48 protein-coding genes and 4 pseudogenes are annotated in these 57671 nt (G+C 36.6%); 25 read left to right on the forward strand and 27 right to left on the reverse strand.

Going from position 1 to position 57671, the window contains the following annotated elements:
• Window positions 1-392 precede the first annotated feature (392 nt).
• The 5 genes from hypE to hypD all read right to left on the reverse strand — a co-directional run bounded on the left by hypE (window position 393) and on the right by hypD (window position 5501).
• On the reverse strand, window positions 393-1499 hold the full coding sequence (gene hypE / locus F6K27_RS11585; RefSeq protein ID WP_287273428.1) for a hydrogenase expression/formation protein HypE: 1107 nt from the start codon (window positions 1497-1499) through the stop codon (window positions 393-395).
• A gap of 71 nt (window positions 1500-1570) precedes the next feature.
• Window positions 1571-3010, reverse strand: a complete 1440-nt coding sequence (locus F6K27_RS11590; RefSeq protein WP_287273426.1) for a hypothetical protein — start codon at window positions 3008-3010, stop codon at window positions 1571-1573.
• Window positions 3011-3123: 113 nt separating this feature from the next.
• Complete coding sequence (locus F6K27_RS11595) at window positions 3124-3588, reverse strand: GNAT family N-acetyltransferase (protein WP_287273425.1); 465 nt, start codon at window positions 3586-3588, stop codon at window positions 3124-3126.
• A gap of 131 nt (window positions 3589-3719) precedes the next feature.
• Window positions 3720-3944 carry a 4-oxalocrotonate tautomerase family protein gene (locus F6K27_RS11600; protein ID WP_287273423.1) on the reverse strand — a complete coding sequence of 75 codons (225 nt, stop codon included), beginning with the start codon at window positions 3942-3944 and terminating at the stop codon, window positions 3720-3722.
• A 384-nt stretch (window positions 3945-4328) separates the two neighbouring features.
• Window positions 4329-5501: a hydrogenase formation protein HypD gene (hypD, locus tag F6K27_RS11605; protein ID WP_287273421.1), complete on the reverse strand. Its 1173-nt coding sequence runs from the start codon at window positions 5499-5501 to the stop codon at window positions 4329-4331.
• A 356-nt stretch (window positions 5502-5857) separates the two neighbouring features.
• Between hypD and F6K27_RS11610 the strand changes: the two genes are divergently transcribed.
• On the forward strand, window positions 5858-6034 hold the full coding sequence (locus tag F6K27_RS11610; protein WP_287273419.1) for a hypothetical protein: 177 nt from the start codon (window positions 5858-5860) through the stop codon (window positions 6032-6034).
• A 94-nt stretch (window positions 6035-6128) separates the two neighbouring features.
• On the opposite strand, the gene F6K27_RS11615 is transcribed toward F6K27_RS11610, so the two are convergent.
• The 3 genes from F6K27_RS11615 to hypF all read right to left on the reverse strand — a co-directional run bounded on the left by F6K27_RS11615 (window position 6129) and on the right by hypF (window position 9040).
• Window positions 6129-6395, reverse strand: a complete 267-nt coding sequence (locus F6K27_RS11615) for a HypC/HybG/HupF family hydrogenase formation chaperone (protein WP_287300870.1) — start codon at window positions 6393-6395, stop codon at window positions 6129-6131.
• A gap of 126 nt (window positions 6396-6521) precedes the next feature.
• The gene (locus tag F6K27_RS34330; RefSeq protein ID WP_375339708.1) at window positions 6522-6635 is read right to left on the reverse strand and encodes a hypothetical protein; all 114 of its coding nucleotides are present in this window, start codon (window positions 6633-6635) and stop codon (window positions 6522-6524) included.
• Between the two features lie 14 nt (window positions 6636-6649).
• Entirely contained in the window at window positions 6650-9040 is a 2391-nt protein-coding gene (gene hypF / locus F6K27_RS11620) for a carbamoyltransferase HypF (protein WP_287273417.1), read from the reverse strand.
• A gap of 445 nt (window positions 9041-9485) precedes the next feature.
• Here hypF and F6K27_RS11625 point away from each other — a divergent pair, with 445 nt between their 5' ends.
• From F6K27_RS11625 to F6K27_RS11645, 5 genes are all read left to right on the forward strand, one after another.
• Window positions 9486-10439, forward strand: a complete 954-nt coding sequence (locus tag F6K27_RS11625) for a hypothetical protein (protein ID WP_287273415.1) — start codon at window positions 9486-9488, stop codon at window positions 10437-10439.
• Between the two features lie 36 nt (window positions 10440-10475).
• Entirely contained in the window at window positions 10476-10895 is a 420-nt protein-coding gene (locus F6K27_RS11630) for a phosphotransferase (protein WP_353735975.1), read from the forward strand.
• Window positions 10896-11464: 569 nt separating this feature from the next.
• Window positions 11465-12148, forward strand: coding sequence for a bifunctional 2-polyprenyl-6-hydroxyphenol methylase/3-demethylubiquinol 3-O-methyltransferase UbiG (locus tag F6K27_RS11635; RefSeq protein ID WP_287273413.1), 684 nt, complete (start codon window positions 11465-11467; stop codon window positions 12146-12148).
• 86 nt (window positions 12149-12234) lie between these two features.
• Window positions 12235-12567, forward strand: coding sequence for a XisI protein (locus tag F6K27_RS11640; protein WP_287273411.1), 333 nt, complete (start codon window positions 12235-12237; stop codon window positions 12565-12567).
• 182 nt (window positions 12568-12749) lie between these two features.
• Entirely contained in the window at window positions 12750-15389 is a 2640-nt protein-coding gene (locus F6K27_RS11645) for a hypothetical protein (RefSeq protein WP_287300871.1), read from the forward strand.
• A gap of 674 nt (window positions 15390-16063) precedes the next feature.
• Here F6K27_RS11645 and F6K27_RS11650 read toward each other — a convergent pair.
• The 3 genes from F6K27_RS11650 to F6K27_RS11660 all read right to left on the reverse strand — a co-directional run bounded on the left by F6K27_RS11650 (window position 16064) and on the right by F6K27_RS11660 (window position 17684).
• Window positions 16064-16894 carry an SDR family oxidoreductase gene (locus F6K27_RS11650; protein WP_287273405.1) on the reverse strand — a complete coding sequence of 277 codons (831 nt, stop codon included), beginning with the start codon at window positions 16892-16894 and terminating at the stop codon, window positions 16064-16066.
• Between the two features lie 327 nt (window positions 16895-17221).
• Window positions 17222-17449 carry a transposase gene (locus F6K27_RS11655; RefSeq protein ID WP_124144208.1) on the reverse strand — a complete coding sequence of 76 codons (228 nt, stop codon included), beginning with the start codon at window positions 17447-17449 and terminating at the stop codon, window positions 17222-17224.
• The gene (locus F6K27_RS11660; RefSeq protein ID WP_124144207.1) at window positions 17418-17684 is read right to left on the reverse strand and encodes a transposase; all 267 of its coding nucleotides are present in this window, start codon (window positions 17682-17684) and stop codon (window positions 17418-17420) included. Before F6K27_RS11660 ends, F6K27_RS11655 begins: the two co-directional genes overlap by 32 nt.
• A 125-nt stretch (window positions 17685-17809) precedes the next feature.
• Here F6K27_RS11660 and F6K27_RS11665 point away from each other — a divergent pair, with 125 nt between their 5' ends.
• The 4 genes from F6K27_RS11665 (at window position 17810) to F6K27_RS11680 (ending at window position 21677) form a co-directional block, all read left to right on the forward strand.
• Window positions 17810-18076: a hypothetical protein gene (locus tag F6K27_RS11665; RefSeq protein ID WP_124144206.1), complete on the forward strand. Its 267-nt coding sequence runs from the start codon at window positions 17810-17812 to the stop codon at window positions 18074-18076.
• A 919-nt stretch (window positions 18077-18995) separates the two neighbouring features.
• Window positions 18996-20519, forward strand: coding sequence for a sodium:alanine symporter family protein (locus F6K27_RS11670; protein ID WP_287273403.1), 1524 nt, complete (start codon window positions 18996-18998; stop codon window positions 20517-20519).
• Between the two features lie 176 nt (window positions 20520-20695).
• Window positions 20696-21124 carry a universal stress protein gene (locus F6K27_RS11675; protein ID WP_287273400.1) on the forward strand — a complete coding sequence of 143 codons (429 nt, stop codon included), beginning with the start codon at window positions 20696-20698 and terminating at the stop codon, window positions 21122-21124.
• 391 nt (window positions 21125-21515) lie between these two features.
• Window positions 21516-21677: a hypothetical protein gene (locus F6K27_RS11680; RefSeq protein WP_287273399.1), complete on the forward strand. Its 162-nt coding sequence runs from the start codon at window positions 21516-21518 to the stop codon at window positions 21675-21677.
• 598 nt (window positions 21678-22275) lie between these two features.
• Here F6K27_RS11680 and F6K27_RS11685 read toward each other — a convergent pair.
• Together F6K27_RS11685 and F6K27_RS11690 are read right to left on the reverse strand one after the other, a co-directional pair.
• Window positions 22276-22767, reverse strand: a complete 492-nt coding sequence (locus tag F6K27_RS11685) for a peptidoglycan-binding protein (RefSeq protein ID WP_287273397.1) — start codon at window positions 22765-22767, stop codon at window positions 22276-22278.
• Between the two features lie 280 nt (window positions 22768-23047).
• Entirely contained in the window at window positions 23048-23455 is a 408-nt protein-coding gene (locus F6K27_RS11690) for a hypothetical protein (RefSeq protein WP_287273395.1), read from the reverse strand.
• 403 nt (window positions 23456-23858) lie between these two features.
• Between F6K27_RS11690 and F6K27_RS11695 the strand changes: the two genes are divergently transcribed.
• Window positions 23859-25583, forward strand: coding sequence for an ABC transporter ATP-binding protein (locus F6K27_RS11695; protein ID WP_287273647.1), 1725 nt, complete (start codon window positions 23859-23861; stop codon window positions 25581-25583).
• Between the two features lie 1485 nt (window positions 25584-27068).
• Entirely contained in the window at window positions 27069-27461 is a 393-nt protein-coding gene (locus F6K27_RS11700; RefSeq protein ID WP_287273393.1) for an STAS/SEC14 domain-containing protein, read from the forward strand.
• Between the two features lie 1508 nt (window positions 27462-28969).
• Here the strand turns inward: F6K27_RS11700 and F6K27_RS11705 are convergent.
• Window positions 28970-29878 carry an AEC family transporter gene (locus F6K27_RS11705; RefSeq protein ID WP_287273392.1) on the reverse strand — a complete coding sequence of 303 codons (909 nt, stop codon included), beginning with the start codon at window positions 29876-29878 and terminating at the stop codon, window positions 28970-28972.
• A gap of 225 nt (window positions 29879-30103) precedes the next feature.
• Complete coding sequence (locus F6K27_RS11710; protein WP_287273390.1) at window positions 30104-31399, reverse strand: dipeptidase; 1296 nt, start codon at window positions 31397-31399, stop codon at window positions 30104-30106.
• Between the two features lie 818 nt (window positions 31400-32217).
• On the opposite strand from F6K27_RS11710, the gene F6K27_RS11715 reads away from it, so the two are divergent.
• Window positions 32218-33273, forward strand: coding sequence for an AI-2E family transporter (locus F6K27_RS11715; RefSeq protein WP_287273389.1), 1056 nt, complete (start codon window positions 32218-32220; stop codon window positions 33271-33273).
• 245 nt (window positions 33274-33518) lie between these two features.
• Here F6K27_RS11715 and F6K27_RS11720 read toward each other — a convergent pair whose 3' ends face one another.
• From F6K27_RS11720 to F6K27_RS11730, 3 genes are all read right to left on the reverse strand, one after another.
• Window positions 33519-33773 carry a hypothetical protein gene (locus F6K27_RS11720; protein ID WP_240038867.1) on the reverse strand — a complete coding sequence of 85 codons (255 nt, stop codon included), beginning with the start codon at window positions 33771-33773 and terminating at the stop codon, window positions 33519-33521.
• 115 nt (window positions 33774-33888) lie between these two features.
• Window positions 33889-34503, reverse strand: a complete 615-nt coding sequence (locus tag F6K27_RS11725) for a GUN4 domain-containing protein (protein ID WP_287273387.1) — start codon at window positions 34501-34503, stop codon at window positions 33889-33891.
• Window positions 34504-34632: 129 nt separating this feature from the next.
• The gene (locus F6K27_RS11730; protein ID WP_287273385.1) at window positions 34633-35565 is read right to left on the reverse strand and encodes an SGNH/GDSL hydrolase family protein; all 933 of its coding nucleotides are present in this window, start codon (window positions 35563-35565) and stop codon (window positions 34633-34635) included.
• Between the two features lie 1162 nt (window positions 35566-36727).
• Between F6K27_RS11730 and btpA the strand changes: the two genes are divergently transcribed.
• The 3 genes and pseudogenes from btpA (at window position 36728) to F6K27_RS11745 (ending at window position 39284) form a co-directional block, all read left to right on the forward strand.
• Window positions 36728-37597 (forward strand): photosystem I biogenesis protein BtpA, encoded by an 870-nt coding sequence (gene btpA, locus F6K27_RS11735; protein ID WP_124144229.1) that lies wholly within the window; start codon window positions 36728-36730, stop codon window positions 37595-37597.
• 464 nt (window positions 37598-38061) lie between these two features.
• Window positions 38062-38226 (forward strand): annotated as a pseudogene (locus F6K27_RS11740) (PAS domain-containing protein); the annotation flags it as partial.
• Between the two features lie 458 nt (window positions 38227-38684).
• Window positions 38685-39284, forward strand: coding sequence for a GGDEF domain-containing protein (locus F6K27_RS11745; protein ID WP_353735972.1), 600 nt, complete (start codon window positions 38685-38687; stop codon window positions 39282-39284).
• A gap of 933 nt (window positions 39285-40217) precedes the next feature.
• On the opposite strand, the gene psbU is transcribed toward F6K27_RS11745, so the two are convergent.
• The 4 genes from psbU to F6K27_RS11765 all read right to left on the reverse strand — a co-directional run bounded on the left by psbU (window position 40218) and on the right by F6K27_RS11765 (window position 43580).
• Window positions 40218-40646 carry a photosystem II complex extrinsic protein PsbU gene (psbU, locus tag F6K27_RS11750; protein WP_287273383.1) on the reverse strand — a complete coding sequence of 143 codons (429 nt, stop codon included), beginning with the start codon at window positions 40644-40646 and terminating at the stop codon, window positions 40218-40220.
• Between the two features lie 522 nt (window positions 40647-41168).
• A complete protein-coding gene (locus F6K27_RS11755) occupies window positions 41169-41303 on the reverse strand; it encodes a hypothetical protein (protein ID WP_287273382.1) in 135 nt (44 codons plus the stop codon).
• Between the two features lie 382 nt (window positions 41304-41685).
• Entirely contained in the window at window positions 41686-42699 is a 1014-nt protein-coding gene (locus F6K27_RS11760; RefSeq protein ID WP_287273380.1) for an adenylate/guanylate cyclase domain-containing protein, read from the reverse strand.
• Window positions 42700-42851: 152 nt separating this feature from the next.
• Window positions 42852-43580: a DUF3120 domain-containing protein gene (locus F6K27_RS11765; protein WP_353735973.1), complete on the reverse strand. Its 729-nt coding sequence runs from the start codon at window positions 43578-43580 to the stop codon at window positions 42852-42854.
• A gap of 353 nt (window positions 43581-43933) precedes the next feature.
• Between F6K27_RS11765 and F6K27_RS11770 the strand changes: the two genes are divergently transcribed.
• Window positions 43934-44770: an undecaprenyl-diphosphate phosphatase gene (locus tag F6K27_RS11770; protein WP_287284061.1), complete on the forward strand. Its 837-nt coding sequence runs from the start codon at window positions 43934-43936 to the stop codon at window positions 44768-44770.
• 120 nt (window positions 44771-44890) lie between these two features.
• Here the strand turns inward: F6K27_RS11770 and F6K27_RS11775 are convergent, their stop codons facing one another.
• On the reverse strand, window positions 44891-45376 hold the full coding sequence (locus tag F6K27_RS11775) for an allophycocyanin subunit alpha-B (protein WP_124144190.1): 486 nt from the start codon (window positions 45374-45376) through the stop codon (window positions 44891-44893).
• 281 nt (window positions 45377-45657) lie between these two features.
• Window positions 45658-45816 (reverse strand): annotated as a pseudogene (locus F6K27_RS11780) (IS5/IS1182 family transposase); the annotation flags it as partial.
• Window positions 45817-45956: 140 nt separating this feature from the next.
• Here F6K27_RS11780 and F6K27_RS11785 point away from each other — a divergent pair.
• From F6K27_RS11785 to rlmD, 7 genes and pseudogenes are all read left to right on the forward strand, one after another.
• Window positions 45957-46053: pseudogene (locus tag F6K27_RS11785) on the forward strand (helix-turn-helix domain-containing protein); the annotation flags it as partial.
• Between the two features lie 281 nt (window positions 46054-46334).
• A complete protein-coding gene (locus F6K27_RS33620) occupies window positions 46335-46607 on the forward strand; it encodes a hypothetical protein (RefSeq protein WP_353735974.1) in 273 nt (90 codons plus the stop codon).
• A gap of 188 nt (window positions 46608-46795) precedes the next feature.
• Window positions 46796-47173: a hypothetical protein gene (locus F6K27_RS11795; RefSeq protein ID WP_287273376.1), complete on the forward strand. Its 378-nt coding sequence runs from the start codon at window positions 46796-46798 to the stop codon at window positions 47171-47173.
• Between the two features lie 551 nt (window positions 47174-47724).
• The gene (locus F6K27_RS34335) at window positions 47725-47940 is read left to right on the forward strand and encodes a transposase (RefSeq protein ID WP_353734880.1); all 216 of its coding nucleotides are present in this window, start codon (window positions 47725-47727) and stop codon (window positions 47938-47940) included.
• Between the two features lie 93 nt (window positions 47941-48033).
• The gene (locus tag F6K27_RS34340; protein ID WP_375339650.1) at window positions 48034-48360 is read left to right on the forward strand and encodes a transposase; all 327 of its coding nucleotides are present in this window, start codon (window positions 48034-48036) and stop codon (window positions 48358-48360) included.
• Between the two features lie 316 nt (window positions 48361-48676).
• Window positions 48677-49795, forward strand: coding sequence for a transposase (locus tag F6K27_RS11805; RefSeq protein WP_287273374.1), 1119 nt, complete (start codon window positions 48677-48679; stop codon window positions 49793-49795).
• A 163-nt stretch (window positions 49796-49958) separates the two neighbouring features.
• Window positions 49959-51443, forward strand: a complete 1485-nt coding sequence (rlmD, locus tag F6K27_RS11810) for a 23S rRNA (uracil(1939)-C(5))-methyltransferase RlmD (RefSeq protein WP_287273372.1) — start codon at window positions 49959-49961, stop codon at window positions 51441-51443.
• A gap of 317 nt (window positions 51444-51760) precedes the next feature.
• Here rlmD and F6K27_RS11815 read toward each other — a convergent pair.
• Window positions 51761-52470 (reverse strand): annotated as a pseudogene (locus F6K27_RS11815) (RNA-guided endonuclease InsQ/TnpB family protein); the annotation flags it as partial.
• A gap of 324 nt (window positions 52471-52794) precedes the next feature.
• On the opposite strand from F6K27_RS11815, the gene F6K27_RS11820 reads away from it, so the two are divergent.
• The gene (locus F6K27_RS11820; protein ID WP_287273370.1) at window positions 52795-53439 is read left to right on the forward strand and encodes a hypothetical protein; all 645 of its coding nucleotides are present in this window, start codon (window positions 52795-52797) and stop codon (window positions 53437-53439) included.
• A gap of 909 nt (window positions 53440-54348) precedes the next feature.
• On the opposite strand, the gene F6K27_RS11825 is transcribed toward F6K27_RS11820, so the two are convergent.
• Window positions 54349-56688 carry an Ig-like domain-containing protein gene (locus F6K27_RS11825; RefSeq protein ID WP_287273368.1) on the reverse strand — a complete coding sequence of 780 codons (2340 nt, stop codon included), beginning with the start codon at window positions 56686-56688 and terminating at the stop codon, window positions 54349-54351.
• A 753-nt stretch (window positions 56689-57441) separates the two neighbouring features.
• Entirely contained in the window at window positions 57442-57567 is a 126-nt protein-coding gene (locus F6K27_RS11830) for a hypothetical protein (protein WP_275670318.1), read from the reverse strand.
• Between the last annotated feature and the right edge of the window lie 104 nt (window positions 57568-57671).

Consider the following 57671-nt stretch of genomic DNA (forward strand, 5'->3'; position numbering starts at 1 on the left):
ATTATCTCTCCCCAAATCTTCCCTCTTAACCTTTTCTCTCTTACCTTCTGTCTCCTGTCTCCAGTATAGCTGTCTCCTAGTCAAAAAAACTTGATATTTATATGAAGATACGGTTAGGGGTTCTATAAAATCTGACTTTTAACTTTTATAAGTAGGAGGGTTGGGAGACATTACCCCGACAAAATTTCCATCATCGGTGCATCCGTGCCCAAATCCTTGTCTTGCTCATCGGTGAAAAAATCTTTGGGAAAATATTTTTTGAGGGAGTGTCAAAGTTTTGAGCCTATAAAATCTGACTTTTAACTTCTATAAGTGGGAGGGTTTGGAGACCAAACCCCTACAAAATTTCGATCATCCCTACATCCGTGAAAAAATCCTTGTCTTGCTCCTTCTTAACAAATTCTTGGCAGTTGGTCTCCCACCAACATATCCACAATACGCTCGGTTCCAAAGGTGGTTTGCAACAACAAAATTCCCGGAGGAGAAACAATAACTTCCCCAACAATAGCAGCATCAATACCTGTAGGATGAGATTTCATTGCTGCCAAAACAGTTTCCGCTTTTTCTCCTGGCACCACCGTCACTAACTTACCTTCATTGGCAAAATATAAAGGGTCGAGACCGAGAATTTCACAGACTCCCTGCACTTCCTCCCGCACTGGTAGGGAAGACTCAAAAAGTCTTATTCCCACTTCCGAACTCATGGCAAATTCATTTAATACTGTTGCTACACCCCCACGGGTAGCATCTCGCATCGCCCTAACTTCCGGACAAACATCGAGAATAGTATCCACCAAACCATTCAAAGCTTGAGTATCGCTTTCCACTTCCGTTGCTAAAGCTAGGTCTCCACGGGCGATCGTAATAGCTGCTCCGTGGTCTCCAAGATAACCATTCACAATAACGGCATCCCCTGGTTGGAGATTTTGAGCAGAAATAGAAACACCAGAACGAATTACACCTACTCCCGCAGTATTGATAAATAATTTGTCGGCAGCACCTCGGTGAACAACTTTTGTGTCTCCAGTGACAATTTTAACTCCCGCAACATCTGCTGCTGCTTTCATACTTTTTGCTATTTCTCGGAGGGAGTCAACGGGGAAACCTTCTTCAATAATCATTCCGCAGGAGAGATACAGAGGTTTTGCTCCACTCATCGCTAGATCGTTAACGGTGCCGTTGACTGCCAGTTCGCCAATATTGCCTCCGGGAAAAAAGATGGGGTCAATGACATAAGAGTCGGTGGTAAAAGCAAGTCTGTCTCCTTGAGCAGTGAGAGTTGCCAGGTCAAATGTTGCTTGGTCTTCGAGTTGGGAGAGGGTGGGGTTATCAAAGTTGCTGACAAAAATATCTTCTATAAGGTCGCGCATTGCTTTACCACCACTACCGTGAGCGAGATTAATGTTGGTGTCGCGCACTTTTGTCGGGCGACGTCGCGCTTGTTCGATTTTTTTAAATAAAGGATGTTGTGTGGATTCGTTGTCAGGAGAGTTTGTCATTTCAGTTATCAGTTATGATATTAAATATCAATTTAATTAATATTGCTAGTTTTTTAGATTTAGTAATCTATTTACGATAGTATTTTTTTCAAATTTTCAACCTCACGTTTAATGTCTGAATCATTTTTCATTGTATTTAAAGGAGCGTTGTATTTTTTTAACTGCTCAATAAATTCTCTTATTTCCTGATTGGAAACTTTGTTTGTCATTACTTCCAATAATTCCCTAAACTTTTTTTGACACAATTTATGTTGTAAACTAGCAGAAATGTTTGAGTCATTGAAAGAAAGTATTGCTATAAGTGCTTGTTCAGAATCGAATTTTTCTAGCATAACTATGTATATCTCTTCAGCACCCCAAGCAATACCATTTCCATTGGTTAAAAATACTTCTACTAAACAATAGACATATTCACGGTTTACTTGAGGTGGAATCTTACCCATATCGCCAACAAGTCTTTGGAGTTGTCGAGCAAATGGAGGTTCGTTGTAGAAGTTATTTATTTCTCTATGAGCTGTCAGTAAGTTTTCAATAGATGTCTGTATTTCAGCCAAACGAATATTATCTGGTATATAAGATTGTCCTGACACTGTTTCCAGAAATTCACGAGCTAAATTTGCTTGAAGTTGGTCATTATTTGCTACAAACCTTGCATACTTTGTGCCAAATTGATAGCGTGTCTCCTCATCTAATCTATCCCATAAAAAAGGAATTAGAAGCCTGACATTTTGCCGAGTTTGAGTTGTACTATTAAGTTGAGTATAAATACCAAATAAACCAGCAGTTAAAGTGTTTATTTTCTCCACTGTTAAATCTATACAAAAAGAGGCTATTTGTTTAGCATCTTTCTCAGATATTTGGTTAGTCTTAATATTTTTAAGAAGCTTTTTAATCTCAACTACTACATTTGACAAAGGGAGAGTAATTACTTCAATAATACAAGTTTCTAGCATACTTATAAGCTGTAAACCTGTAATTTGATTATGATTAGGATGGGCTGCACTTGCCCAGTTGCGCATATATCTTACATAATCAAGGTGTTGAAAACCTAAGTCTGATATTAATCCAATTTCATTAGCAGCTTTGATTAATTCACTATCATTTATCTTAACTAAATCATCTTTATCTTTTAACTTCTTACGTCGCTCAGAACTAGCACCAACAGCAGTATCAAAAAAGTAATCTAAGTCATATTGTGAAACTCTTATTCGTAGTTCATAAATTGTTTCATCCCAGAGGTAATTTAAAGCAGCATCAAACAATCCTGCTGCTGAAGCGACAATAAATTTTGAGATATAAAAAGAACGTTTTTTTTGATTATCTTCTATTTTTTCAACAACATCTTCTATGTTCTTAAAAACTTTCAGTCTTTCATTTACCGTTACTAATACAGAATCTGTAGGTAAACCATATTGTTTCATAAATTCGAGCAACTCATCCTCAAATTGCTTGATTTGAGCTGAATAATTTGAGCTTGGGGTAATTTTAGAAACGTCTTCTTGGTTTGTCATAGACCTGTTTTAAGCTACATTAAAAACATCTCTGATTATGTTGGGTTTCACTTCGTTCTACCCAACCTACTTTATTTTACTAACTACAAAATTTCATCAGGGTTAATACCTCATTAGTGAATTTCCAGGCGACATAATCTCACCTTTTCTATAATATTGGCTCCCATTTTTTCGTAAAACTGAATACCATTATCGTTGTTAATATTCACAGTCCAATCAATTCTACCGCAACCTGTTTCTTCAGCTATTTGATACAGACGAGTCATTAAAGCTGTACCAATTTTTTTACCTCGGTATTCTGCTTTTAAATACAAATCATCTAGCCAAATACCAGGTTTAGCTAAAAATGTAGAATAAATTCGATGATAACTAGCGAAACCTACAGCTTTACCCCCTACTTCTGCTAATAAGATAGAAGTAAGGGGAGTTGTGCCGAATAAATCGTTATTTAGTTGTTCAGTTGTTGCTTTAAGAGATTCGGGGCAGCCGTCAAATCTTGCTTTTAGATACAGCAATTCCATAATTATTTTTATGTCACTGGGAACTGCTTCTCTAATTACTATTTCTTGATTCAGCATAATTTTTAAACGGTAATTTAAAAAGAATTAATGTAAGCATTTCCTAAAGCAATAGCTGATAGCTGACGGCTGAATGCTTACGAATTAATTGCTTACTTTTTCAAATTAACCGTCAATTTTTTCCAGATAAATTAACTATCATTTTCTACTTTTTCTGCATGACGACCGGGATGTTTATCAATATGAAGTTGACCGCCGATCGCCCAATTTTCTCGACTAAATTCGTCGATATGAATTGTCACCCACTCTCGTTTTGTTCCTAAAGTAGAAACAACAGTATCAGTGACAGCTTTTGCAAGTTTGCGTTTTAATTCAACGGAATGACCGTCAGCAATTTGAATTGTTATAAATGGCATAATTTTTTCCTTCTATTTTACTAAACTAATATATATAGAATTATGGGATCTATTAGGCATCTCTAGAAAAGAGGGAGTAGGCAGTAGGGAGTAGGCAGTAGGGGGAAATAATTGATAATTTCTGTGTGATAATTGATTTGATTTTTTATGATCACCAGATGTCTATTTATGTACTTCAATATAAAGAGATGGGAAGATGGTGAATATGGGAACAAATTTACACCTTTTTCCCCTATTCTATATTACTTTTGTGCATCTCATATTTGCAAAAATACTTTTTTCTTATCTATTCCCTATTCCCTATTCCCTGTTGCCTGTTGCCTGTTGCCTAAAAGTGATAATTTTTTGGCTTTATTCAAAATTGAGATGCACCCTTACTTTTCCTTATTTCATATTCAAACTAAATACCTTATCTTCTTCCTTCTTCCTTCTTCCCTCTTCCTTCTTAAACAACCTTCCATATTTATAATAGGCAGCACAAGCACCTTCTGAGGAAACCATACAAGTGCCAATAGGATTTTCTGGAGTACAAGCAGTACCAAATACTTTACATTGCCAAGGTTTCAAAACACCTTTGAGAATTTCCCCACATTGGCAAGCTTTAGCATCAGCAACTTTTTTGTTAGGCACACAAAATTTAATTTCGGCATCAAAACAGCCATAAGCATCAGTAATTTTTAACCCAGACTCAGGAATATCTCCCAAACCTCGCCACTCAAACTTATCCCGCACTTCAAATACTTTGCCCATTGCTTCCAGTGCGACCTTATTACCTCCTTCTTTAACCACGCGACTATATTGGTTTTCTACCTCACAACGACCTTCCACCATTTGTTGCAGCAACATCCAAATAGATTGCAAAATATCCAGAGGTTCAAATCCTGATACTACCAAAGGTTTCTGATATTTTTCGGAAATCACGCGATAGGGTTCGGTGCCAATAACCATACTCACATGACCGGGCCCGACAAAACCTTGTAATTCCAAATCTGGGTTACTCAGTAATGCTTCTAGAGCAGGTACAACCAAAACATGGTTGCTGAAAATACTAAAGTTTTCAATACCTTCCGTTTCTGCTTGCAAAATAGTTAAAGCTGCACTGGGAGCAGTAGTTTCAAAACCTAAACCAAAGAAAATTATCTCTTTTTCTGGGTTTTCCTTTGCTATCTTCAAACTATCCAGGGGCGAATAAACCATCCGAATATCTGCACCTTGAGCTTTTGCCTGCAACAAACTTTTTTGAGAACCCGGCACCCGCATCGCATCGCCGAAAGTTGTAAAAATAACGTTGGGTTTTTCCGCCAGAGCGATCGCGTCATCTAATCTACCTCTTGGCATCACGCAAACTGGACATCCAGGGCCATGTATTAGTTCGACATTATTAGGTAAAACTTCCTCAATGCCATATTTGAAAATAGAGTGAGTGTGACCACCACAAACTTCCATGATTTTTAGTGGGCGATCGGTTGTGTATCCTAATTTTTGGCTGAGTTTATCAATTTCTCTTACTAAACCTTGCGCTTTGTGGGGGTCGCGAAATTCTTTAACGTATTTCATATATTTTTTCTGTTTCTGTTATAAGTTGTCGTATTGTAGGTTGGGTTAAGCGCTAGCGCAACCCAACAAATAAGTTATTAGAGTTGTTGGGAATTAAGCTAAAAAAATGGCTAAAACCCTTATTGGTCAAAGTTTATAGCGTTTTTCAGCCCTCGAATCATGAAAACCTTATAGAATAAGCTTTTGAGCATTGTTCAATTGTTATTTCCCAACAACTCTATTATAAATAGACATCTCCAGAAAAGAGATAACAGGGAACAGGGAACAGGGAACCCACCCCTCGCCCCTCCCCCTCCCAGGAGGGGAGTAATTGATAATTTATGTGCGATAATTGATTTTATTTTTGATTATTGGAGATGTCTAATAGATATCTCCGAAAAAGATATAGACTTTTTGGAAGAGTAGGCAACAGGCAACAAGCACCAGGGAAGAGATTTTTAGGAAAAAGGTACGAAAAACGATTTAGAGAAGTGACTTTTACAACTCTAGCTGATGTTAAACAAAAGGCAAGTTTATTTTTTGGAGATATCTAAATAAATATCATAATAATATGTTAGGTTTCCTCCCTCAACCCAACCTACATCTATTAGAGTTGTTGGGTTTCATCTGTTCAACCCAACCTACGTTTTAATTCATTACCGCAGCAACTTCCTGCAATAATTTCAAAGTTTCTACTGCCTCTTCTTCATCCAAACGGTTCATGGCAAAACCAACATGAACTAACACCCAGTCACCAACACAAGACTCAACCGGATGTTCTTCATCAACTATGCAGGCAATATTCACCTCTCGTTTCACCCCACTAATATTAACTGTTGCCAATTTATTGACAATATCCGTTATTTCAATAATTTGACCAGGAATTCCTAAACACATTTTTCTTAAATTAATCAACGTTTAATTAAAATCAAAACAAATTTTTTTATCCATTTTTGAGTTGCTAGAGAGTGCATAAATATAGTGTAGGTAATATTTTAATTTTACCTCCCTACTCCCCTACTCCCCTACTCCCCTACTCCCCTACTCCCTAGCCGCAGCAATAACAATTTGACCCAGAGATAAACCACCATCATTAGGTGGAACTTGACTGTGAGTCAACACTTCCAACCCCATTTTAATTAGACGATCGCTCACTAATCAAAATTTTTTCAAATCCGCGCATCCGTGGCAAAATCCTTGTCTTGCCCTCCCATTCTAGCCGCAGCAATAACAACTTGACCCAGAGATAAACCGCCATCATTAGGTGGAACCTGACTATGAGTCAACACTTCCAAGCCCATTTTAATTAGATGATCGCTCACTCCAGAAAGCAACAACTTATTTTGAAATACCCCACCGCTCAAAGCCACTTGATTAAACTCACAACTCTGATGTAACTCAGCCACCATCTCAGAAATAGCGATCGCTAATCCTTGATGAAACTTAGCTGCCATCAGAGCCGGAGAAGCACTTTGTTTTGTTTCTATCAGTAAGGATTGCCACATCGGCTGTGGCACCAGATAAGTAAGAGGGAATTTACTATCTTTACTTAAGGTAAGCATATTAAATTGATAACCTTCTATTTCTTTAGCATCATTTAATAAATACTCTGTTGCTAAAGCCTCTAAATTTATCGCTGCTTGGCCTTCATAACTACAAAATTCTCGACAAATACCAATCGCTGCAGCCACCGCATCAAATAACCGTCCGCAAGAAGAAGCTAGGGGAGAATTAATCCCTTTTTCCATCATTTGATTTAAGGTGGCCAGAGGTTTTGTTTGGAAAAAATTAAATAATTCTAAATCTTCGTAATCCTTAAGAAAATCTAAACCAAAAGCAGTTACTAAATGAGCATAAGTATTGCGCCAAGGTTGGGAAATAGCTTTTTCTCCTCCAATCATTGGCACAGGTTTAAAAGTTCCTAAACGTTCAAAACTGTGATAATCTGCTAATAAAAATTCTCCCCCCCAAATAGTTCCATCTTCTCCATAACCCAACCCATCCAAAGCAATTCCTAAAACTGGATTTGAGTCAATATTTAAACCATTTTCTGCCATACAAGCTGCAATATGACTATGATGATGCTGCACTTCAATCAAGTTTAAATCATTAGCTACAGCCAGATTTTTTCCCAGTTTTGTTGATAAATATTCCGGGTGTTTATCCACAACAATTGTATTTGGTTCAGCCTCCAATAAACCTAAGAAAAGATTCAAAGTTTTTTCATAAGCTGTAGCAGCCAAATTATTTTCTAAATCTCCAATATGTTGAGATAAAATAGCTTGCCCATCACGCAACAAACAAAAGGTATTTTTCAACTGACTTCCCATGGCTAAAATCGGAGAAATATTTGCAAATCCTGGGGGTAAATTAATCGGTGCTGGTGCATAACCACGGGCACGACGAAGAACTTGAGGAACTTCCTTAATAACTCGTACTACCGAATCATCAACCCGATTAAAAATAGGGCGATTATGTATTAAAAAATAATCAGCAATTTCTGATAGTTTTTCCCGCATTTCTTCATTATCAATACACTGAGGTTCGTCAGAAAAATTGCCACTTGTTAATACTATGGGAACATTTAAACGACGCAACGCTAAATGATGCAGTGGCGTATACGGAAGCATAAAACCTAGAGTATTTTGTCCTGGTGCAACACTAGGTGCTAACTGTTGTACAATAGTTTTCTGCAACAACACAATAGGAGCAGCAACACTTTCCAATAATTTCTGTTCCGCATCAGTAATATGACAATATTCAGAAATTACCTCTATATCCCGCGCCATCAAAGCCAGAGGTTTATCCGGACGGCGTTTGCGATGACGTAACTTTTGCACCGCCTCCTCATTAGTGGCATCGCAAGCAAGATGAAAACCGCCTAAACCTTTGATAGCAACTATCATTCCTCTTTGGATGAGAGTACAGACCGCATCCACATCATCCAACATTGAAAACATATCGGCAGTTACAGGTTTACCATCCGCTCTTTCTAACCAAGCTTTCGGTCCGCAAACATGACAAGCGGTAGGTTGAGCGTGGAAGCGACGGTTAAGTGGTTCGGAATAGTTTTCCTGACATTCCGGGCAAAGGTGAAAATTTGCCATAGTAGTATTTTTGCGGTCGTAAGGTAATTTTTTGATAATACTCAGACGAGGTCCGCAGTGGGTACAGTTAGTGAATGGGTAGCGATACCAGCGACTCATGGGGTCGAATATTTCGCTTTTGCACATGGAGCAGGTGGCAGCATCGGGAGCTATTTGGGTACGAACTGTATTGGTGGTGCTGGGGGCAATGATAAAATCCGCAAAATTTTGGTTGGGGAGTTGGTGTCTAGTGATGGTTTCGATGTTTGCCAGGAGAGGGCGTTCAGAATGTAATTTTTCGATAAATTCATCAATAGTAGAGCGATCGCCCACAACTTTGATTAGTACACCTTGTCCGTCGTTACTAACTTCACCGCGCAACCCCAATGTTTTAGCAATGCGGTAGACAGTAGGGCGAAAACCGACACCTTGTACAGTGCCATAAACTCGAATTTCTTCTGTTATTTCAGACATTATGGATAATAATTATGATAATTTTTAATGTAAGCATTTCCTACGGAATGCTGCGCAAACAGCCGTCAGCGATCAGCACTTCCCTGCGGGATGCTACGCAAACAGCTATTGCTTTTATTTTTAGATAAAAGCTTTAATAATTGAGTCAAAATTTATACTTAATTTATACTTGCTACAAAAATTGGCTTTAAAGTCTATATTCATTTACAGCAGTTTTGGAGTTGATGAGGTACAAAATTTTAGGACTTTAGGGAGTAGGAACCCACCCCTAACCCCTCCCAGGAGGGGAATTTGGGAGTAGGGAAAAAAAAGATTAATTTTCAAACTGTACCTCACTATCCTAAAAAGTGCTGTAAACCTTATCATGAGAGCTGAGAGCTGACAGCTAATAGCTGAATCCTTATAATAACTGATAAAGTTTGTATGATGTGATGAAGTCTAGAAAATGATAATATTATTGTCAAGCATCAATCAGATATTCAACAGATTTTTCCAGCGTTGGAAATTTCATTTATATGCAATTTTACCCCATCCCACTGAAGCTAAAATTTTGATGCTATCCGATGATGAAAATACTTGGTTTTTACCCAATATTTGTATAAATGAAGATATACACCCTAGTGATTTTGCAACTATTCAAAAAGTAATAGAACAAGAACTTGGTATTTCGGCAAACATTTTATATTACGCTCATAATTATGACGATAAATCTAAATGTGAAATTCACACAATATATGTACTGGAACATAATTATTCGATAAAAGAGCTTTTAGAAAAATTCCAAGATGCTTCTTGGGTTGACCTTGAAACTTTGAAAAATATATCTCTAAAATTACCAGAACATAAATCAGTTATCCAAGAATATTTAAGAGAAATTGAAAGTAGTGAAATTCCAGAACTACGTCCACCTTGGGCTAGAAAAGGTTGGTTATACTCTGCAAAAAAATGGATTGAAGAGCAATTATTAGAATTAAATTATCAACAACTTTCTCCCATAGAATGTATCAAAAGTTGGGGTATATCTTGTGTGTTGCGGGTTAAGACCACAGCCGGAAATATTTATTTCAAGCAAGCTTCTACACTACCTCTTTTTTGCAACGAACCATTAGTCACAACCGAATTGGCAAATTTATTTCCCCAACATATTCCTACTGTGCTTAGTATAAATTCTGAGCATCACTGGATGTTATTAGCTGATTTTGGGGAACCTATTGGTAGAAATTCACGCATCAAACTACAAAAAGATATTTATCGTTTACTCGCTCAAATACAAATCAAATCAATTCAGCATATTGATAATTTATTGAGTATCGGATGTTTAGACCGACGTTTGGAAAAATTATCAACTCAAATAGATGTTTTATTTAACGATAAAAATGTTCTATCTCAATTCAAATAAACTGAAATTCAGAAACTACAAACACTTGCTCCACATCTGAAAAACTTATGTTCTCAACTGGCAGAATATAAAATTCCCCAAACATTAGTTCATGGAGACTTGCATTTAGGAAATGTTGCTTTGCATAACAATAAATATCTCATTTTTGATTGGACGGATAGCTGTATTTCTCATCCTTTTTTTGATATGTTTCCATTATTTTTTATCCAGAATAAAAATCCTTTTTTCTCGCCCTTAAAAAGTTTGCGAGATGAATACTTAAGCCAATGGGAAATTTATGAATCAAAGCCTCGTTTACTAGAAGCTTGGAAATTAGCAAAACCTTTATGTGCTTTACATCATGCCGTTACCTATCAGCATATTACTGCCTGTTTAGAACCGAGAGCAAAACAGGAGTGTAATGCTCTGCCCTATTTTCTGCGACAACTTTTGAAATGTAAAATTTGGCGTTGGTAAAGCGCGTGTATGATATTAATCTTAATTCTTTAGGAGTCAGGAGTCAGGAGTCAGGAGTCAGGAGGGAAGAAAGAAGAAGAAACTCCGAGTAGAAGGAGAAAGTTTTTCGGGGATCGTAAAGGTCACGGAGTTCTATTGCGCTCTTATCCGGACATGGTATCATACCTCAAATTACCAACGCCTAAAATTTAAGAAAATAGAGCGAAAACCAATACCTTGTACAGTGCCATAGACGCGAATTTGTTCTGCTATTTCATATCATGTCCGTTAGTATAGTCCCGTGTAAAACTTGGAGAAATATCTACCGCCATATAAGTAAAATTTTTCCTTCTCTTAAAGCTTCTTCTTTCTTCCTTCTTACTTGTTCCTTACCTTCTCTATACAAGACCGATGCTACCGGACATGATATCAGACATTATACGATCGAGTATCATATAGGTTGGGTTTTGCTCCGCAAGATAAAAATCGCATCTCACAACTCAACAAAAATACAGATAGTGTGCGGGCCAAGGTTGCCTCAACTGATATAATTTATATATAACTGAAATCAATCCTAGAAAATCAAATCCATGTTTGAACAACTACCAGAAGCTATTCAGCAAAAAGTCAAAACCTTAGCTACTGAAGCACAAAAATTAAACCCCACTGGATGGTTTGAAGTTTTATATTCAGAAGCACACAGAGATGCTACACAAATACCTTGGGCACGTTTAACTACCCACCCCTACCTACAAGACTGGTTAAATTTTTCTCAACCTCAAGGAGAAGGAAGGAATGCTTTAGTGATTGGATGTGGGTTGGGTGATGATGCAGAAGCTTTATCCAAGTTAGGTTTTCAGGTGACTGCGTTTGATATTTCTCCAACAGCAATTTCTTGGTGTCATCAAAGGTTTCCTGATTCTTCAGTCAACTATCTGGTTGCCGATCTATTGGCATTAGATACAAACTGGCATAACTACTTTGATTTAGCGATCGAGTCACGCACTATTCAAGCTTTGCCCGTGGAGATGCGAGAGAGAGTTATTAACTGCATTGCTCCAGTGGTAGTAGAAGGGGGAACACTTTTGGTGATTACTCGTATACGGGATACGGATGTTATACCTGATGGTCCTCCTTGGCCTTTATCAGAAAAGGAGCTGGCTCAGTTTATTGACTTAGGATTTCAGGAAGTGCATCGCAATTTTTTCTGGTCTGAAGCGGGTCAAAATACTATCAAACAGGCTTGGATAGAGTATTGTTTGCATCAACAGTGACATTTTGAAATTTTTCAAAAGTAGAGCGATCGCTTTCTTTCCTTAAAGCTGTTGATTTTTCATATTCAAAAGGAGGAGATAACTTTATGGAAAAACTAGATTATCGCGAATTAGTTCAGAAAATTATCAATCAACACGCTCACGAACATTCTGAGGAAGATATGGAAACCACTGAAATAGTTTTCGACCTAGAACGCGACCGCTATTTATTGTTGTATGCGGGATGGCGTGATGAAGAGCGAATGTATGGATGCCCAATTCATATTGATATTAAGGATAGAAAAATTTGGATTCAGCGTGATTTTACCGAAATAGGACTAGCTCATCAGTTGATAGAATTGGGAGTACCCTCATCAGATATTGTTTTGGGATATCGAGCGCCTTATGTTCGACAATTTACAGGTTTTGCCGTGGTGTGAATTAAAGAGTGTGGGGAGATGGGGAGATGGGGAGGTGGGGTGATGGGGCGATTTTAAGCCATTGGATCGAAAATCTATATTCCTATTCCCTATTCCCTACTCTTGCAAGAAGTCTGTATCTTTTTCGGAGATGATATAGATACAGATATAATATTAACGACATTCCTAAAATCTGAAAAACTATGACCGACAAATTTAACAGTTTTGTTGCATTAGCAAAGCAGAGGTACAGAATAACACTTACTTCTGTTGAGGAAAAGTTATTAAAGGCTATTGTTGCAGGAGAAGTAGCTGATTATCAAGTTAAATCTCCAGAACTTGATAATCCAGCTCAAGTAGAATTATGGGGAGAAGAGCGAATATTATCGGCTGAGTTTATTTACTGGCTATGTACAGATGTGGAAGCTTTTAAATATTTTACTAATCATGGTTTACAGGTTCGTGGAGCTAAGATTTCGGGGGAATTAAATCTTGAGTTTGTTAAGTTTGAAAGTTTATTGTATTTCACAGAATGTGTTTTTATACACAAAATTATTCTGAGGGGGGTGAAGGTAGAAGAAGTCAAATTTAATGGTAGTCATGTTGTTGGTATTGATGCTGCGTTGATTGAAGTTAGGGGCAGTTTATGTCTGAACAATGGCTTTCAGAGTAAGGGTGAGGTAAATCTGGGTAGAGCTACTATTGGTTGTATACTCCTTTGTAATAAAGGTCATTTCTCTAATCCAGAAGGATATGCGCTAATTGCTCAAGGTATAGAAGTCAAAGCTGATGTCTTTCTGAGATATGATTTCAAGGCTGAGGGTAGAGTCAGTCTATCTGGAGCTACTATTGGTGGTCAACTAGATTGTAGTGGAGGTCATTTCTCTAATCAAGAGGGAGATGCGCTTTTTGCTGAGAACATAGAAGTCAAAGCTGATGTCTTTCTGAGAAATGGCTTCCAGGCTAAGGGTAGAGTCAATCTATTAGAAGCTACTATTGGTGGTCAACTTAATTGTATTCAAGGTCATTTCTTTAATCAAGAGGGAGATGCGCTTTTTGCTGAGAACATAGAAGTCAAAGGTTCTGTCTTTCTGAGTAATAACTTCAAGGCTGAGGGTAGAGTCAGTCTATCTGGAGCTACTATTGGTGGTCAACTTAATTGTATTCAAGGTCATTTCTCTAATCAACAAGGTGATGCGCTCTTGGCTGAAAGTATAGAAGTCAAAAAATCTGTGATTCTGAGTAATAACTTCAAGGCTGAGGGTAGAGTCAGTCTATGTGGAGCTACTATTGGTAGTCAACTTAATTGTATTCAAGGTCATTTCTTTAATCAAGAGGGAGATGCGCTTTTTGCTGAGAACATAGAAGTCAAAGGTTCTGTCTTTCTGAGTAATAACTTCAAGGCTGAGGGTAGAGTCAGTCTATCTGGAGCTACTATTGGTGGTCAACTTAATTGTATTCAAGGTCATTTCTCTAATCAACAAGGTGATGCGCTTTGTGCTGAGAACATAGAGGTCAAAAACAGTGTTATTCTAAGTAATTGTTTCAAAGCTGATGGTAGAGTTCGTCTATCTGGAGCTAATATTGGTGGTCAACTTGGCTGTAGTGGAAGTTATTTCTCTAGTAAAGAAGGAGATGCGCTCAATGCCCAAAATATAGAGGTCAAAAGTTCTGTCTTTCTGGACAATGGTTTCAAGAGTGAGGGTAGAGTCAGTCTTTTTGGAGCTACTATTGGTGGTCAACTAGATTGTAGTGGAGGTCATTTCTCTAATCAAGAAGGAGATGCGCTCTTTGCTCAGAACATAGAAGTTAAAACTAATATTATTCTCAGCAAAGGCTTCAAAGCTGAGGGCAAAGTAGATTTAACAGCCGCAAATATTAAAGGAAATCTTAATTGCACTCAAGGCAACTTTTCCAACGAGAAAGGTAAAGTTTTATCTGCTGAAGGAATCAATGTTGACGGAGATATTTTATTAGATGAAGGAACTTTTAAAGGGAAAATTTACTTAGTTAGCGCCAGAGTTGATGACACTTTAAGCATGGTCAAAATTAAAGAATCTAAGCAGATGAAATTAGACCTACAATTTGCCAGAATAGGTCGCCTCAGAGACCACAAAGAAAGTTGGCCTGAAAAAAACAATCTAAACCTTGATGGTTTCATTTATCAGAAATTTGGTGCAGATGATGCAGATGATAATATTAAAGTTCCTAAAGATAGCAAAACCCGCCTTGAATGGCTGAGACTTAAACCAGAGAACGAATTTTTTCCTCAAACTTATGAACAACTAGCTGAAGTTTTAAAAAAAGAGGGCGATACAGATGCAGCTACAGAAATATTAATTCATAAAGAAAGAGATATTCGACCAAAACTCAACGGATTAAGTAAATTTTGGAATGGATTTCTAGATAAAACAATTGCCTATGGCTATAAACCTACAAAAGCTTTAGTTTCGAGTGCTATTTTTATATCCTTTGGCTGGAACTTATTTGGCTTTTATTCTGCCTATTGTTTAAACTCAATATCCAATAATAAATGCCCATTTTCACCATCTTCCGAAATCAGTCTATATAGTGAAGAAACTAACGACAATAAAAAGATTGATATAGACTATCCAGAATTTAACTTCTGGTTATATTCATTAGACACCTTCATCCCCATAGTTGACCTACATCAACAAGAATTTTGGCTGCCAAATCCTAAAAAAGGAGAAGAAATTCCATTAATATTATTCAAAGTAAAAGCAGGTCGCTTATTAAGATGGTACTTATGGATTCACATAATCTTTGGTTGGATATTAACATCCCTCTGGGTAGCAGGTTTCAGTGGTTTAGTTCGTGGGTAGGTCAGTTATCAGTTATCAGTTATCAGTTATCAGAAATAATATCAGGTTGCATTTGAACGAAGGCAGAAGGCAGAGGGCAGAAGGCAGAAGTTATATCAGGTTGCATTAATTAACCACAATACAAAAAGACGGTACAGATAATCTAGTCATCTTTAGATGGCTTCAGCTATCAGTCAAGGATTTCAATCCTTCGCTTGGCTGTACCCACAGCTCTGCTGAACGCTATGCGATAAAACTATGTTTTGCTGACACGATAACTCGGGTTTGCTGCGCGATAACTACGTTTAGCTGCGCGATCGCACTCCCACTCACTTTTTCTTATTCTCTTTGTTAATTCATTTTAATAAGCACTTACGCAGAGCGAATTACTTACTTCAAAAATACACCAAAATTTCTTTCAAATCAATACTGATGTATTCCTTACATATCAATGCTTTTGACAAATGGCCAAAAAAGCCCGATCACTACGTTTTGCTGTGCTATAACAGCCTATTTTTGCCCCTAAATAGCTCATTTGAACTTTTTTTGGAAAATTCAGTTTAAATTCCAAATATGTTTTACAAAAAATATAAGCTTAACTAATATAAACTTTTTTGTCCCACTGTTGGACAGAAATTGTCCATTCTTTACCGAATAATTAAGGAAAAATTCCTCTTCTTTTCAAGGAGATGTAATTATTCATTATTAATTGTTGAACCCCTACTCCCTAAAGTTTGAATCACAATTAAATCCATATACCACCGAATTATTGGCGCCAATAAACTATGAAGTTTATCCAGCAAAGTCATTTCCAAACCAGGAGCGATCGCGAAAGTTTTCTTCTTCATTCCCCGCACAATTTCAACAGCCATATCTTCAGCACTCCAGACTCCAGAAGTTGCAGTAATACGTTTAGTTTCTAAAGGCTTAGTTTTATTCTCTACTTCCAACTGTGGCGTATCTGTATCTGGCGGATAAACTACAGAAACAGAAATTCCAGACAATTTCAACTCTCCACGCAGAGACTCTGCCAAACCTCTAATGGCAAATTTACTAGGGCAATAAGGGGTATAACCATAAATTCCAATCAAACCAGCACCAGAAGAAATCATCACAATATGCCCTTTTTTTTCTTGTTCCATCATTGGTAAAACCGCCCGCACACAATAGAGGGAACCAAAATAATTAATTGCCATAGTCTGTTCAAAAATTTCTATTGGCAACTCTCGAAAATAACCAGGGTGAGAAATACCAGCAGCAGTAATCAACAAATCTGGCGTACCTATTTCTTTGACTGCTTGATGTATAGCAGTTTCTGTTGCTTCCCGGTGCGCAACATCTGTGGAGATAGTAATAATTTTTTGTTCTGGGTTAACAATAGTAGCAGTTATTTCCGCTCTTGCTGCCTCCAGTTTTTTCGGGTTACGAGCAATAATTGATATATTGCTTCCTTCTGTAGCAAGTAGTTTAGCTATTTCTTTACCTATACCACTAGAACCACCCGTGATAATTGCGTGTTGCCACATAATTTTCAAGTAAACCTCGATCGAATGGCGTTACTGAATTAGTGTATGATATTAATTTTAATTATTTAGGAGTCAGGAGTCAGTAGAGGCAAACTGCCGTTTACCCGTACAGGAGTCAGGAGAAAGAAAAGTGCTTTTCCTGAAATTAAGTAAAGACAACATCTAATTTTGCCATCTTTGAATGACTCTTAATTTACCTAAATTATATCATGTCCGGATAATAACGCGATAGAACTCCGTTCTGCTTACGCGACCAAAAAACTTTCTCCTTCTTCTTTCTTCCCTCCTGACTCGGTCCTCCTCGGTCGTTATTTATTTTATAACTGTTCAACCGGACATGATATTACTGATTTCGTTCCTCAAATCACCAATGCCGATAAAATTAAATTTTACCATTCTGGTTTTCCATTCTCCCTCACCATATATTTTAACCCCTGTAGAGTCTACTACCAGGTGAATGGCCTCTGTTGTTGGCTTCACTGGTATTTCTATGGTCAATTTACTCAAGCGCCGAGACAAAGTGCTATGGTCTGGTACTGGTAAATCTATTTCCATCAAACCAAATATAGATTCTCACATACCTCTCGGTTTGCCGTCCTGCCAAACTAAACAAAGCTCCCAGGGTAGCCATTAGTTCAATAGCCACATCACTATAGGTGTTGGATGCTCCCTGACTCCCTGTTTTTTCAAGGTTGAGCCACTGTTCTATCACTTCTTCAGATAGCCAAAATGTTAGACTTCCCCTTTGCTTTAAGGCAGCATTATATTCTGACCAGTTACTTATCTCTATAGGAAGACTTGGACTTGGACTTACTCATCTGTACCTAGTTCAGGTTTTTTTACCACTTACTGAATCTTTCTACCGTAATTTCTCCCTTTGTGCAACAAAGCCCTTTTGATGTGTTAAATAGAGTAATGGCAACTGCTATAAATATAAAATCAATAGGTGGTGGTGCATTTTCATTGGTGGTCTATTGTAATTTTTTTGCTCAAGGACAAAAACAGTGGGAGCATCTTGCTCCCTTGCTCGTATCTTTCTCCCATGAAGCGCCGTTGTTCATCCCCATCTACCATTATGCGCGCAGGACTATAGCGTTTTTAAATGATATGTCAAATAAGAGTTGGTTATTTACTAACAGTAAAAAGTCCGGGAAACCTTCTTACCTGTTGCCTGTTGCCTAAAAGCTACCAGGTTTTTTACGCAACTCAAATGAAATTACTATATCAATCAATAAATTTGTTCTTTTTGTACTCAATTTGACTAAAATTTATATCGATTTGATTAGAATGACTGTAGTCATAGTAAATCTGATGTAAATAATTAACAAACAAATTAAGTGTAATTTTCCAATTAGTAATTTGTTAATTTAATCCGTCATAGAATAGAACATTTAGAGCGTGACTAAAATTCAATATTTCTTGGTATTCTGACTCTATGAGATTAATTTTTAATCTAGCTGGAATAATTATGAGCGTTAATTTTTACTACTTCTCTATTTTGCCTTTAATTAAGGCTTGCCTACTTATATATAGTAGTATTAATATATATTATGTGAAAAATAAATAAGCATTTTATTTAACCATTTTATCGAACAACAATAGAGTTGTAAAATTCACAAAATAAATCATTTTTCGTAGTCTTGTTCCTCAAAAAAATCTCTTACCGAATAATTAAGGTTTAAAGCCTCTCCTTTAAAGAAGAAAAGCGGTCGATCTTCGGAGCTTCCCTAAGGGTGGGATGGCGTTTTGCTCCGCAACATGTAAAGCGTTAGCGTTTGCGCAGCATGACCATAGGAAAGCTCCTCCTCCGGAGGAAAGAGGCAGTGACTCTATCAAGAGCGGGTCTCCTCGCTGTCCGACCATCGACCAAGAAAAAAGAAAAAATTTTCACACTCCGCGTCAATCCTCTTCTTTTCAAGGAGAGGTAATTGTTAATTATTAATTATTAATTATTAATTGTTCCCTATCCCTATTTCCCAATTTCAAGATGTTTTATGTATGACTAAAATCAGACCTCTATATGCTATATGCCTGAAATATTTATAAATTAATGGTATAAATGTCTAATTCAACAAAAATGATTAGTAGGTAAAATTAAAATATGAAAAGACAAACTTGGCTATATATACTCCTATTTCTATTAATACCAACTGTTGCCTTAGCCCAAGAACCTGAAACAGGACAGACTTTTATTCAAACCATCGATCGAACCTTTTCAAGTTTCGTAGGTGTAATATTTAGTATTCTTTTCTTTAAAATCGGCGGCTTTCCCTTCATAGTTTTATGGCTACTTATAGGTGCAATATTTTTCACCATCCGAATGCAATTTATTAATATTCGAGCCTTTAAACACGCTATTGATATCGTCCGTGGAAAATATGACGACCCCAATGACCAAGGAGAAGTTTCTCACTTTCAAGCTTTAGCAACAGCATTGTCTGGAACAGTAGGATTGGGTAATATCGCAGGTGTAGCTGTAGCTGTGAGTATCGGTGGCCCTGGTGCAGCATTCTGGATGACAATTGCTGGTTTTTTTGGCATGACCAGTAAATTTGTGGAATGTACTTTGGCTCAAAAATATCGCATTGTTCAACCAGACGGTACTATCTCTGGTGGCCCAATGCGTTATTTGTCCGCAGGTTTAGCAGAAATGGGACAGAGGACTTTTGGCCGGGTGTTAGCTGTACTATTCTCTATTTTGTGCATTTCTGCTGCTTTCGGTGGCGCTAATATGTTCCAGGCCAATCAGTCTTACGGTGCAGTTGCGAATGTATTGCCAGGTTTGCCTAGTTGGGGTTATGGTTTGGTGCTGGTAGTTTTAGTTGGATTAGTAATTATTGGTGGAATTCAACGCATTGGTATGGTGGCAGGTACTCTTGTACCTTTGATGTGTTTGCTATATGTTTTGGCTTCCTTATTTATTCTGTTGGTTAATATTACAGAAATTCCTGGGGCGATCGCTACTATTATCTCTGGTGCTTTTGTTCCCAAGGCAGTAGAGGGTGGTATTATTGGCGTAATTATTCAAGGTTTTCAGCGTTCCGCTTTTTCTAATGAAGCTGGTGTGGGTTCGGCAGCGATCGCTCACTCTGCGGCCAAAACTGATGAACCTATTCGTGAGGGTTTAGTAGCACTGTTGGAGCCGTTTATTGATACTATTGTGGTATGTAATATGACTGCTTTGGTAATTGTGATTACTAAGGTATATAGTGCAGATGAGTTTGCTGCTTTGCGCGAAGCTAAGAAAGGTGCAGAGTTAACTTCAGCTGCTTTTGGTACTGTTTTGGCATGGTTTCCCATTTTATTAGCGATCGCTGTTTTCTGTTTTGCCTTTTCCACGATGATTTCTTGGAGTTACTACGGCGAACGTTGTTGGGATTATTTGTCTGGTGGTAGAGGGTTGATTATTTACAAAATCTTGTTTTTGGTTGCTGCTTTTGTTGGTTCGGTATCAAACCCTTCTTCAGTAATTGATTTTAGTGATGCGACTCTGATTTCGATGGCTTTTCCTAATATCTTGGGGGGCTATTTTTTATCCGCTCAAGTAGCAAAGGATTTACAAAATTATATGGGTCGTCTTAGTCAAGGAGAGATAAGACCTGCTAAGTGGGGAGTAGGAGAGTAGGGGAGTAAGGGAGTAGGGGAGTAGGGGAGATGGTAATCAAACATAGCATTACTATTTAGAAATGGTATAAGTCCAATGCTAATGATGAGTTTTAGACTAGGCAATGTTTTTCCCACTGTTGCCTGTTGCCTGTTCCCTGCTATATAACATTCTTCAGTTTATCCATCATAAATATAATGAATATATTTTCCAAAAATTCCGTACTTGTGCCCATAGATTTTTCCGATGAATCTGTTGAGGCGATCGATGTAGCTCTAGAATTTGTTCGAGATCCTTCTTATTTATGGATTCTTCATGTATTACCTCGTCTTAATCCTGCTGAACCAGGAGTAAGGTGGCATACTGTCGATGACCAGAGTCGCAAACAGCACATCGAAAAGGTATTTCACGAACGGATTCAAGGTGCTAAATATGAAGGTGTTAATTTTCGTGTGGCGATCGGAACTCCTAGCTCAGAAATTTTGGACTATGCTCAGGAAAAAAAAGCAGAGTTGATTGTCATTCCCTCCCAAGGAAATAGTGGTCTTGGTCGATTTTTACTAGGATCGGTTGCTGAACGAATTGTCAGGTATTCTCATTGTCCTGTTTTAGTTCTACGAAATTGATATACTTTCTGGTAGTCAGATAAGGAGATTCTTCTGAAAGCAGGATTCTTGGTTTGCGCTCCGCAAGGGTACGCCAAGATTTAGTCCACTTATAGCAAGGAATGAGTTAGTTAGGACATAGACTAACAATGAACCTTAGACAGGGAAATATTTTTCTCACTATTCCTTATTCCCTGCCATAACATAAAATTGGCTGCTTAAGAGCAAGGCTTTAGACTGAATTTTTCGGTAAATTAAAAACCAGATTTTACCTTCAATGAGAAAAATCTGCTTTCTTTAAATTTTAATTTATTATTTATTAACTTTAATTAAGAGGACTAACCTAAATGATTAGTCAGGAGATTACAATAATTATATAGAGTTATCTTTATAAAATAGGGGAGTAGGAAATATGTTAAGAACTCCTACATTTCATGTCAATCAATACCAAACACTATTCCAACATCTCAAGCAAATTATTCTCTATTGGCTGAAATATTTTTGGAAATTTAGTCTATTTTATGGTAAATATACTGCCTCTCCACCTTGGCAAAAAACTATGAATATTAGCTGATGAAAATTCACTATAGTTTTCAAGGTCAGTTTATTGGCTAGATAGCTAGGTGTTTAAAGCGGTTAAATACCTCGATCACTTTCGATTTTTGGAGTAAACATCAACTCTCCCTTCTAGGAGGAGGCTTTATACTCAAATTATCAATCAGCCAGATTATCAATAACCTTAATCATTTTCAGAGCTTTATATTAGGTTCCAAGCTTTCTGTTAAGATTCTATTGGTTAGTATTACAGTTTCTGGGTAAAACAACTAAATACTTTTGATATATGAGATTGGGTATTTTAGGAATACCTATATTTAGATGAACAGGAGCAATTGGTTTGGAGTATTGCTCCTGGAATTAACTATTAATCTTGAAATTCTTTGAGGTTAAAAGCTCTGATATTTTATTATTTGAGTAACCGTTCTACTAAACTTACCCAAACTTACCCAAAAGCATATGAGCAGCTCTGGAGTTAGTTCCCTGTTTCCATGAGAACCACTGACCGCAGTCTGTAACCTTATTCTTTCGATAGACTTAAAATCGGCGATAACTCCACCTACTCATTTTTTACCCTCATCACCATTAGCAATTAGCAATGAAGCTAAATTTTATTTTTAATAGAAACCTAAAGCTGCTCTAGTGTGACGTCCAACAATTCCATCTGGCCTTAAGCCATGATCGCGTTGGAATGCTTTAACTGCATATTTAGTCTTAGGTCCAAAATAGCCAGTTGCACGATGATGATGAAAATAGCCCATCATTCCTAATTGGTGTTGCAACTTGGATACTTGATGTCCACGACTACCATAGCTCAAATAATATCCACGATGACGGCGATGTCCCTTATAAGAAGCATGACGATACTTGGGACGATGATAACCTTTGCCATAATGGCGAGCGTGACCATAACCACTGCAAGGGTTCTTATAGTGACATGCAGCAGCAGAATTAGCAGTCGCGCTAATAGCACCTAGAATAGTAGCAGCTGATAGAAGACTCATCATACCTAATGTAGAGAACTTTTTCCAGTTCACTCCTTCAAAGGTAGGCTCAACTATAGAACTTTCTTCGGCAGTAGCTAGATGGGAATATGCTAGTGTTTCCATAACTCCTCTGATGAGTAATGTTTTACAACTTTTTTTGATAAGTGTCTTACCCACTTGCCTTATAGCGTTTTGGGTTTCTTTTGCAGTGCGACACTCAAAAAAAGGAAATTTAATTTTGGTAGAGCCTTAATTTAGGCTGTTAACAGCCAAGGAAATCATCAGATTTCCCTGGTTGCATTACTAAGCTACCATGTTAGGTAGATTATTTATGCAGAATATTCAAAAAAATTTAAAAGTCCACAATTATCTGAAAATTGTGGACTCTTAGGCGATTAAAAACTTAGTAGCAATCACCACCGTAGCCACCATAGCCACCACCGTAACTACTACCGTAGTAACCATAACCACCACGACGACCATAGCGACTGTAGCCACCATAGCTACCATAGGAACGGCTGTAGGAACGACTAACAACTTTCTTATAATAATGGCCAGAGCTACGACCATAGCTACCATAACGACCAGAACTACCATAGGCACCATAGCCACCATAGCTACCGTAGCTACCACCGTAATAAGCGGAGGCAGAATCAGCAGTTACATTCATTCCTACAGCTAAAGTAGCAGCAGATAATAAACCCATTGCTCCAACACTAGATAGCTTTTTGAAATCTACACAAGCAGTAAACTCTTTGTTAGTAGAGTCTTCTTCGTTGAAAGCTAAATGGGAAAATGCTAATATTTCCATGAATTCCTCTGTTTAGTTAAATTAAATGAAATCCCGCATAACAGGAATTTTGCTGCATAACAGTTACATCTTGATAACCCTCTGAAGCTGGGCAATACATAGGACGTAAAAGTTATTTTTGGGGTTTGCTAGATACACGATCCTGAGTATGCCAAAACTCTTGCAAGAAGCTTGATGTTGGCATATCTAGAATATCACAAAAAATACATTATTCAAGTCAAATTGTCAAAAAACTTAGCTGGCCTCTACACAGAACAGAATAAATGGACTTATATGCTAGACCAAATTTTGCCTCAGACTTGACTTAAAATGGTTCTATCATGGCTAAACAACTCAAAGCAAGTTTTTTTATAATTAATATAGAAATCTCAATATTTTGAAAAACAGTATTAAGTTTGATTTCTTGAAACCTAGATCCAATTATTGGAAGCTCTTACCCTATATCTATGAACATTGGCCTACCATTTTAAAAGCATTAGGTTGTACATTGGCTTTTACAATTTTCTGGCCGATTTTAGCATGGCTATTGGGTGAAATGGCAGGTCATATTGGTAGGGGAGATGTAGGGGCGATAGCTCAACTAGCAGGTCTTGCAGCTATTATTTTCCTGATCAAAGGAACTGTACAGTATGGTCAAGATACTTTCATGGCAAAAGCTGCTTTTACTATTGCCTTAGACTTGCGGAAAGAAGTTTATTCTCACTTACAAAGACTCAATATTAGTTACTTTGAAAAATCAAAAACAGGAGACCTTTCTTATCGACTTACAGAGGATATTGACCGTACTGGAGAGGTTGTCAATAAATTTTTTCACCAATTTGTTCCTTGTATTTTACAGTTGATAGTTGTGCTGGGTTACATGATTTATCTCAACTGGCAATTAACTGTTGTAACTCTAGTAGTTGCACCGTTAATGGCATTATTAATAGGTTGGTTCGGAGAATTATTACTTTCTTTTTCCCACCAAAGTCAAAATCGGACTTCTAATTTATCAGCTTTAATAACGGAGGTATTTAATGGTATTAGAATAGTACAAGCATTTGCTGCGGAGGAATATCAAATTGCTATATTTTCTGTGGAAGCTGAACAAAATCGACAAGCAAAATATATGGCAGAAAAAGTTAAAGCACTCCAGTTTGTAGTGGTGGGTTTTTTAGAGGCAATGAGTGTGGCTTTTTTGTTTTTTTTGGGGGCGTGGCAAATATCTGAAGGAAACTTGTCTGGAGAAGGTTTTATTAGTTATTTAACAGGTGTGGCGTTGTTAATCGATCCGATTTCTTTAACAACGAGTAATTATAGTGAGTTTAAACAAGGAGAAGCATCCTGTGACCGGATTTTTGAACTTTTAAATATTCAACCTCAAGTTACAGAAAAATTAGATGCTATTGCTCTTCCTCCGGTACTGGGAAAGGTAGAATATAAAAATGTATGTTTTGATTATCAGTCAGAAAAAAAGGTTTTAAAGAATCTAAATTTGTTGGTAAATTCAGGAGAAATAATTGCTTTGGTAGGAGCTTCTGGAGCAGGTAAAACTACACTGGCAAATTTGTTACCTAGATTTTATGATGTTCAGTCAGGGGAAATATTAATTGATGATATAAATATCAAGGATGTTACTCTTACAAGTCTGAGAAGACAAATTGGAATTGTACCTCAAGAAGTAATTTTATTTTCAGGAACTATCTCGCAAAATATTGCTTTTGGTCAGCTAAATTATAATATTGATGCAGTAAAAAAGGCAGCTAAAGTTGCTAATGCTCATCAGTTTATTACTAAGCTTTCAAAAGGTTATCAAACTTGGGTAGGAGAAAGGGGTATTAATTTATCTGGAGGGCAAAGACAAAGAATAGCGATCGCTCGTGCAATACTAGAAAATCCGAAGATATTAATATTAGATGAAGCGACTTCTTCTCTTGACTCTGAATCTGAATTTTTAGTACAAGAAGCGTTAGAAAGATTGATGCAAGGAAGAACGGTATTTATTATTGCTCATAGACTAGCTACTGTACGTCGTGCTAATCGAATTTTAGTTATGGAAAATGGTGAAATATTAGAATCAGGAACTCACTCAGAATTGTTAGAAAAAGGTATGCTTTATGCTCGTTTTTATCAGCAACAGTTTAGTTAATATCTTGTAATTATTTAGTCGTCAGTTAGTCTCCTGAATCGTAACTTTGTTATCAGTCAAAGTACATCTAGAAACCTTAGATATTTTGGTAGTCCTGTAAATGTAGCGATCTAGTGCAAAAAGGCAGAAGGCAGGAGGCAGAAGGCAGAAGGGAAGAAAGGTTATTGTACAAGCTTTTGAACCTTTTTTAACTGGTTAGTTATTTCCGCCATCCTGCACTAGGGTAGAGGTGGCGAATAGTGAACAGGGAATAGGGAATAGAAAGTACCTAAATTATTCTTTTCAAAAAGATAGTCTTTCCTTGAATACTTGACTTTTTTGAGGATATTACTATTTATACACCACTACCTATATTCTCAGTAAATGTTTTTTCTTATTCACAAAAAAAGTTGTATATTTGCTTAAACTTTCCGTTGCCTAACTAACCTAACTCAAACCATTTTTTTTTACCGAAAAATTCAGGTATAAAGCTTCTCCATTCATGGAGAAAAAAACGGTCGTTAGCGCAGCTTCCCGAAGGGTGGGATGGTGTTAGCGTTAGCGTTTGCGCAGCATGACCATAGGAAAGCTCCTCTGTAAGAAGTAGCGGCTCTGTCAAGAGCGGATCTCCTCGCCATATCCATCAGACCAAGAGAAGAAAAAAAATCCTTTGATCCAATCCTCTTATATCATGTCCGGTTGAACAGTTATAAATAAATAACGACGGAGGAGTCAGGAGTCAACCCACCCCTAACCCCTCCCAGGAGGGGAAGGACCGAGTCAGGAGGGAAGAAAGAAGAAGGAAGAAGAAGGAAGAAGAAGGAAGAAGAAGAACTTGAGTTGAAGGAGAAAATTTTTTATCACTAATTAGCCGGACATGATATTCTTTATAAGAAGAAATAATTCTAAATTCTAAATTATTAATTCTAAATTCTTGAACACTTCCATCAGTTTACAGAGAGAATAAAAAGCAAGCATTTTTACAAACAGTTTTGATTGACAAATAAAAACTTTTCCTAACAAAGATTCGCCTTTCCAAAAATTCTATACTTCAGCAAGGGGATAAAAAAATACTCCCTTATTTTAATAAATGTAAACCAATAAACTTCTTTGGTGGCAGTTTTAATCTACTTGCGTTAAATTTAGGTTATAGGGTAGGAGTAAGTATTAGGTCGATGCCTTTTACTTTCAAGTTTAAAGTTAAAAAGCGTTTCGATCCGGAATGCTCCGCAAACAGATACCTAATTGCGTAAATTTTTAGGATGATAGCTGATAGCTGATAGCTAGTTAAAGCTAATAATACTTAATACTTAGCAATATACTAAGTAATCTGAGTATGTCAATTTATGCAGGAACAATATATGGGTTTATACCCTTCAATTAATAGGGAAAAATCAAGGAAATAGAGAAATCATAATTACTGTACCAAGGGATAAAAAATCTGGGGAAGCTCTACCAAAAAATATCAGATTAAAATTAGAAGTATCTCAGAAGGAGAAAAATACTATGATGGAAATTATACATCTAGCAAATCAGAACATCATTGGTCTTAGTATTGATGGCAAAATTGAAATAAGTGACATTGAAAAAATAAAAAATTTAGTGGGGGAAAGATTAAAATCTCAACCTAAATTACGAGTTTATGTTGAAGTTAAAAGTTTTCAAGGAATATCTGTGGAAGCTTTATGGGAAGATTTAAAATTTGGTCTAGGACATCTGAAATATTTTGATAAAAAAGCAGTTGTATGTGATGCAGCTTGGGTAAATAAATTGACTATTGCTGGTAATAAAATTTTTAGTAATATCACCCATCTAGAGGCAAAATGTTTTTCCTGGTCAGAAAAAGACCAGGCTTTAGAATGGATAATAACTGACACTCCACGGACTCAAGTCGCGTAGATTCTGTTTAGTTCCGTGACATGAAAAACGTCAACGTTGGGAACCAAAAATTGTTAAGACAGGGGATATATTCACCTGTCTTAATTTTTGATCAGTTTACTGAAAAATTATGCCAAATTTTGTCAAAGTTAGGAAGAGAGTGATTGTCAAACAAAAAATTAGACTAAAATCTGAGTCAGGTATTTAGTAATTTAAATCCTTCTTGAGAGACAGAATATTAAGGGTTAAAATTTTCTTTAACTTATAGCGCTTTTCACTTTAATGAAATACATAACTTCTGCTTTTTAATTCCTACCTTCTACCTTTAAGCAAGAGTTTCTTTGGTCTACCTAAATGAAAACTTCTAGAATTCATAATTATATTTACTCACAGCTAATATAAAAATTAAGGAAACTCTAATAGAGCAACTATATAATTTTAATTAATCTAACTTTAAAAGGACTTAGGCAAAATGAAGATTTTTACACTAGAAATTTCTAGAAACTAAGTTTTTGCCTAGTAAATTTGAACATTTGAGATTAATTTTCGGAGAGGTCTAGTAGATATAGTACAATCTTGGCAATACTAACGATATATTTTAGTTGAAGAAGCTCAAAAAGAAGTTATAGCTTCTAAATCTTTATTCCTATCAAAAGAGCAAATTGAAGGGAGTGAGCTACATAAACTCATTGAAAATCTTGATGAGCGAATAACATTTTTTGATTTAGAGCTTGGTCAGCATATTGAGGCAGCTCAAATAATTGGAAACTTTGCACAATTTTTTGATTAATTATTAATGGGATTGTTTCTAGTAAATGGATTGGTAAAAAACGTCAAATAAATGAACCAATAAAAACAAAAAATTCAAAATAAGGAAAAGATTATCGAATTATTTAACAGTATCCAAAAAGATTTATAATTAGCTATAAATAAATAATTTCAACAGGTTAAATATCAATTTTTTGTTCGGACAAAAAACGAAATTAACGAAAAACGGAAAAAACAAGAAGAACAGCTTAATAATTGGAATAATAAGCTCAATGAGCTGAATGAAATTGAAGAAAATTCAACTCAAATTATTAAGGGCATAGAAAAAATAATGGAAATCGACTTAAACGTAACTTAATAGATAATTACTTGATAATATCTGCTAGAAATGTTCAATTAAATTAGAGAAATATACATCAAGATGGTTGTAAGTATTCAGCAGTCAGCTATTAGCTATCAGCTATTGATGATAGGAGAAGATAAAAGTAATTGATAAATTTGGATAGAGTTAAAACTTACTGTCAAATTACGCAACTTTTAAGCTTATAAGGAATTATTAATTATTTGCTGTTTGCGTAGCATCCCGCAGGGAAGTGCTCACTGCTAAGAGCTGAATGCTTACAGATTGTTCTACTTCACTCAGGGTCATTTCATTCTAGATTTTAGCAATTAATTTATGTCAGCATTCAGCACTAATTTCTGATATAAAAGCAATAAATTAATAGCTGATAGCTGATAGCTGACAGCTGAATGCTTACACATCAAGATGTTGCTCCAATCGCCCACAATACTATAGGCAAAGTTAAAAAAGATAAGAGGGTTGATACTACCACAACCTTAGAAGTTCTTGTCGCATCCCCACCAAATTCATTAACTATTAAAAAAGAAGTTAAGGCACTTGGCATCGCACTTTGTAAGACTAATACTTGTAAATCAAGCATTTCTAAATTCAGAATTTTACCAACTAAATAAGCAACAAATGCTCCTCCTAACAAACGGATTAAACTAGCACTTAAGTCATAAGTACCTGGTTGAAAACGATTCTTAGATATTTGTATTCCCATCAATAATAAAGCAACTGGAATTGCAGCTTCTCTCAAAAGATGTAAACCATCATCAAGTTTTAGAGGTAATTCAATATTAAATGAGTTAAGAATTACACCTAAAATCATTCCCCAAATTATGGGTAATTTAAAAGTAAAAATAATACCAGACCGAAACCCTCCCCCTTTGAGGATAGCAGGCATTGTACTCATCACAATTATATTCCATGATATTAAATAAATTACTGCTCTTTCTAACCCCGCTTCTCCTAATGCAAATAAAGTTACAGGTAACCCCATATTTCCAGAATTAGGTAAAGCTGTAGTCGCCAATAAACTTTTTTGTAGAGACTCCGAAAAACCTAATCTCCTTCCTATTCCCCAAGATATTAAACAGAGTAAAAGATAGGTTAATCCAAAGGCTATAAATATTCCTATTGCTGACTCAATACTAAGAGTAGTCCGATACATTATATCGGTTAATAATGCCGGAAATAAAACATACAAAGCCAGTTTGGAAAGTGTCGGTTCATCAATGGAAAAAATTTTGCCAAATATAAAACCAATTAAAACAATACATCCCACTGGAAAAACGGCAGATACAACCGAAAATAAAATCTCAATCATAGTTGAAAAAAATCTGAGTCAATCATTTTACCGAATAATTAATAATTAAATAATTCTGTTTTAAAGCCTCCTCTTTTAAGGAAAAAAAGCGGTCAAGAGATAGCGATGTCTTCTAGGCATATCCAATCGACCAAGATGAAGAAATAATATTTCCTGATATTCAATTCCGTAAAGGTTTTAACCAGAGGTAATTATCAATTAATGAAAAAATTATTTTCCTGATATTTATTGGTTCTGAATTTCTGTCGCCACTTTTTGTACTTCAGTAAAAACTCGCATTAAATTTCCACCCCAAATTTTTTGAATATCCTCTTCAGTATATCCCCGTGCTACTAATTCTTTTGTAATATTTGGCATTTCTGAAACATCATTCATTCCTCTAACTCCACCACCGCCATCTAAATCTGAACCAATGCCCACATGATTAATACCCATAACTTTTACCATATAATCTATATGGTCTACTACATCAGTAACAGTGGGTTTATTTTTGGGATATTTATCATTAATTAGATCGTATTTTTCTCTAAATTTTTCTCTTTCTACTTGACTCAGTTTTCCCTGCCAATAAGCAGTTCTTTCTTTGGCAATTACTTTCATAGATTTTTCTCTTTCTGGTGTTTGAGGTAGTTTTTTGATATAAGTATCAAAAATACAAACTTGTACAACTCCACCATTTTCTTTGACAGCTTTTAGCATTTCATCACTCATATTGCGAGGATGATTTTCTAGTGACCTAGCACTAGAATGAGATGCGATTACTGGTGCTTTTGTTAACTTAATTACATCCCAGAATGTATCATCATGGACGTGAGAAATGTCAACCATAATACCCAAACGATTCATTTCTTTAACAACTTTTTCTCCCAAATCACTTAATCCATTCCATTCTTGTTTTTCATCAGTAGAAGAATCGGCTAGTTCATTGTTTCTGGAATGAGTTATTGTTATATATCTAATACCTTGGTCGTAGAAAAATTCCACATTACTAATATCTTTACCAATAGGATAGCCATTTTCAATACCCATAAATATTGCCATTTTTCCCATTTTATCCAGGCGTTTAGCATCCTCTGGATTTAAGGCAATTTCAACTTTATCTGAATTTTCTTCTGCCATCTTTTTTGTTATTTCAATCATTTTAATGGCTTTTGCTTTTGCCCGTTCGTGCCCTTGGCGATCGCGTTCCTTTTGAGGAGTAAATATTGACATAAAGACAGCATCTAATCCACCTTCTTGCATCCTAACAATATCCCATTGACCACTTCCTAGTTTTCCTGGTAGATGTCTAATATTAGGTTGAAAATCAGGATCTAAAAATTGACGATAAGGCCAATCAATATGACTGTCAATTGTTAAAACTTTTTCGTGTATTTCTTCAGGAGTTAATACTTTTTGTTGCTGCTCTTGAGTTGCTTCAGGGGATGGTGGTAATTTTTTGTTAGAGATAGTACATCCATGTACTGTTAAAGAAAGTAGAATTATTGACAATGATAAGACTGGATTTTTTGATAAATTCATCTAGATTACACCTCAAAATTAGTATGACAAAAGGGTGGGATTCAATAATTAATAATTAATAATTACCTCTTCTTTTAAGGAGAGGATTAACCAAAATTATTTTTTTCTTTTTCCTCCTTAAAAGGAAAGGCTTTAGACCTTATAGAATTGATGTCAGGGTGGGAAGTTAAGAAAATTATCAAAATATTTACTATTTAGAGATAAGTTTGAAAGTATCGATCAACTATTCTGAATCTAACCACTCTATTCTTACACAGGGCTGTTAATTATAAATATTCTGTTAATATAGCCATAAGATTTTAGGTAAGCATTCAGCTATTAGCCATCAGCTATGAGCGCTAATACCCTGTGTTTAAGGACGAGGTTTAGATAAATATAGACTTTGGAGCTGACTTTTGTAACAATATTTTTCGTTTCTCAATTAAATATTGCTTTTAGTGAGTGATAAAAGCAATATTTAATTGAGAAAGAATAAAAAGTTACCGAAATATTGTAGTTTAAAGCCTCCCCTTGATCGGGGATAATAAATAAAAATTTTCCTGTTCGTCAATCCTCTTCTTTTCAAGGAGAGGTAATTCTAAATTCGCGCATTCTTAATTCTTAATTCTTGAATGCCAAAGTCTCAGGAGCAAATCTGAGAAGTAATTATTTATTACTAATTGCTGATAGCTGACTGCTGATAGCTGAATGCTTACAGTTGAGAGACTTATTTGGAAGACAAAAGGGGAAAGCAAACAACGGAGAAAATTTAATGGTTTATTCCTCAACTTGAAATTGTTACAGTAGTCGTAACTCCAACAACTCCAAAACAAAAAAATATGAATTTTGGTCAATGGTTAGGCTTTTTTAGTTTACTTATTTCCTTATATATCCTTTGGGAAATTAGACAACTTGTACTATTAGTATTTGCTGCAATAGTTTTAGCAACTGCCTTGAATAGATTAGTACAGAAATTTTATAGATGGGGAATTAAAAGAAACTTAGCTGTAATTGCTACTTTAAGTTTAGCCACATTAATTATGCTTCTATTTTTGTTGCTAGTTGTACCGCCTTTTATTACCCAGTTTGAAAAATTAGTTGCCTTGATACCTGATGTATTTACAGAAGTTCGCTCTCAACTTGTACAGTTATATCGACAAAGACCCGATTTATTTCCAGCACCACCCACTGCTACTGATATGCTAGTACAAACACAAACATTAGGTACTCAGTTATTTAGCAACTTTTTTAAGATTTTTTCTAATACTTTTATAGTATTCTTGCAGGTACTTTTCGTATTTGTATTAACAATAATGTTTTTAGTTAATACTCAAGCTTATCGAAGAGTAGGATTACTTTTATTTCCTTCTTTTTATCGGCGACGTGCAGATGAAATTCTATCAAAGTGCGAGGTAGCTTTAGGCAATTGGTTTGGTGGAATAGTAATTAACTCTCTTTTTGTGGCGACCTGCAGTGGTATTGGTTTATTAATATTACAAATTGATTTAGTTCTGACTCATGCTTTACTGGCAGGTTTACTCAATTTTATTCCTAATATTGGTCCGACTATGAGTGTAGTTTTTCCCATAATGATTGCTCTTTTAGATGCTCCTTGGAAAATAGCTGCGGTAGGAATTTTATATATTATTATTCAGAATCTTGAAAGTTACTGGTTAAGTCCAACTGTTATGGCAAAACAAGTCTCTCTTTTACCTGCTGTTACTCTAGCATCTCAAATTTTCTTCACTACATTTTTTGGAATTTTAGGTCTAATTTTAGCTTTACCTTTAACAGTAGTAGCTAAAACTTGGATAGAGGAAACATTATTTAAAGATATTTTAGACCCTTGGCAAAATTCTTTATCCACTGAGACAATTTCCAAAGTTGAGAATTAATATTTTTCTACTACATTTATTGCTCTTAAATAATTCAAGATATTGACTTTTTTAATCTTGCTCATCCTCAGCATTTAGCTATTAGCAGTTAGCTCTGATATTTTTAATGAATCAAGCAAGCATTCGCTTAAGCTCTACTACATTTTTAACCAGAGAATTGAAGCACAAGAACGACGAGTTTTAGTTGTTCACTAAAGGTAATAAAGCTGATAGCTGTTTGCGCAGCATTCCGGAGGAAATGCTTACTATTCATCTTCTGGTTTCAGAGATCTTACAGTTTCTTGAATTGACCCTATAACAAATCCCATAATTGCACCTATTGTTGCATAAGCACGAGGTGCTTTTGCACTGCTATAACCTTTATCTATTCTTGTAAAATTACAACATTGATAACGACTTTTACTCATCTCTGCAGCAGCTAATCCAATTACTGAGCCAATTACAGCCATCATCAAGCCAGAAAATATTACTAGCTTTAAATTAATTGTTTTTTCTTCCATTACTAACTAACCCCCATAATTGAAATTAAAATAAAATTAATTTGTATATATAATTTTTTTCTAGCATAATTTTGACTATTTTTCAACTATTAACAGTAAAAAAATTCATAAAAATTCAATTAATTTTACAGGAATTAAGGCGAGCTAAAAAGTATACTGCTAGTTTAGCCCCATAAGGAGAATCCCACCAAGCAACAGGAAAACAACCTTTAGGTGCTTCTAGACTAAAATTAAGGTTTTCATAAGGTATCCATTTATTGTTTAACTGCAATCCCAGTCGTTCACAAGTCTTATTCAAAAGTTTCATATCTATATTAGAAATATCATAAGTTCCTCCCATACTTTCATAAATTTTCTTTTGTATACTAAAGCCAAAATGACCTTTACTATAATTCGTCCAGAGCTGATCTATTAAATTTATTACGCTACATGGAAATTTGATAACATCATCAGGAGTCAGTTTTTCTTTGTCAGTTTGACCAGATATTTCTAACATGACTTTTGCAGTTTCTTTGTCTGCTTCTTTCCATTTTCCTGCGGATAGTAAATCTCTCAATTTGCCATAGCGGTAAATATCAGAAATTAACATTAGTGCTTGGTCTAATTTTTCTTCTAGTCGAGCCACTCTTTCTGATAATTCTAACTCTCTTGAATTTTGTTGTGATGAGAAAGATTCATCAGAGGAAATAGTAGATTTATTTATCTCTTTATATTCTATTTCGTTAGACATAATTACTCCAAAAATTTTGCTCTAAACTATTTTTTTAGTATGTAGTAGTTCCTGGTTAGGGAAAAGTGGTAATAGTTTCTGACTTTATGATTTACAGTGTTGAGTTTCTGACAAATTCTGTACAGATTTTTATAGTTGATTCTGCTCTATAATTGATTTACTAATTACTTCACTAATAACTAGATTACCTTCAGGACTTAAATGAATATGGTCTCGATATAAACTATCTGGTTCTGAGACAGATTTAAAGATAGGTCGTAAATCTAGATATAAAATATTCTCTGCCTGAGTAAATTTTTCTAAACGTTTACGAGTTTTAATTTCATAATCACGGGGTCCAGGTTCACCTACTTCCCGTAGTAAAGGAGTCATTGCTAGAATGAATTTAGCATTGTTTAAATTAGCCAATTCATAAATTTTTTTAATTGCTACTAAATTAAAACCAACCCGGTCGCCTTCTTCTTTAATTTCAGGAACTTTTGGAGCCTTAAAAAAATAACGATTTATCAATTCTGCAATAGCTGAAGGAGGTTTTTTATCTGGATAATTCCGGTCTACTCCTACCACTGATGAACTAGGTGCTTTGGCAAATAAATCATCGGTATTAATTAGTAATATTACTATTTGAGAATTAAACAAACCGAATTTTTCTAAATAAGCCAATTCATTTCTCGGACCCCAAGAATTAGCTGAAGCATTAAGAACTTCAACAATTTTATCTTTACCTAATTTTTCACTTAAAGAATTCTCTATAATTGCGGAAACTGTGTTATTTTGGTCAGTCCACCAATTACCATTAGCTACAGAATCTCCTACGAGAAATATTCTCAATGTATTATTTTCTTTTGACTCTTCTATTGGTTTTGACCGCATAGAATACTGATTGATTTTGATGCGATTTCCAAAGCGACTAACATTTTGATTTGGTGTTAAGAGATAACCAATTTGATTATCTGCAATATAAGTTAGAGGATTACCAAAACCCACTATAACTCGGAGTCCTATTTCCAAGATCCCCAATAACCCAAGTATAAGTGCTGAAATTATAAGTAGAATTTTCACTAATCTAAATTAAATTAATTAATCAATTTGATTTTCAATGATTTAGTCTGTAGTCTTGAGGCTAATAAATATTTTTTTTAAAGAGCTAATTTATCAAGTGAGTTTAAACCTATTTCTAGTAAGGTTTGTAGAAAATTATGCCTTTGGAGGCATATTATAGTGCAAAATCCTTACACTGTAAAGCATTTATCCTCTTAATATTTACCAGATAAATCAGAGCTGATAAATTACATACATTATTATTTACTAATTATAAATATTTTAACTCAATAAATAATGAATAAAATCAAGTAAAAATTGCTTAAATTTCTGCTAATAAAATCTCCTATAAGTTCCAAAATCCACAAAAATTACAACTAAAATTAAATTTATTATGGATATAGCAATCACCGAATCAGATGTGAGAATTTAGATATTCCTTAAAAGGATACAATATAGCATTTATCTTATTCTTATGTATTCATTTTTTTCTTCTTCTCTGCTCCCATAACCGGTGTTTCCTGTTCCCTAAAAGTATTCAATATCTCACCACTTAAATCATATTGCTATATCTATCTTTCCCATATTGAATAAATTATAGCTCACAATGCCTCATCAAAATAACCCTCAAATCTAAGCATTTAATTTATTAAAACTCTCATAGCTAAATCACAGATTATAGCGGGAGTCATCTTAGCAATTTTTGACTGTTGATAGTATTTAATCAGATTTCAAGTATAAACATCATTAATACTAAAAAATCATACATAAAAATCAAATTTTTATGGTACTTATGCAAAAAAACTATATTGCCAGATTATTCATAATGTTAACAACTGAAAAATTCGTAAGTTCTCTTTAAGTTAGTAAGTGGACATAAATAAACGCTAAAACAAAGAATCTGAAAATGAAGCGAGAAGGCACATTTTAATCTTATTTTCACCCTAACCCCCAGCCCCTAAAACCTATCCTCTAAGTTCTGTAAAATTAGCCTACCAAACCACCCTACAAATACTTATACATACCTTCCAGAGATACCATTGCAGATAAAGCTTTAAAATGATGATGACCAAAAATTGACAATATAGTAGCAGAGTCTAGATAATAGATATATTCTAGGCCATAATTTCTCATGTAAATTCTGTTATGTTATTGCCAAATAACCGTGGTTTCAGGTAAACCCGTGGACTTAAAGCAAATATTTAAAACCAGACATCCAATCATTGGGGTAGTACATTTACAGCCTCTGCCAACCTCACCCCGTTGGGGAGGCGACCTCCAAGCTATTATTAGTAGAGCAGAAAGAGAAGCCACAGCCCTTGCATCAGGTGGTGTAGATGGCATTATCGTAGAAAACTTTTTTGATGCTCCTTTTGTCAAAGACCAAGTTGACCCGGCCGTAGTTAGTGCCATGACATTATTAGTACAAAAGATTATGAACTTGGTTTCCCTACCAATTGGAATCAACGTTTTGCGTAATGATGGCCAAAGTGCGATGGCGATCGCTTCCTGTGTGCAGGCCCAATTTATTCGTGTTAATGTCCTAACTGGAGTTATGTCTACGGATCAAGGGTTAATTGAAGGAAAAGCACATCAACTTTTACGCTATCGTCGAGAATTGGGTAGTGATGTCAAAATCTTTGCAGATGTTCTAGTCAAACACGCCCAACCATTGGGTGAACCCAATTTAACTACAGTTGTCCAAGAAACAATTGAACGTGGTCTAGCTGATGGAATAATTCTCTCCGGTTGGACTACTGGAAGTCCCCCTACCTTGGAAGATTTAAAATTAGCTAGTGCAGCAGCATCAGATACACCTATATTTATCGGCAGTGGCGCTAACTGGAACAATATTTCTACCTTGATGCCAGCTGTAGATGGTGTTATTGTATCTAGCTCGCTGAAGCGACATGGCCAAATAGACCAACCGATAGATCCTATTCGCGTGAGTCAGTTTGTGGAAGCTACTCAGCGAAGTTTATCGAATCAGAGACAAGATAATGAAAATTGGCAAAAAGAAACTAAAAATTGGCCTTCTCCTCTAAAAAATTAGGAATCAAAAATATAAATGTAAATTATGGTTCACCGAAACTCTAACCTATGGATTAAAGCAGTGGTTAAGTGAAGTTATGGTGGCGATCGCCACCATAAGTGTACTAAAGAGTCTATGACACTATAATTAAATTATCAGTCATCTCTTACAAATTATCAGTTAAAAGTTAATATTTTTAACTTTGTGCCTTTGTGTGGGTGACAAGAGAAGGAGCGAAAACATTAGCCACATCATATACTTGATGATTTATTAAATATGTACCACAATAGTTGGCCTTAATGATCATGATTCAGAAGTCTTAATTAGTCTCTATACTGAAATATTTGGTGTGCTCAACCTATGGAGTTTTTTGACCTATATTTATATTGATATTTAATGATGATAAAGATTTACCTTTTGCCGTGAATCTAGACACTAATAAAATGTTCCGACTTAATGTAGTTAAGATGTGATTTCTACAGTCAGTTATTAATGCAATTCCTGACCCTATATTTGTCAAGGATAAATATCATCGTCGCATTGTTTTGAATGAAGCTTATGGTAAATTTCTCGGTTATTCTGTAGACGATATACTCATCAAAACAGATTACGAATTATTTGCTCAAAATGAAGCTAATATATTTTGGTAACAAGATGAGTTAGTATTTCAAACTAATCAACAGCAAGAAAATGAAGAATATTGTACAGATTACCGTGGAATTACTCACATAGTTGCTACGAAAAGAACTCTTCATCAAGATGCCACAGGAAATCTATTTTTAGTAGGAGTAATTAGGGCTTGCTGATTAAATCTAAAAGCATTGACATATAAAGACTAAAGAATTTTTGGAGTCGAAAAAAGTGCAAATTTTTCACCTCTTTATGCTCAAAAAGGAGCGTATTTTAGGCGCATAGTTGGGCAGAAAAATCATTCTTACAAAACTTAGCTCCTACCTCCTATAAATTCCAATTTATCCTGTCTCCTGTCTCCTGTCTCCTGTCTCCTGTCTCCTGTCTCCTGTCTCCTGTCTCCTGTCTCCTACCCCTACCCCTACCACTCATACTTTTTCAGCAAACCCTAATTAGAGATATTACCGAATGAAAAAAAATGGAGGAAAACCTGAAGGAAACAGCAACAAGACTAAAGATTGATAATGATAAACTAAAGCTTTTAGGAGATTCTTTACATCATCAAGCTAATCACGATCCCCTCACAGGATTACCTAATCGTAAGCAATTTTATGAGGGTTTAAGTCAAGCTATTGAGTGGGCAAATGTGAATGAACAAATGGTTAGTCTACTATTTCTAGACCTCAACGGATTTAAAGCTGTTAATGATACCCTGGGTCATAATATAGGAGACTTATTATTAAAATTAGTAGCACAAAGATTGTCAGGGTGCTTAAGAGGAAGTGATACAGTTTCCCGACTTGGAGGTGATGAGTTTACTGTGATTTTACCAGGTATTCCAGGACAAATAGGAGCTTCCAGAGTGGCTGACAAAATTCGCAACACAATTAATCAAACTTTTAAATTAGAAGACCATATTGTACCAGTGGGAACCAGTATTGGTATTAATTACTATAGCTCTAATCAGACTTACACAGATGTTGATACCTATTTTTTAAAATCATCTATTCTTGCAAAATATACACCAGACAATAATGGTACATCTGGAGACAGTAAAAAAGGTGGAGGGGCGTTCTAAGAGCTTATTTGTCAACTTAGCTAAAACCCTTATGTAATCTAACTATCAGGGATTTAGGTATATTGGGCTATAAATCCCAAAACCCTTGTCTTCCAAGGAATTCAGCCTCTTAATATTTACTTGATAAATCAGCTCTAATATTACCTCTTTTTCATTTAAATACTAAATAGCTATCTATAGGGTTAATCTACTATGTTTATTTCTGGTCGTGATTAAAACTTTAGGGTTAATTAAGTTTAATAATTCATGTCGTAATTTTTTCAATTTATCTCTAAAACGCATCGATAATATCAGTTAGTCTGAAAACAATAAATTTAAGAACTAATCGCTGAGGTTAATAAGTATATCAGGCATTTTATCAAAACTAATATTAGTTTACCGAAAAATTAATAATTTCAGCTTTGAAGTCTATCCTTTTAAATTTTAAGGATCAAAGTCATTGATATTTCTTTTTAAGAAGAGATCACTGTTAATTGTTAATTATTAATTGTTGAATGTGAAAACTAAACTCTAGAAACTTGAAGCAATTGACATACTCCTGATGTTACCCATAGCTCAACTCCTTGGGGTTCTTCAATTAGCATTTGGAATCGCTGTTTGTATAGCAGATGATGAGCGAACCCTGTGTTTTTATTATAAGCATGATTATCTATCCTATCTACTTCAGTAATGATTTTGCTGTATAACTGTAGGACATTATGTATCACCTTCAACTTAATAAGAAGCTTAAATTAGATATAAATTCACCTAATTTAAACTTCTTTTATTTCGCAACGCCGACACAAGTAGAATAAATACGGTTTTAACCCGTAGAGTTTCTAATACTTAACTTCAACAATCAATTGGTAATTCCCAAGATTTTATTAAGTACTCAAGTATTAAATAGCAGCATTGAAAATTGACTAATATCTGAAAGTTTAGTTTATGCCAATCTTAGTCGTATGAACCAGTATTCAATCTATAGTCACCTTCAATATATACATCAGCAGGTGGAGTCACTGTAAAATTTTCAAGGTTAGCTTGTAAAAGCTTTTTCTGTCTTTCAGTTAGATCGGGAATTGCTAGTACATCCTCTACTTTTTCGTAAGGAGCATTATCTACTATCATCGCAGCTATAGTTGGGAACATTCCCCGGTATTTCCGAAAGCTTCGTAAAGGACTATTGTTAAGATCGAGCTTCTCTCCAATCTCTCCTAATTTTCTGTCTGCCTTGTTAACCCTTCCAGATTCTACTGCTAGAATTGACGTTGAAGGCCATACAGTTAAACTTAAGTTACCTGCATAAGCTTGATGGTATGGCATTAATCCTACACAACCTAGACATAACCCTAATATTGCTAGCAGTAAGCCTATTTGTTTCATTATTCTATTTCTCCTGATCTTTATTGATATACACAGTTTTTTAAGTACCTAACGGTAAAAATTAAACTGTAGAAATTTAAACAGTTTACTTAATTGTTAGTGGGTTAATCAAGTAACGACTGCATGATACAGTTTACTATTCTCCAGACTCAGAAAGTCTATGAAAATAATTTTTCTACTTGTCGGTTTCCACTGCTTAAACGTCTCGCAAATTATCTCTTCCTTCCTCTAATCCTATAGAAACTTTGGGAGATATATTTTTGTCCAACAAGACAAATTTAGTCATAGACTATTAAGCCATATTCACTATACCCTATCAGGTTCTACGGCTTAAACTAACCTTTTTTTTGACACTCCCGCCGTTAAATCAAAGATGATAACGGGGTATTCTTGTTTTGCTGACGCAACGCTACGCGTTTAATGTCGCGGAGCGAAACACAGATTCTCGGACTAGGTAACAAATCAAACAAGTTGAGTGGTACTCCCGCTACTACCATCTCCACAAACTTTCTTGCTCCGTCTTTACGCATCAGAAACCGTTGACTCGCAGGCGGTGCGCTTTTCTTTGACAGTGCACCCTACAGTTATTAACCCTCTATTTTCAATTACTTTTGCAGCAGCTAAATCACCATTGTTATAGAAGGTTGAGTGTACCATACAGCTACTTTTGCTTTTTCCCTCAGTTATCTTATCATGCTGTATTGAAGTTAATTCCAAGCCTTTTGATGTTAACGATCAGCTGATATGTCCCATCGTCAGAAGTCTCATGGGATATTAAACTATAGCAATGTGCGCTGGCATATTTACAAATCACAGGAGGGGTCCAATAGCTAAAAGTCTTATATGATCAGCTTTTTATTCCCCCTTCCGGAGCTGTTGCTTTCCGGAGCTGTTGCCTGCGCACAGCGCTATACAAAGTTTTTTCTTGAGTTTATACACTTGGCACATCTACAATCTAAGCTTTTGCTTGACAGATCGTAACTATATGGATTGAAAAACCATGTAGTTACGATCTGTAAAAAGTTATAGTTGATTTGATCTAAAACAAATTTTGATTTTTTGCAGAGAACAATTTTTTGCCCAAAAAAGTATTGAGATTATTAAAAGTACCACCATAAGTAATAGTTGAACTATCATAGCCTTTCAGATTTACTTGATACTGCTTAAATATTTGATGCACATTTTCTAAATCGCAAATATACTGATAAGTACCTTCTCCCAAAGCAATATCCATACCAATTTCTTTAGTAGATGATTCTAGGCGAAATGCTGCATTTACAGTATCTCCCAAAGCAGTATAATCCGAGCGTTCACTACTACCAGCATTACTCACCATTGCATAACCTGTATTTATTCCTGCTCCTACTCTTAAAGGAAACGGTAAAGGGTAGATTTTACTTAGTTCTCTTGTTACTTCATATAAATCTTTGAGAGCTTGAAAAATACGAATCATTTCTGCACTACTAACTCCCTCAGCTCCATGAAACCAAACAGCCATAATCGCATCACCAATATATTTATCCACCCAACTTCCATTCTTCCTGATAATATCCCCTGCCTGCCGAAACCAACTACCAATAACTTCAGACAATACTCTCTCGTCCAGTTTTCTAGTCAGTACTGTAAAATCTCGGATATCCATTACCATCACTGATATTAGGCGACGAACATGCAAGGTAGCTGTAAAATCTTGAGAATCACCATCTATACCCGACTGTTTGTCCATACCTAGTAATGGACAATTAAATTCTAGTTCTGTTTGACCAAATACTAAGCGATCAGAATCCTTTAAAATTACAGGAATACTCACACGACGACTATTTACAAAAGAACCATTACGACTGCCTAAGTCAATCAGATAAAAATCTCCTTTGTCCATCTGTTGTATCATGGCATGGTTGCGGGATATCCATCTATCAGTCAGGACAAAAGTGTTATCTCTACCTCTACCAATAGTCCAACAATTATTTCCTACTAGAGGTAGGTAGCGATCGCCTGCTTCGGTACGAAGGATCATATGAGGAGGTTGCAAAGTCACGACAGTGGCACTCATGGTAACACAAGCTCTAAACTTGTGTGAATTCTCTTTTGGTCAGCATTAATATATCACTAATCAACTGATTGCCCCTAAAATAGCATAGGTTTCTAGAGGATTATTACCAATTTCTTCTTCTACTGCACCCCCTCTGACTATATTACTTAGTATTAGGCTAAACAAGCAGCTAATAGAAATAGACTGTCCACTAAAATTGTACTTAATACTGCTGCTCCAAAGGTCCAAAAGTATAACTTGTTTGATTGCAAAGGTACAAGACCAAAAAGCAATAGAATTCCCACCAAAACAAATATCCAAATTATTCCCCAGGAAGTACGTACTTGAGTTAAAGCATCTTGGAATACTTCTAAGGCCATATCTGGTTCAACTATCATTAATCGTCGCCAATAAGGAATAAGACCAGTTATGTAGAAGTATCCATCTGTAACTGCTGTACCTAGTAGAGAACCAAGGTAAAAACAGTTACCTATCATTTCTCTTTTGTGCGCCAAACACCATAAAGCAAAAGGTACACATATCGCCTCAACTGGTAAGTGGAGAAGTGGTTCTTGTCGTAGCCAACCCCAGTATATTGAACCTGTGAACCAACTCCAAGTAAATCCCAATAATAGATCGCCCCATATATGGGTATCTCTATCTTTAAGTAGTTTTAAACTTAGCCATAACCAAAAGCCTGTCATAGCCAAACTTAACCAAGGTAGTTGACGTACCATTGGAGCTTGAAAAAAGACTGGCACTGACACTAGAAATATGGCAGTACAAAACACAGCCCATTTTTGGCTGATTCTAATTTTTTCAGCAACGCCGAAAAATAAATTTGTCCCCAATTTTTCTGGGTAAAGCATTGTGACTCTAGCAAATAAAGTATTATTCAACAAGGTATTTTTAAGATTTTTTACTTAAGTTTATCTAATTTAACATATCACATTTATTATCCCCTCCAGGGGCATCTTTGATAATAACAGGTATTTTATCCCCTCCTAGGGTATTTTTTAGGAAGAGTTAATAATAAACAAAAATCCTATGAAATAAAGAGTTTTCACTCCTCAAAACTCAAAAAAGTGGTGATACTTCTGATGCTATAATCGATTAATAGTTCTACTTAAAACCCTACTTAATGAAATTCTTATTTGCTGTTATTGTCAGCGCCCTAATTTTTATATCTTTAGACGACAAAGTAGGCCAATCATTGCCTTTGGACTCAGTTTCCACCTCTGAGCAGCTATCACAAATGAATATTTTTCAAGCAGTTATTCTAGGAATGGTGCAAGGATTAACAGAATTTTTACCTATTAGTAGTACGGCTCACCTCAAGATTGTTCCTGTTGCCCTGGGTTGGGGAGATCCTGGTGTGGCTTTTACCGCTGTGATTCAATTGGGCAGTATTTTTTCAGTTGTTTGGTATTTTTGGCAGGATTTGACAAAGATCGTGATTGGTGCATATAAATCTATAGTGACATCCGATTACCAGTCTCCAGATTTCCGAATGGCAGTTGGAATAGTACTGGGAAGCATACCAATAATACTTTTTGGGTTACTAATCAAAATATTTATTCCAGATTTTGATAACTCGGCCTTGCGCAGTACAGTGGCGATCGCTATTGCTTCAATAGTTATGGCTTTATTATTAGGAATAGCAGAGAAAATTGGTAGTCGAAAACGTAACTTTGAGCAACTAGATATTAAAGATGGCATACTCATGGGATTAGCTCAAGCATTGGCATTAGTCCCCGGAGTATCTCGCTCTGGCTCAACTATTACAGGTGGCCTATTTATGGGGTTAGAAAGGGCTACAGCAGCAAAATTTTCTTTTTTATTGGGTCTTCCAGCGATTACTTTAGCAGGTTTAGTTGAACTTAAGACTCTATTGGATGAGGGTTTTGGAGGTGTGGGTTTAGTACCTACTATTGCTGGAATTATATCTGCAATAATTTTTTCTTACGTAGCAATTGCTTGGTTGATTAGATACTTACAAACTCAAGATACATGGATATTTGTTTGGTATAGATTAGCTTTTGGAGTATTAATTTTAGTGGCGATCGCTGGTGGTGTGATGCAAAATAATTGAATAAATCTAAGTTGGGATTCTTTTGACTTTTGTTGAAGTTTTAATCAGTCAAAACTCTAAAAATTGAACCCATCCAAGAATTCCTTAGATGGGTAGTCATGCTACAAAAAACAAAAAAACTTAGGACATGGCCTGAATGATATAGTCAAAGTAAGGAGCAGCTTCCTGAACATCTTCATCATCAAGTAAAGCAAGAGAAGCTTCCTTCAAACAACGGATTGACTCTACCATTCCAGGAACTGGTACACCCAATGAGTTGTACATTTCCCGAACACCAATCAAACCAATACTTTCAATTGGATCTTTATCACCAGCTAGTACCCCATAAGTAATCAAACGCAAGTACCAACCATAATCCCGGAGGCACAAAGCACGTTCCCGTTGACCAAAAGCATTACCACCAGGGGCAATAAAATCTGGACGCCTGCGCCACAACTCTTGACTAGCTTTGTCTACAATTCTTTTCTCATTTTCAGAAAGCACGCTAGCAATACGCACGCGCTGCTCGCCTGTTTTTAAAAAAGTATTTATGGCTTGAAGTTCCCCACTACTGGGATAACGTAATTCATCGTCTGCTTTGAGAATAACTTGGCTAACTACACTCATAATTATCAAAAAATTTCAGAATTATATTTCATTTTAGCTATTTACGACCTTTCTCAGTCATCAAATTTGAGGGATTTAATTTGAGAGATTTATTGGTATTGTTGAATAGCGGATATTAATTAGGAGTCAGGAGTCAGGAAGCAGGAGTCAGGAGTCGGGAATTCGGAGCCAGGAAGCAGGTAGCAGGAACTCAGGAATTCGGAGTCAGGAATTAAGAAAGGTAGAAAAGAATTTTTATTACCTTTAATTTAATGGCTAAGAGCTGATTTATAAAGTAAATCTTAGCTAGCTAGTCGCCTAACCATAAGGTGAATTAAAGAGCCATAAATCATGGCTTCACTTACATCTGAATACACCTCATAATATGAGCTTAAATGTTGAAATCTATTCAAGCAACCAAAAGTGCGTTCAACAATCCATCTCTTAGGTAGTCGCTCAAAAGTATGGGAAGTTCTTTTGATCTAAATGTTGGCAGAAGACCCGCGCTCTCCTTGCCGGGAGCGTCGTATGGGAATGCCAATCAATGTTGTGGTTTCACACACAATATGTTAAAGCATAAAAAGTTTTTAGTAAGTTGTAGATGGTTGAAAAAGCGTACAAATTTAGATTTTACCCAACTCCAGAACAGGAAAATCTGTTGCGGAGAACTTTGGGCTGTGTACGATTAATCTACAACGCAGAAATAAAATCAGGCCAGTCTGGTGACTACTGGGACGATAACTTAGCAGCTATTACTGAAAAGCGCAACCGTCAGATGCGTGATCATGTGAACAAAGCAGCTAGATTTGTGATCAACTGGTGCATTGAGCATCAAATAGGTACAGTAGTTTTTGGGTGGAATCAACGCCAAAAAGATAGTATTAACATTGGCAAAAAAATAACCAACAGTTTGTTCAAATACCTACAGCCAAGTTAAAAACCAAGATAGCTGAATTATCTGAGCAGTATGGGATTAAGTTTGTTGAGACTGAGGATAGTTACACGAGTAAGGCTAGTTTTAGTATGGGATGATTTTCTGCCGACATTTGGTGCGAAACCCGTTTGCGTAACATTCCGTAGGAAAAGGTGGGAGCCATCAGGAAAGCTTGTTAATTGTGGCTTGTATCGTTCTGCAAAAGGTCAAGTTATTAATGCTGACTGTAATGGTGCAGCCAGTATTATCAAAAAAGTAGCAACACAGCTAAGTCATATCATGTCCGGTAGCATCGGTATTAGAGTTGTCGCTAAATAAAGGAAAAAAATCACTCTAACCTAGACAGAGCAATAATTCCCAGGATTTTTATATTCAATAGCTACAATCCTTACAGAACAAGGCTTTTGGGTTTTTTTTAAGTTATAAAGCGACAAGTCTATTGATAAGTGCGATGAAGAAAAGAAAACAGTTATGCAGAAAACCGACTATCTTGGTAGACCTATTAGTTGGCAAAATTTAGACTTTTCAAAAGCTACTTTAATCGACTCAATGTGGAGACAGAGTTAAAACCATGGAAGACAGTAACTGACAATAAAATAATACCACCAACCAATCTTCCAGAACCTGTCAGATCTTTTATGGCATCTCATTTCAACAGGAGCTTAAGTTATTTCACCATTCAAAAAGTTAACCATGGAGATCAAGATAATTCTACGGCTATATCAATTAAATTTAAGCCTGGAGAGTATGATGATACGACACAAGAAGGGTTAACGAAAATTGCTGACAAGTTAGGTGATGCATTCAAAGTTCAAGATCCCAATAGTGACATTCAAGCGAGTATTTCTGAAGCCGTAACTAAGATCAAGAAGGAGTTACCTTAGAAGTCTGCATCTATTAAGAATGATTTGATAAAACTACGGCGACCACCACAAGTTAGCTATGCTGACCTTATTGCAGCTCGGAAAACTCCGTCTAGGTACATTACAGGAAGAACTCCCTCTCAGCTAGGAAGAAGACCTACCTCAAGACGATAATCACACAATTAACGTGGCTATGAAATTTAAGCCTAAGTAGGGCTTGCTGAAAAAGTCGCCCTGATGAGGGTAGGAGTCTCCTCCTCAGGAGTAGGTAGTCGGAAGAATTGTCTGTTGATTTTTCCGCCTCTGTCAGCTCATGCAAGTGAGAATTTTGAGCTAAACCCTCCTTTTAGCTTGCACTTTTTTTACCCCAGGCACTTTGGCTTTATCTATAAATGCTTTTAGACTTAATCAGCAAGCCCTAAGAGACTGTTTGTAAAGTTTTGTAAGGGAAAGCGATCGCCATAACGCAAAAGATAAGACAATGATAATTGTCATGATTTTCCCTCCTATGGAAAGAAAAAACTATCAAGCGTGACCTAACCAATGAACAGTGGGAAATTTGAAGGCGGCTGATTCCTCCACCCCATTCTGGTGGTAGGTCTGGAAGTGTCGATACAAGAGAAGTTATTAATGGTATTTTCTACCTCGTACACAACGGCTGTACATGGGGGGCACTTCCTCATGATTTACCACCTTGGCAAACCGTAGCTACCTATTTTTATCGTTGGCAACGCAGTGGAGTATGGAAAGAAATCAATGATATGTTACGTTTGCGTAGCATTCCGTAGGAAAGAAAAGTCAGAATCAAACAAGGAAGAACTGAAGAGCCATTTCTAGGGTATAATTGATTCACAGTCGGTAAAAACGACTGAAAAAGGGGGATTAGAGGTTATGATGCTGGTAAAAAGGTAAAAGGAAGAAAACGACACATATTAGTAGATACTCAAGGGTTGTTACTGAGTGTAGTTGTACATACTGCAAATATACAGGATAGAGAAGGAGCTAAGTCTGTATTTCTTCAAGCTAAATATGATGCGCCGAATCTGAAAATTGTTTGGGCAGATCAAGGTTATAGAGGAAAACTAGAGAAATCAGTGGCAATGGTTTGTGGATGGAAATTAGCTATTGTTAACAGAACTGAAAAAGGGTTTAAAGTGTTGCCCAGACGCTGGGTGGTAGAGAGGACTTTTGCGAGGGCGCGGCCGTAATCGTAGACTTTCTTGCATATTATGAAGAACATCCTCACAATAGCGAAGCTTTGGTTTATATTTCCATGATTCGTTTAATGCTAAAACGTTTAGCGATCGCTACTAATACTTCATAATTCTTTACAAACAGCCTCTAAGTAAAATGAGTTCGATCAGGATTTACGCAGAAACCGGGTTGATCGACAAAATTTCGTATATGACAGCCAATAATTAGGGTGATTAACTGTTGAATGAAAATTGTATAAAGTAGTTGCTATTTGTAGAAAAGTGTTGTAATATTAAACAGGTAATAACTCTAATGAATTATAGCGGTTAAATGAGACTTGTTGACAGACATATTATTAACCGAACACATCAGTATTGGCGGGTGTGTGATGAGTTAGCCTTTAAATCAAAAAACTTGTACAACCTGGCTAACTATTATTGTCGTCAGCATTTTTTTAAGTGCGGAAAAAGTCTAGATTTAACTAAACTGTACCACGCCACCAAAGATAGCGATGCCTACAGATCATTACCAACTAAAGTATCAAAACAAATAATAAAATGCTTGGTTGCAACTTGGCGTGGCTATTTTCAAGCTATAAAAGAATGGTCAAAATATCCACAAAAGTTTCTAGGTAAACCCAAAATACCAAAGTATAAGGACAAAACCAAAGGCCGAAATGTAGTTATCTACTCAAAAGAGTCTGTATATAAAGCACCACTAAAGGACGGTATTTGTCACTTATCTATGAGTGATATCAAAATACCTGTAGTGGTTGAGTCTGTAGTTGAAGTGAGGATAGTACCTGCAACTGGCTGCTATGTAATTGAAGTTGTGTATGAAAAAACTGAACAACAACGGATAGAGTCTACATATGTAGCAGGAATAGATTTAGGGATTGATAGATTAGTTGCTCTAGCTACAAACAAGCCTGGTGTGAAACCTCTGCTTGTTAATGGGAAGCCACTAAAAAGCGTCAATCAGCTTTACAACAAGCGAAAAGCTAAATATCAAAGTGTTCTCAAGGGCCAGAAAAAAACTAGCCGTAAGATTGAAGCGTTAACCTATCACCGAAATCGTTTTGTGGAGAATTATCTGCATAACACCAGTAAATTAGTGGTTGAGTATTTAACTACAAATAATATTGGTACTGTAGTCATAGGCAAAAATGATAATTGGAAACAAGGTGCAAACATCGGCAAAAAAAATAACCAAAATTTTACTCAAATACCACATTTTAAGCTAGTCAAACAGATAACTTATAAGTGTGTGTTAGCAGGAATTAAAGTGATTGAGACTGAAGAAAGTTACACCAGTAAAACTTCTGCACTTGACCTAGAATTGCCCTGTCAGCATGAATTGTATGTAGGTAAACGAGTCAAACGTGGTTTATTCAGGAGTGCAACTGGTAAAGTGATTAATGCTGATATTAATGGTAGTCTTCAAATATAAGATAAGAAATTCCCAGGGGCATCTACTGCCGAGGGAATAGTGAGCTGTGCCGTACAGCCAGTATTGGTTAATCCAATACCAAGATATTAAGCTGTCACGATTTTCTACAGCTTAGTTCGTACGGTTATACATGACTCTAAAATTTTGTAGACAAAAGAAATGAGTGAATATCAATAATCAAAACCTAGCTAAACTACCTTGTGAACAAGGTCAACTTGTAGAAATAACTATCACAGACTTAACAGATAGCGGTGATGGAGTAGGTCGCTATGGTCAAAAAGTCATATTTGTGCCTGATACAGTTCCGGGCGATCGCCTAGTTGCCCGTCTAACAGTGGTCAAACCAAAATATGCTTATGGGAAATTACACCAACTCCTAGAAACGTCCAAATATCGTATAAAGCCTTATTGTATAGTTGCAGACAAATGCGGTGGTTGTCAATGGCAGCATATTAGTTATGAATATCAGCTTCAAGTTAAACAAAATCAAGTTATTCAAGCTTTAAAGAGAATAGGGGGGCTAACATTATCAGCAGTAGATCCAACTCTAGCATCTCCAGCAGCTTTTGGATATCGCAACAAAGCTACATATCCTTTAAGTATTTCTACTACAGGTCAAGTTAAAGCTGGCTATTATCAAAAAGGTAGCCATAAAGTGATTAATCTGAATCAATGTCCCATTCAAGACGAACGTTTGAACCCTTTACTCAAAGAAGTAAAACAGGATATTACTAGGCAAGGCTGGAAAATATATGATGAACAAAAACATACAGGTATTGTACGCCATTTATCTTTGAGGATAGGTAATAACACAGGGGAAATATTGTTGACTTTGGTTATAAATGGAGAGGAGGAAAAAACAAAAGAATTATTACCAGGTATCGAAGCTCAAGCACAAAAATGGCTAGAAAATTATTCTCGGTTAGTAGGTGTTTGTTTGAACTACAACTCCAAGGCAACAAATACTATTTTTGGTCAACAGACTGTTTGTGTTGCTGGTCGGTTGTATCTGTACGAAGAGTTTAGTGGTTTAAAATTTCAATTGACCCCCGATACTTTTTTCCAAGTAAATACAAAGACTGCGGAAAAATTAATGGAGGTAGTTATTCAAGAGTTGGCTTTGAACGGACGGGAGATTATTGTTGATGCTTATTGTGGTATCGGTACTTTCACTTTACCTATAGCAAAATATTTGCAGCAAGTGGGCGTTCCCGGTCGCGACTCTATGGAAATAGCAGGTGAGGAGTTGTTACAGGGGGCTAGGAAGGTCTTGGTCATTGGTATAGAAGTTCAACCGATGGCTATAAAACAGGCTCAGTTGAATGCTGAAACTAATTACTTGACAAATGTCATTTTTTATGCTGGAAAAGTTGAAGATTTACTACCTGAGTTGGAGGTAAAGCCTGATGTAGTTTTGTTAGACCCGCCGAGAAAAGGTTGCGATCACTCTGTTTTAGAAACTCTGTTACAAATTCTACCTGAACGTATAGTTTATATTAGTTGTAAACCTGCTACCTTGGCTCGTGATTTGAAATTTTTATGTTCGACAGGTAAATATGAGTTGAGAAAAGTACAACCTGCAGACTTTTTTCCTCAAACTGCTCATGTCGAATGTGCTGCATTTTTAGTAAGAAAAAAGTCAAAATAAGTAAAGTAGTTTTGGCAATTTTCCTGTAATAAACTCGCTTTCAACTGAATAAATATTGATCGAAGGAGAGAATTATAGCGGTTTTCACAAAGGTAGACTACAAAACTTCTGCCTTCTGTCTCCTGCATAGCTGCCTTTCAGCCAAAAATCTCTGTATTCTATGTTCATGAAAACTGCTATAATTATACAGTTGATTTCATCAAGGGTGAGGTACCCCCCCGTGGGCAAGATTCTCACAGCACAAACCTTTTATCCCAGATTCCGCACGACAAAATATAGTATGTAAAAGTTAGAAAACTTGGGTAATATCATGTACTCAGTTTATTAATGGCGCGCTGGCGGTTGGCACTGCCTTTCTGTTTGCGAGAAACACGACGCTGATAGAATTTCATCCGTTTCTCACTCTTTCTGTAGAATCTGGGGTTCGGCTCTGTATTACCATCTGAATCGGTGTAGAATTCTTTTAAGCCCACATCTAAACCGACATTTCGTTTAGTGGGTAAGGTTTTAACATGAACATCTACACTGATACAAAACTGACAATAATAACCATCAGCTCGTCTGACCAGTCTCACTCGCTTAATCTTCTCAACTGGATAGAATGCCAAGTCCCACGTCCCAATCAGTTTGAGTCTACCAATACCTTTTTTGTCGGTAAATTGAATATGTTTGGGGTCTAGCAATTTCCAGCCCGATGTCTTGTATTCAACAGAGCGGCTATGTTTCTTGAATCGTGGGTATCCCTTTTTCCCAGGGATATTTTTCTTGCAGTTGTCAAAAAACCTAGCAATAGCTGACCAAAACCGTTCTACAGACGCCTGACAAGCATGGGAATTCAAATCTTGAACGAATGGGTACATCGAACGCAATTCGGTATTATAGCGATACAGTTCTTTTCTACCTAGTCCTCGACGATCCATCCAATAGCGAAGGCATGAATTTATCACGAATTGAGCCGTCCGAATAGCCTCATCAACGGCTTGATATTGCTGAAGTTTTCTTTGACTTTGAATTCGTATACTATCATAGTTTTGACTCTAGCAAGTCTTGCGTATATTATTAGTATATCAGGTTCAATTTAATTTGTGCAACGCCGATTGAGGTTAACCGTCCTTCTAGGACGGGGCTTGAGACCTGCATCCAACTTGAGCTATCTATTTATTTCACCACATAACTATAATAACTATAACAATCTCAACTAAATTATATCAGAATAATTAACTACCCTAGATTCTCGATTATAATTCTAGTAAATCTATAAAAATAATTGAATACGATCCGGAAAGCTACTCTCTAGAATGGGAAAATAGAATGTAATTAAGGTCACAATAGAGGCACAAAAACATTAAAAATGATTAACTTTCAACCACAGCCGATAGAAGCAAAATTAAGTAAATATCAATTCATGCAACCATATTTTCCTATCTACATAGTTTTAGATAAAAATCTGCCATATTATCAGAATTTTGCTGCTTGGTTAGAAGCTAAAATTGTCACTCATGATTTAACTACTTCTATCAATGAAACTTTGCCATTTTTGCTAGAAGCGTTGCAAATAACTTGGGAAAGTGAAGGCGATCCTCAACAAATTTACCCTCTAATTGTAGAAAATCTTGATTTATTAGAGCCTCATTTAATATACATTTTACGCAAGTGGGCGAAGCAAGTTTTTCCTAACATTTGTCAAAATAGGGCAACTACAACTGCTAGTGCATTAGTAAATTTGGGTCGGATTATTTGGGCACTACCGGATGGAGATTCTGATGTTAATTTAGAAATTGCTTTAGCTTGCTGCGAGTTAGCTTTAGAAGTACTTAATTTCAATGATTTTCCCTATGAATGGGCAATAGTTAATCACAATCTAGCTGTAATTTATCAAACTCGCTGTTATGGAAATTCTACCCATAATTTAATTAAGTCTTTTGAACATTATCTACAAGCAAAATTAGTATTTCCAGAGGAAAACTTACCTCAACAATTGACTGATTTAAGTTAGTATTAGTAAGCTATTCAGTATTTAAACTGTTGAGGTCAGCTACAGTATTAATTTATTTCCTAAACCAACCACCCATTTGCACACCTACATTACCAGCAGGATGGTATTGCCTGTTACCTGTTCCCAGTTAAGTGTTCCCTACTAAATGCAAAAAGTCTATATCTTTTTCGGAGATGTCTTTTTAGTAACTATAATGGAACAGAACAAACAACATAAATTCCTCAAAAATCTAGAAAAATCAATTTTAGTGCGCAAGTTCTATCTAACAAACTTCTAATAATTCTGGTGTAAACATCATTAGACATCCTCAACGTAAAAATTCGATAATGCGATCGCATGGAGAACAGTCTGGTTGTTCAATGTTTTGAGATGTTTCCCAAGTTACAGCAATTTGATTATATGCGTATGTTTCCATATTTGATAATTTCAGAATTTAACTCTATAAATTTATAATTCATGTTTTTATTCTACTAAACCGGAAATCTCAAAAAAATTATAGCAATGAGCGCTCAGGTATTTACTATGTCAAAGAGCAGTTCATTAATGGATAATGGATAATTGATAATTACCTCTGGTTAAAACCGCGCTTGATTGAATATAAGGAATATTGTCTTTCGTCATTGCGACGATAGGAAGCAACCTCCTCAACCACTGAGATTGCTTCCTTCCACTCCGTTCCAGTCGCTGCGGACGTGGGTATAGTAATTATCGGGATTTGATATGACTCCTGACTCCTACAAAATTATACTTTTATTCAGCAACACCCTGATAACTGATAACTGAAATGACACTTGTACTCAAGCTTTGAATGCTTGAGTACAACATGGGTTTGAGTTCCCGTTCTCAGTCAATAAGTATTCCTGGTGACAGCGATGAACTGCCACACAGGAATTGAGATTTCAACTCAACTTAAACTGCGAGAAAATCTGAACTGTCGAGATGAGCGGTATTAAACCAGGGCAACTTCGCCAACACTTCATTAGTCGAAGTCTCGATAATCTTGTTGCCAGAGAAGGACAAGTCATTGAAGGTTAAACCATCTGCTAATCCAATCTTATCGACTCCAGGTTGGAAAAATCGGATCGTATCCATACCTTCTCCACTAGCGATGACTATGGTATCTTGACCAAATCCTCCAACTATAGTATCTTCACCTAAGCCACCGTCTAGTAAGTCATTGCCAAAACCACCGAATAGCTTATCGTCACCGTCTCCACCTGTGAGGGTATCGTGGCCCCAACCACCAGAGAGAACATCGTGACCACCATCACCATCAATTTCGTCATCACCAGTCCAACCACCTAATTTCTCGTTAGCAGAGCTGCCAAAGATTACGTCATCACTAGCTTTGGCGTTGATGCGATTGCCACTGACCAGATCCATCACAATCACATCAGGGTTAGGAGTACCTTGATTGTTAGCCAGAATTAATTCAAAGGTATCACTGATTGTACCACCGTTGCCATCATCAGCTGTGACGGTTATGGGAGTGATACTAGCAGAGTTACTGCTACCAGTTATAATTCCAGTATTAGTATCAATACTAAACCCACTTGGTAAGTTAGACGCGGAATAGGTAAGGGTGTCGTTGGTATCAACATCACTGAAGTAGACACTGGTATCAAAGGATAAGTTCTCGTTAGTAGAGATGATTTGGTCATCAATCTCTTGTGCTAAGACTGGTGCATCGTTGACACCATCAATGGTAACGGTGGCAGTGGCTGTATCCGTTTCACCGTTGCCGTCATCAATGGTATAGGTGAAAGTTTCAGTTGTACTTTCTCCAACACCTAGACTCTCAAATTGACCGTTAGGATCGTAGTCGAAAGTACCATCACTGTTAACAGTTAACAATGCGCCAGAAGTTAAAGTCACTTGAATGTCAACATCAGCAGCATTGCCGTTTACTTCGGTAACTGTAAGGGGATCGCTGTCAGGGTCGCTATCGTTAGTGAGGACGTTGCCACTGAGGAGGCTGTCTTCATCAGTTGTTACTGCATCGTCTACTGCATCCGGTGCAGCGTTACTATTCGTAATGGTAATCGTACCTAAAACATCATCGTTATCGGTAGCTGTTCCTGCATCATCCGCCGCGCTGTTGTTACTGTAAGTAACGTTAGAACCAGTAACGGTAGCTAGGGTAGTGGGCATTCCCTGGTTGTTGCCATTAGTATTAGTGGTGGACTGCATGATAAAAACCGCTCCGCCCAAGCCTAGACCATCGTTACCCCCAGTACCACCGGTAGCACTGTTATTGGTAAAACTGGTGTTATTGAAGCTTAACGAACCAGTGCGGACAAAGATGGCACCGCCGAAGCCAGCCCCACCACCACCATCACCCAATCCATCACCAGCGCCAAAGCCGCCGTCGCCGCCGACGGAGCTGCTGCCGCAGCCGCCGTCGCCGCCGTCGCCACCTTCGCCCCCAAAAATGTCAATATTGTAGGCTAGCCCAGGTGAGCCGGCAATGCCGCCACCACCACCAAAGCCGCCGTAGCCACCGTCGCCACCTTCGCCGTTGTAGGTGTAGCCGTAGACGTAGCCGTCACCGCCGTCGCCACCTTCGCCGCCACCACCACCGAAGCCGCCGTTACCACCGTAGCCGCCGTTGCCGGCGAAGTAGTAGCCGGCACTGTAGTCGGCGTAGGTGTAGCCACCCTTGCCGCCGTAGCCGCCATTGCCACCGAAGCCGCCATTGCCACCGTCAGTGCCGTCACCAGCGTTGGCGAAGTAGCCGTAGCTACCTTCGCTACCATTGCTACCGTTGCTACCAATTAGTCCAATGCCACCACCAGTACCACTGGAACCAACACCACCGCTACCGCCTTGGGCTAGGTTATTAGTGAAATCGACATCGGTTAAGGTGACGGTGCCATCGGACATAAATAAGCCGCCGCCCATACCAGCACCGCCACCACCGTCGCCACTATCTCCGCCTTTGGCGACACCATTAGTAATGGTCAAATCGGAGATATCAACGGTTCCTGACTTGATAAACAAAGCCCGAACATCTCCTGCATTAGCTATCCCGTCATTATTGGCATCCCCACTCAGGGTATAGTTGCCACCAACAATAGTGATATTGCTGTCAATGAGGGACTGCATGCTTCCTGTCAGGCGAACATCGTTTTGCAGGGTAATGGTATCATCCCCTGCCATTGTGTTAGCTTGAGCAATAGCATAACTGAGAGTACCTACCTGATTCCCAGTTCCATCATCAGTGGTTTGGTTAACGATAAAATTTGCCATTGTTTTTTCTCCTTAATTTGAGTAGGACTTATATCATGTCCGGATGATTAGTTATGATTAGGATATAGATGGAAGAGATATCTCAAACCCTTGCGATTGCTTGCTTCCACTCCGTTCCAGTCGCAATGAATTTACATGATATTACGCAAAAGCGAGGTAATTACGTCATTACGTTTTGCTGGCGCATAGCTTCCGCTAACGGCTGTCGCCGACATGTTTGCGGAGCATTCCGTCAGGAAAACGCAATGGCATAAATGCGTTATTTTGCGTAAGTCCTGATTTTATTTTACTGACGTAGTTAGGACACGCGCAAGATCAAATCAACGATGCAAAATTCAACAAAATCTATGACAGAGTTTGAGAATTTCTAAGTGTCCTAACCATGTTGCATTTGGATTATAATTCCACCCCCCTAGTGTCAAGAGCATTTCGCCAATTGCATCAAATCTTAATATAACCGTGAAAATTCTCATATCAACTTCATCAAATCTTCATAGTATTACTACATCTTAATGTCTAAGATTGCGATCGTTTATTTAATTAAAATTATTGAAAGGGGCGGGTTAATAATTAATACAGGGCTGACGCAAAGGCAATATATATGGATTGATCTAATTTCCTATTGTGAGGTACAGTGCTTTCGATCCCCCCTAACCCCCCTTGAGAAGGGGGGAACTGGAAGTCCCCCTTTTTAAGGGGGATTTAGGGGGATCGTTTCTAAATTCTCAATTCTAAATTCTCAATTCACTTTGGCTACTTATTAAACGAAAACTGAGCAAAACTTAATTCATTAACTTTATTCCAATTAAAAACTTGCTCTCGAAATTTTTTCCACTGTTGATAAACTTCGTTAAAACTCACAGAAAATAAATATAGCATTTCTCACCTTTTGTGAGTTACAGTGCTTTCGATCCCCCCTAACCCCCCTTAAAAATGGGAACTGGAAGTCCCCCTTTTTAAGGGGGATTTAGGGGAATCGTTTC

The sequence above is a fragment of the Okeania sp. SIO2F5 genome (genome assembly GCF_010692685.1).
Classification (GTDB): domain Bacteria; phylum Cyanobacteriota; class Cyanobacteriia; order Cyanobacteriales; family Microcoleaceae; genus Okeania; species Okeania hirsuta.

Excerpts from the sequence above, each read along its gene's own strand:
- F6K27_RS11710 (WP_287273390.1), bottom strand. The coding sequence starts at position 31,399 with ATGAATTTATCAAAAAATCCAGTCTTATCATTGTCAATAATTCTACTT.
- psbU (WP_287273383.1), bottom strand. The coding sequence starts at position 40,646 with ATGAAACAAATAGGCTTACTGCTAGCAATATTAGGGTTATGTCTAGGT.
- F6K27_RS11670 (WP_287273403.1), top strand. The coding sequence starts at position 18,996 with ATGAAAAGACAAACTTGGCTATATATACTCCTATTTCTATTAATACCA.
- F6K27_RS11700 (WP_287273393.1), top strand. The coding sequence starts at position 27,069 with ATGATGGAAATTATACATCTAGCAAATCAGAACATCATTGGTCTTAGT.
- F6K27_RS11825 (WP_287273368.1), bottom strand. The coding sequence starts at position 56,688 with ATGGCAAATTTTATCGTTAACCAAACCACTGATGATGGAACTGGGAAT.
- F6K27_RS11690 (WP_287273395.1), bottom strand. The coding sequence starts at position 23,455 with ATGGAAATATTAGCATTTTCCCATTTAGCTTTCAACGAAGAAGACTCT.
- F6K27_RS11725 (WP_287273387.1), bottom strand. The coding sequence starts at position 34,503 with ATGTCTAACGAAATAGAATATAAAGAGATAAATAAATCTACTATTTCC.
- F6K27_RS11805 (WP_287273374.1), top strand. The coding sequence starts at position 48,677 with ATGAGACTTGTTGACAGACATATTATTAACCGAACACATCAGTATTGG.
- F6K27_RS11715 (WP_287273389.1), top strand. The coding sequence starts at position 32,218 with ATGAATTTTGGTCAATGGTTAGGCTTTTTTAGTTTACTTATTTCCTTA.
- F6K27_RS11685 (WP_287273397.1), bottom strand. The coding sequence starts at position 22,767 with ATGGAAACACTAGCATATTCCCATCTAGCTACTGCCGAAGAAAGTTCT.
- F6K27_RS11775 (WP_124144190.1), bottom strand. The coding sequence starts at position 45,376 with ATGAGTGTAGTTAGCCAAGTTATTCTCAAAGCAGACGATGAATTACGT.
- F6K27_RS11600 (WP_287273423.1), bottom strand. The coding sequence starts at position 3,944 with ATGCCATTTATAACAATTCAAATTGCTGACGGTCATTCCGTTGAATTA.
- F6K27_RS11820 (WP_287273370.1), top strand. The coding sequence starts at position 52,795 with ATGATTAACTTTCAACCACAGCCGATAGAAGCAAAATTAAGTAAATAT.
- F6K27_RS11595 (WP_287273425.1), bottom strand. The coding sequence starts at position 3,588 with ATGCTGAATCAAGAAATAGTAATTAGAGAAGCAGTTCCCAGTGACATA.
- hypD (WP_287273421.1), bottom strand. The coding sequence starts at position 5,501 with ATGAAATACGTTAAAGAATTTCGCGACCCCCACAAAGCGCAAGGTTTA.
- F6K27_RS11680 (WP_287273399.1), top strand. The coding sequence starts at position 21,516 with ATGTTAAGAACTCCTACATTTCATGTCAATCAATACCAAACACTATTC.
- F6K27_RS11645 (WP_287300871.1), top strand. The coding sequence starts at position 12,750 with ATGACCGACAAATTTAACAGTTTTGTTGCATTAGCAAAGCAGAGGTAC.
- F6K27_RS11625 (WP_287273415.1), top strand. The coding sequence starts at position 9,486 with ATGATAATATTATTGTCAAGCATCAATCAGATATTCAACAGATTTTTC.
- F6K27_RS11760 (WP_287273380.1), bottom strand. The coding sequence starts at position 42,699 with ATGAGTGCCACTGTCGTGACTTTGCAACCTCCTCATATGATCCTTCGT.
- F6K27_RS11705 (WP_287273392.1), bottom strand. The coding sequence starts at position 29,878 with ATGATTGAGATTTTATTTTCGGTTGTATCTGCCGTTTTTCCAGTGGGA.
- F6K27_RS11720 (WP_240038867.1), bottom strand. The coding sequence starts at position 33,773 with ATGGAAGAAAAAACAATTAATTTAAAGCTAGTAATATTTTCTGGCTTG.
- F6K27_RS11675 (WP_287273400.1), top strand. The coding sequence starts at position 20,696 with ATGAATATATTTTCCAAAAATTCCGTACTTGTGCCCATAGATTTTTCC.
- F6K27_RS11745 (WP_353735972.1), top strand. The coding sequence starts at position 38,685 with ATGGAGGAAAACCTGAAGGAAACAGCAACAAGACTAAAGATTGATAAT.
- F6K27_RS11640 (WP_287273411.1), top strand. The coding sequence starts at position 12,235 with ATGGAAAAACTAGATTATCGCGAATTAGTTCAGAAAATTATCAATCAA.
- hypF (WP_287273417.1), bottom strand. The coding sequence starts at position 9,040 with ATGTCTGAAATAACAGAAGAAATTCGAGTTTATGGCACTGTACAAGGT.
- F6K27_RS11610 (WP_287273419.1), top strand. The coding sequence starts at position 5,858 with ATGTCTAATAGATATCTCCGAAAAAGATATAGACTTTTTGGAAGAGTA.
- F6K27_RS11755 (WP_287273382.1), bottom strand. The coding sequence starts at position 41,303 with ATGGTACACTCAACCTTCTATAACAATGGTGATTTAGCTGCTGCAAAA.
- hypE (WP_287273428.1), bottom strand. The coding sequence starts at position 1,499 with ATGACAAACTCTCCTGACAACGAATCCACACAACATCCTTTATTTAAA.
- F6K27_RS11770 (WP_287284061.1), top strand. The coding sequence starts at position 43,934 with ATGAATATTTTTCAAGCAGTTATTCTAGGAATGGTGCAAGGATTAACA.
- F6K27_RS11655 (WP_124144208.1), bottom strand. The coding sequence starts at position 17,449 with ATGGAAATAGATTTACCAGTACCAGACCATAGCACTTTGTCTCGGCGC.
- F6K27_RS11830 (WP_275670318.1), bottom strand. The coding sequence starts at position 57,567 with ATGCTATATTTATTTTCTGTGAGTTTTAACGAAGTTTATCAACAGTGG.
- F6K27_RS11665 (WP_124144206.1), top strand. The coding sequence starts at position 17,810 with ATGGCAACTGCTATAAATATAAAATCAATAGGTGGTGGTGCATTTTCA.
- F6K27_RS11650 (WP_287273405.1), bottom strand. The coding sequence starts at position 16,894 with ATGTGGCAACACGCAATTATCACGGGTGGTTCTAGTGGTATAGGTAAA.
- F6K27_RS11590 (WP_287273426.1), bottom strand. The coding sequence starts at position 3,010 with ATGACAAACCAAGAAGACGTTTCTAAAATTACCCCAAGCTCAAATTAT.
- F6K27_RS11635 (WP_287273413.1), top strand. The coding sequence starts at position 11,465 with ATGTTTGAACAACTACCAGAAGCTATTCAGCAAAAAGTCAAAACCTTA.